Raw genomic sequence first — 54735 nt, 5'->3', positions numbered from 1 at the left:
GCCGTTTCTCAGGCGAGCCGAACTGCTTGATCACCCGCCTGCCGTTGACCTTCTTGATGACGTAGCCGCCCTCGGTCATCGAGAACGGCTCCGTCAGCGTCCCCTTGTGGTCGAACTTGGTGCCGCGGGGATGCTCGAACGGCTCGAACCAGGATGGGTAGACGAAGTTCGACATCTCGACGCCGTCGACGAAGAAGGAGTCCTCCTCCACGGCGTCGCAGACCTCATAGGCATATTGCGTGTTCCTGTTCTTGTCGGCCCAGAGATTGGCCATGGGGTCGAGCACCATCTCGAACAGCTCGTGCGAGGCCGCGACGCTGACGGGCTCCCCGTCCAGCGCCTTGACGAAGATCTTCGAGATCGGCTGGCCGCGATGCGTCAGCTCATGGCGCCCGAGCAGCCCCTCATGCGAGGCGTCGTCAAAATAGACGAGCTGCCAATCGGCAGGCTTCGGCTTCTTCGTGACATAGAGGTCGACCGGATAGCCCCACACCGGCAGGAAATGCTTGTCGTAACACTTCTGGAGCGCCGCGGTGAGCTGGCTCATTTTGCTGCCGCTGATCGACTCCTCCGCGTAGTTGATGCAGGCAATCCGGACTGGCCTCAGCGACCGGCCGAGCAGCGCACGTCTCGTCTTCTTCATGGACATCACCGCGTGAAAGGAAAACTGAAATGCAGCCAGCCTAGCACGGCGCGCCGCACACGTCAGGGATGTATTCCGCCGCCTCGCCTGTCAGCCTAGACGCGCCGGTTGACCACGAACACCGCGGCCGCGCACATCGCCATGCCGGCAATCGCCAGAGCATCGAGCTTCTCGTCGAACAGTGCGTAAGCCATCAGCGCGGTCACGGCGGGCACGAGATAGAACAGGCTCGCCACCGACGTCGCCGCGGCGTGGCGGATCAGCCAGTACAACAGCCCGATCGATCCGATCGAGAGCGCCACAGTGAGCCAGGCGAGCGCGAGCACGAACTCCCGCGTCCAGTGCACCACGCGATCCTCGAACAGGAAGGCGCCGATCGCGAAGAAGATGGTGACGGCCACATATTGCACGAAATTGCCGGCGCGCCAGTCGATGTGGTTGCAGTAGCGGCGCTGATAGAGCGTGCCGAGCGTGATGCTGACCAGCGAGACCACCGAGGCAAGCCAGCCGAGTCCGGCTTCGCCGGTCATGGGGCGATTGTGCAGGATCAGCACCACGCCGCCGAGGCCGAGCATCAGCCCCGCCCATTGCACCGGCGTCACCTTCTCGCCCAGCCAGCGGTTGGCGATGGTCGAGGTCAGGATCGGCTGCAAGCCCGGAATCAGCGCGGAGAGCCCGGCCGGAATCGAATGCGCGATCGCGATGGCGGTGCCGCCGAGATAGAAGCCATGGACGAGGATGCCGGCAACCGCGCTATGCGCGATGCCGATACGGTCCGGCCATTTCGGCCGCGCGATGCCTGCGATGATCGCCATCAGGCCGACCACGATCGCCATGCGGATGGCGAGATAGGTCAAGGGATCGGCATTGTTGATGATGTACTTGGTGCCGATGAATCCGGTGCTCCAGAGCAGGACGAACAGGATCGGCGCGGCGCGGGCGGTCAGGGCTTCTTGATTATGGTTCATTGCCGCCCTCATTGCCCGATGGGGGCCAATGCGGCAATGCGAATTTCGACCTGAGCGATGCTGCGCTGCGACGGACGGCAGCGGCTCGGATCAGCCGCTCACCATTCTTCCGGACAGGGGTCGATGATCTTCCAGAGGTCGACGCCGTTCTTGATCTTCTTCATGTCGGTGGTGAGCCCGCCATTGCGGCGGATCCAGTCCTTCACCGTATCAGGATAATAGGACATCAGGTCGGACGTCCCTTCCGCGCTGGTGACCTTGATGCCGAAGGTGAAGGCCTTGTCGTAATAGGCCTGATGGAAGCCGAGGCTGGCGCGCGGCGTCACGCAGATCTTGTTCATCGGCACGATGCCGAGCACGAGCGTACAGGCCGAGTTGCAAATGCCGTCGATGATCACGCGCTCGCCCTTCTCGCGGACACGCTTGTACTTGGCCTTGTACTCCTCGACATAGCCGCCATGGTCGCGGGTGATGTGCAGCTCGGCCCGCGCTGGCGTGGCGGCGGCGAGGCAGAGCAACAGCAGGCTCAAAAGCGTGATGCGCATGGCGGCGGACGACGACAGCCTTCAGGAATGGGACCGGCCTCGAAGGACCCCCAAAGGGCCGGCAACAGGATTCTTATCGAATTCTCTTTGGACATACTTGTGTGGGGAATTCGTTAAGCATCCCGAAAAGGCCAAAAATGGGCAGGATCCGGCCGCACTTCCGGCAATTCTGTCACACCCATCCGGGAATCTGCGGGATTGGCCCCGTTTTCCGCCCACCGGACGGGTGTCCTGGCGGCCCGAAATGGCTATAACCGGCAGAGCTATTCGCGCGGGTTCCGGAGAATCGAGATGAGCAAGTTGAAGCTTGTAGCCGCGGTTGCTGCCCTGTCGGCCGCAATCCTAGCCCCTGGCCTCGCGGAGGCGCGGGGTCATCACCGCTACCACCGCTCCTACGCCAACCCGCTGCCCTACCCGATCAGCTATCTGCACAATTACGGCCCCGGCATCACCCCTGGCACCTTCGCCTATTACGACGGCCCCTCGACCAACCACTGCTACCAGAGCGCGGCCACCTATGTCGGCCAGGACCGCCGCCGGCACCCCTGCTACTGAGGGGCGCTGGCGCGTCCGCTGCGGGCGTCCCTATCGGGCGACGCCCGACAGCAGCAATTGCTTCTCGATCTCGTAGACCGGCAGCTTGACGAGGTCCTTGCCCACCTCGCCCTGAAGCGCCTTGCGCACGACGTCCGAATAATCGGCGCGGATCATGCCGAGCGCACGCGGCGAGGCCACCATGGTCAGGGCCGAGGTCTCGCCCGAGCTGACCGCGGCGTCGAGCCGGCTGGCCAGGCCACGCAGGAAGGCGCGCTCGGCCTCATCGTGCCAATCGGTCTGCTCGACCGAGCTGCGCGCACCGCCGGCCGCGCCATGCAATCGGCCCGGCGCGTCGCTTCCCTGCGCGCTCGTCGGGGGGTTGGGCCGCTCGTGCACCTCCCTGGTGTGGAGGTTCGGAAACATCTCGTCGCCGAGGTTTTCCAGAATGAGCGCCTTGCGCCCGTCGCACACGACCAGCCAGTCACCCTTGTCGATTCTCATCTTGTCCATTGCACAGCTCCAAACAAACAGTGGGCGACCGATGCGGACGACCGGCCGAACGCTCTTCGCATTCCGCGAAGGACGGCCCACGGCGACAAGACTAGGGAGGAAGCATCGAAGATGAATTGCGCAGGATCAAGGTTGGTGGCGATGTGCCGCGATGCGAGCACGGCATGGCCAGAAGCGCGGAGCTGAAGTAATCTGGCACAGCCGGATCAGGCCGCGGCGGAGCGACTGAAGATTTGTTCATCAGCATTACATTTCGGTTCCGCCACAATTTGATCAGAACAACTTCGATATCCTGTATTGCGTAAGCAGAGGAAGACATCATGAATCTCAAGATTGGCCTCGTCGCCGCGTCCCTGTTCGGTGCTCTCACGGCATCGCCGGCGGCGTCCGCCATGCCCATCGCGCCTGCACCTGCGGTCCCGCAGGTCTCCGACGTCGAGCAGGTCCGTATGGTCTGCGACGCCTGGGGGCAATGTTTCTGGCGTCCGAACTATTATGGCTATTACGGGCCGCGGCCGTACCACGGCCCCCGATATTATGGACCGCCGCGCTACTACGGCGGCTACGGCCCGCGCTATGGTTATTACGGCTATCGCCGCTGGTAACATTCGAAGGGGCCCTCGGGGCCCCTTCGCTTTTGCAAGATCGTGGATGGCCCACGCGCCTGTCCGGCCGGTCTGGAGCAATTCCAAAACTGATCCAGATCAAAGAGGAAAATTCGCCGCGCCGTCATTCTGCGGCGATGGCCGAGTTGATTGTTTTTCGATGCCCCCAGACGGGCATGAACGTGCAGACGCATCTGGAGAAGCAGCAGGGACCGGAGGGACGCAGCTTCGAGTCCTTCGCCTGTCCCGCCTGCACGCGCCTGCATTTCATCGACCTCGCCTCCGGCCAACCGATGAGCCGAGAACGTTGACGGTGACAATGATCTGACGGACGTCATGGCATGATGTCCGCAATACTACGGCCCGGATTCCCGTTTACTGCAGCACGATGTTTCGCCATTGATGGCGATGTACCGACGTTCATTTGATTGTCACATTGCAGCAGCCGGCCCGACGCATGTTCGACGCCCTCGCCCCGTCCTCCGCGCTTCAACTGATCGGCTTTGCCGATGTCGATGCGTTTCGGCCGATCGAGTCGATGGAGGATGCCCGAAGCATTCCGCTCGACGTCCCGAACTTCGCGGCCGCCCGCGCCGTCGTCGCTCTGCCGGCGTGCCGCATCATCGTGATGAGATCCTTCGCGCGCATCCTCGACACCGCCTATCGCATGCCGGGCGGGATGGTGATCCTGCCGATGACCGACGACCTTCAGGTCAACTCCAAGGGAATGGATCTCGACGCGCGCTTCTTCGTTGCGCTCCGCGGCAACGATGAATGCCATTTCGTCGAACCCCAGACCAATTATCACGCGATGATCATCTTCTCTCCGGGTCTGAAAGACCGGGGCTGGTTCGATCATGCCGACGATTTGCGGGCCTATGTCGCGAACCGGCCCGCCCTACTCCACACACGGCAACTCCTGCTCGACATCCTGCGAACCGCGTCGGTGCAGCCGCTCCTGTTCGAGACCACCGAGGTCGCCGCCCATCTCCAGGAAGGCCTGCTGCTTGCGCTCGACGATTTGTTTCGGATCGATGCGCGCCCGGATCGGAGCAGCTCGGTCCAGGGCGGGCGGTCGACCAAGCTCGTGCAGCGGATCGACGATTATGTCGCGGCCTATCCGACCGCTCCGATCTACACGGCCGATCTCGCCGGTGAGTTCGGCGTCTCGATCCGGACGCTCGGCGGCGCCGTCAGCAAGGTGCGCGGCATGAGCCTGCACCAGTACATCCGCCTGAAGAGATTGTGGGCAACACGCGCCCGGCTGCTCAAAGGCGGCGGCGCCACCGTTGCCACCTGCGCGCGCGCCCAGGGTTTCCACCACATGGGTGAGTTTGCCGCGGCCTACCGTGCCACCTTCCACGAGGCGCCCTCGGACACGCTGGCGCGGGGGCGGCAGATCAGGCTTCCGGCAAGCTGACGCCACTAGCCGCGCTAAGGCCACCCGACCCCAGTATCGCCTTGGAACATAGCTGGAACGCCAGTCGGGGCTGCGCGCTCGGGAGGCGTCAAGTCGGACGCAATATTGGCCGCGCGTCCTGCAATTTTCGGCCTGCGCCAGATTGCCTGGATCGCACTTCGTCACGGACGCGCGCGACCAATCAAACGGCCGAATAAGCGGTCGTGCGGCGGCAGTCTTCGCGACGATATGTGAGGATAAGCTCAACATGGGTTGGTGCTCAGAGCACCGAAGCAATGTTCGGCGGATTCCATGGGGCAATGTTAGGCAGCTGCTTCCGAGTTCCCGGAGCCGCCGATGAAAGGGGTAGCGACCCGGCAGCGGGGCGAGCTATCGTGACGCCGACAACATCGGGTTGGGGCACCGAAATGAAGGCAAAAGCAATGGCGGGAGGTCCCGCGATCAGGATTTCACGTCTTATCAAGCCAGCGACAGAATCAGAGCTCAGCCTTTGGGGGTTTCAGAGTTTTGCGGCGTGGGGCGCCTGTGTCGGCGCTATTGCGGCTGGCATCCTTGCCTATCTGATCTTGAACGCCACGAAGCTGGACCTAGGCGCAAATCTCGCTCAGGACTTCCCGGTCGTCCAATCAGGTTTTTCGGACAGTGCAGCAGTCAAGCGTGCTGAGAAAATCTTCTATGTCTTGTTCTACGTGTTCGGCATCGCCTCAGGCTTCGCAGCGCTCAGGCTCAGGAAGTTCTTTGAAGGCCGTTCGCTGATCCTGTTCGCCGTCTCGGCGCTGGCAATTGTGTTGGCACTCGAGGCATTTCTCCAGGCTGCATTCCAGCAAAAACCTGAGATGATCGCGCTGGCCCTCTCGGTCGCAGCGATCTTCATTCCCTTCGTGACACGCATCCGGGCCCAAATCAGCATCAAGGGCGCCCCGGCGCTCCAGTCGATCAAATTATTTGAGTTTGGATGGATTGACGCTGTGCTGATCACGGCATTGCTCGCCCTTACCCTGCCTGCGAGCGTGCAACGGTTGGCTGGGATGGCCGCCGCCAATGCTCACGCCGTGTCGCATCTGGTTGGGCCGGCGCTCTATCAATTTACTGATGGCCTGGTGCCTGGCCGCGACTTCCTGTCCTTCTACGGGTACGGACCGTCCTACTTATTTGGTCAACTGCTCCGTGCTGACACAAACGTTCTGTATCTGCGTTACATTGGGTTCGTTGCTGCATGTCTCGCGATCTATCACCTATCGGCTTATTGGGTGCTGCGCGACTTCTTCCAGAGCAGAGCACTGCCGTTTCTCCTGGCGGTCACGTTTCTTGTAGTCTGTCAATTTGGCGACGGCGAAGCGCTCAGCGCACCGTCTGCTCTCGCCATTCGGTACATGTTCGTTTTCATTGCCTCTGGCATCCTTGCGCATTACCTGGCGCAACCTTCAGGCCGGTTATTGGTGGCGATGTCCGCCGTCTGTGCCGTCTCGATCTTCTGGAACACGGAGACGGGGATCTATACTTGGGCCGTGGGCTGCGCGGCATTGTCCGTGCGGCTGTTCGAGAAACGCTGGCCCTGGGAGATCGCGGCATTCACCGGACTATCCATCGCGATCCTGATCGCGTTGTTCGTCGCTGCCTTCGGTCCGGCCGTTCTTTCGATGGACTTCCTGCATGTCTTTCTCGCGCCAGTCGGGCTCCACAGCGTCTCGAATTGGGTGGGGGTGACGATGAACTGGCGTCCCGGATTTGGGACGATTTACCAGCTGATTTTGCCGGCGATGGCCATCGGCACAATTGTTAGCGTTGCCGCAACATGGGCCAACTGGCGTAGCGTCGAGCGCGCATATCTTCTTGTATTATCTCTCGTCGCGCTGGTGTTCATGGCGAAGTGGATGAATCGGTCGCTTGACGCGGTGTGGCAGCAAAACGCCTTTGCTTATCTTGCGGTTTGCGCTTGGTGGTGTCGATCTGCATTCCGCGTCGTCCTCGGCCAAACGACTTCGCAACTCGCCCCCGCGTTGTCGTTGGCGGCAACAGCAGCGATCTCGGTTGTGGTGCTGCTGAGCGCGCAGGATAGACAACAGAGCGTGCAGATCGGGCTGCGGTCGTACTTGCAATATCCGAGTATCGCCAGACTGAAGTTGGGACGAGGGGCGGGAGAGGCTCGGATCTCGCTCGATAGCAGCGATATCGATCTGGTCAACAAGGTCGTGCCACGCGATGGTCGCATGTTGTTGTTATCCGACCACGATTGGCTTGTTCTTGTGGCCCTTGGCAGAGCACCCAAGAGCTACTTCCTCCCTTTCCGAGATACGTTCAGCCCGGACCATGTCGCTCGCAGCTTTGCCGAGGCTGACCATTTCATTTTAGAGCGCGACGCGACCTATCAATACGATTGGCTGAAGGAAATGTCCGAGCGCATCCTTTTGGACCAGTTCGAACGTACGGAAGAATCAACCCGGTTCGTCCTGTATCGGAGGAAGTCCTGAGCACCGGGGGATGTGCCCCGATCCATGCCGACCAGCGGCCGTGGAGCCTTGGGTCTTATCCTGGCTGATGTCGGTGTCGGCTCTGGCGGAACCGGCGCCACCTTCGGAGAACGCCGAGGCGCCTTGGGCATTTCAACGAAAAATGTAAATTCCATCAATTGCTTGAGGTTGCCACGGATTCCCGCCAACGGCTTGGCGCGCTCGGAAGGTTTCGAACCTCCGACCCTCGGAATCGAAATCCCATCAGTCGCTCAATAAAATCAACGCCGTTCCGAAATTTCCCGATCCGTTCTCCTGTTGATAACGCTGGGCAATTTTTGACTTTCGGAATGGTCTGCATGCCAAGTTCAAACCGGGCGGAAGTTTGCTAGAGTCCGCTATGCACCAATTGCGACCAAGCTCTACAGCACAGCTGGGTGACGCGATGGGCCAACAGCGGTCGTTCGGCCCACACTTGCGGTTATTCGCCAAGTGGCCAGCATCGGCAATAGACGATGCCAGGGCAGTGGATTGGTCGCTACGTTCCGGTCGCGGGCGTTGGGAGGCAAGTCATGTCGGCCCATGAACATTGGCAAATGGATGCAAGCGGCCCGGAGCTTTACGAGCGCTATCTCGTCCCGGCCATCACTTCCGTGTGGGCCAATGATCTGCTCGACCGCATCTCGCTAAGCCGAGAAGAAAGCGTGCTCGACATCGCCTGCGGTACCGGCGTCGTGGCCCGGCTGGCGCAGCAGCGCGGACATGCTGGGCGGCTAGTCGGCATAGACCTCAACGTGGGGATGCTCGCGGTGGCGCGCGCTAAGTCTACTGCTGTCGAATGGATCGAGGGTAGCGCACTCGACCTGCCGTTCGATGCAAACAGCTTTGACGTCGTGCTCTGCCAACTCGGGCTACAATTCTTCCCGGATCGGCCGATGGCGCTAAGGGAAATAGTGCGGGTGCTTAAGCCGAGAGGCCGCGCTGGGCTGAGCGTCTATAGCGCAATCGAGAGAACGCCAGCGGCGCACGCTTTCGTGCAGGCGCTCGACAAATATCTCGGAGAAGAGGCATCACGTACCAAACGTTCGGAGCATCTGTCTTGCGATGAGCAGGAAGTCAGCGCTTGGGCGAGGCAAGCTGGCTTCGACGTTGTTGATGTGGCCGCCGTCACAAAACAAATCACGTTCCCCTCGGTGTTGGATTATGTGCGCTTCCAGCTTACGGCGACGCCGATGGCTGCGCTCTTGACGGACAAAGGTGCGCCTCAGCGTGAGCGCCTGATCGTGTCGATTGCCGATGACGCCACCTCCCGCCTCGACCCTTCGATGCTGGCGGGCGGCAAGCTGACATTCCCTCAGCAATCGTTCGTGGTGTTGGCTTCATTCCACTGACGTCCGCCTCGGGTCATTCGCGACTGGGGCGAGCCAGCAGCGAGCCCAGTTGTGTCTGGAGTACCGCCAAAAGCGGAACTAAATTCAGAGCATTAGCGACGTAGCGACGGATCATTGATGGCGCTGGAGAACTACGGTCCTGCACTACTTGTTGCGATCGCTTCGTTCGGTGGCGGCGGGCTGGCTGGCTGGCGTAGCGCTTGCTTCGGAATGCCTCGATTCGTCATCTCATTGATAACGTTATGGAAATTACGAGACGGCGACAAGTATTCGGAATGAGCCGGAAAATAGTATTCGGAATGAGGAGAAAGAACGAAATGAAACTTCGTCGCAATTATATGATTTAATTGATGATTTCTCTGGCGCGCTCGGAGAGATTCGAACTCCCGACCCTCGGAATCGAAATCCGATGCTCTATCCAGCTGAGCTACGAGCGCCCTGGCCCGGGCGGGCCGAGACCGAAAAATGCCGGACCGTCGCTGGCGAACCAGCTTACCGGGCGGCGTTCGGACGCGTTCGAATTAGCAGAGAGGCTGGCCAATAAAAAGCCCTTCCCGCCTCCAGCGAGGCGGATCAGAGCCGGCTCTCACCAGGTCGTGTTGAAGAGACCGAAATGCGGCTGCTGGGCCACCAGCATCATCGGCCGGCCGGACTGCTGCGGCGCCGGATGCGCCCGCACAATCTTGCGCTTGGGCTGAGCCTGGGCCGGAGAAGCCTGGGCCTGGGCCTTGGCGTCGGTCTTCTTCGCTGTGGCGGCATCCGCCTTCTGGCCCGGCGTGAACTGGGCGAACGTCTCGCGCACCCGCGCCTTGGCCGACATCTCGGCCAGCGCCGCCGAGGCGGCATCCTGCACCGGCGGCTGAGGCGCAACGACGGCGGCGGTCTTCGTCGCAGGCGGGGCAATCGTCGGCTGGCTGGTGTCGAGCACGACACGCTCAGGCAGGTGCCGATCGGACCGGATCCGGATCAGCGGCTGATCGTTGCCAGCGGTCGCGACGGCCTGCGTCACGGGTGAGGCCGGCAGAGCGAAGTTCACTGCCAACAGCAGTGCGAGCAAGGCTCCACCGACAAAGAGGAAATACCGAAAGATGGGCATTGGCCGGGCTCCGCCCCCCGCATCCCCGCGTGGGCTCTCCGCCTTAACAGGCGATACTTTAATTGGTTCCTGGCCCAGCCGTTCGGTTCAAATGGCAACGCCAAGTTTTTTGCCAAGGCCCGGTAAGGGTAACTTTTCTGCTACCCGAAATTGCCGCCCTTTACGCGCGACGGGCTGCAACCAGCGAACACTTGGCCTGATCGGCATTAACGTTGACATAGCCGACAGTGATGCGCGCAAAGGTCTTGCGGCTCTTCATGCTGACCGTGTCGGCCAGAACCCGGCTGCGGTCGGTGAGATGGCTGCCGTCGCGCCGTGCGAACGCGCAGACGATCGCCACATCCTTTACGGCATAGTCATTGTCATTTCGCAGCGTGAACGTCACCAGCGCCTTCGAGCCAAGCCCGCCGCGGCGCCAGGTCTGGGAGGAAATCCTGAGACGGTCGAGTTCTGCCGCAGCCAGAGCCTGGGCTTCGGATGCTGCCGCATCGCCCGAAGGCGCCGTCTCGACGGATGCCAGCTCCGGCTTCGCCGGTTCAGCGCTGTTGCCTTTGGAGAGCGGTAGCAGCATCCAGACGGCGCTACCGACAATGATGGCGGCCAGCAGCCACAGCAGGCTTCGGCCAAATGAGACACTCGCAACCGTCACGACCCGCGCCAGACGCTCGCCGATGCCGGCGAAGCGTCCCAACCCGACCCGCTCAAACCCTGCGCTCATGGCTGTATCACCGATGGTGGCCGCAACAGTTCAACGGCGGACTCGGCCACTGCTTACCTTAATCCGGGAGACGAACTAAGGTTCCCGCGCTTCAAGCGAGTCGGCAACCACGGTGGCGATCACCGGCCGGGGCCGTTAACATGCGCCGCAATACCGAAAGACCCTGTTGGGAGAACATGAAATGCCAATCGCCGTCACTTGGGATCACGTCCATCTGCGCAGCCCCGATCCGGAGGCCACGGCGGCCTGGCTGCGGGACATCCTCGGTGGCGAGATCGCGCGCGCGCCGGGACGGATCGACGTGAACCTCGGCGGCGCCCGGATCTTCATCGCGCCGCTCGAGGGCGACAACGCCGTCAGCCCGCCGCCGCCGCACCCGCACCAGGGCCTCGACCATTTCGGACTCACGGTGAAGGACATCGACGCCGTCGCCGCCGAGATCAAGGCCAAGGGCGTCACGTTCACGCGCGAGCCGACGACGATCCGGCCCGGCGTGCGCATCTGCTTCATCCGCGGCCCCGAAGGCATTTCCATCGAGCTGCTCGAGCGCGACAAGAAATACACCTGACGCGGCGCACGCCGCATCGGCCATCAGCGAGACGAGGCGGCATGCCGCCCGGCGCGGCTATGTCATGCTGCCGGGCATGAAGCAGCGGATGGTGACGCCCATATAGCCGTAGATCGGCCATACCATGGTGCGGCCGACCCGGTTCGGCTCCGAGATCACGGCCTCCTCCGGCACATCGACCCAGACGAGTTCCTGCTGCTGGCCCTCGAGCGCGTAGCCATAGCGCGGGACGCGGACACGATAGTGCCCGTCCTTGCTGTCCCAGTCGGTGTCCGAGAGCGCCGAGCCGTCGGCATCGGAGCAGCAAGGCCCCTTGCCGCTTCGCAGGCTGTCGAACCAGGCCTTCAAATCCGCATTGGTGTTGACGAACTGGCCGCGGTCGCGGGCGTGCCCGAAGGGGGCTGCTAGCGCAATCAAGGCCGTGGCACATGCCAGCCTCGTCACGCTTCGCCAGCGTGCCGCGCGACCGATCCGCCGTCGTTCGCTTTTGCAATTCGTGGGACGCGCACTGTACAGACGCGGCTGATCGCCGCTGGAATCGATCCAGTTGCTCACGTTTGTCTTGCTCCAGCACCCCGCGGCCAGTGCAACAATGGTTATGCATTTCGCGGGCCAACTTGATTCGCAACGACTGGCCACGCCTCATGATGAGACCGTCATCACCGCGTCACAGACAAGCCGGGACAATTACGGTCCGCACCACGGAACAGCTTGCCGGCCGGCAAACTGCCGCGTTGCGCGAGAGGATGCGCTTTGGCATAAAAGCTCTACCGGCTACGCCATTGGGCGATGGCGGCCGGCCTGCGGGACGTTATGAAGAACGGCCTCTATTCGATCCACGTGAACCTGCTCGATGGTCGAGTCGGCAAGGGCAGCGGCGTGATTCTTTTCCGCGACGGCAAGATCCTTGGCGGCGATGCCTACCTCTATTACACCGGCAGCTACGTGGTGAAGGATGACCACTCCTTCAAAGGCGAGGTGCTGGTGCAGCGGCACACCTCGCCGCGGGGCGACGACAATCCGCTGTTCGGCGGACCGGCGCCGGTCGGCATCGGTGTCAGCGGGACCTACACGGACACCCGCGCGGAGATGACGGGAACGGCGCTCGTCGGCAAGGCCAGCCTGATTTTCGGCGCGACGCTGCACAAGCTCGCCGACGTGGATTAGCTATTCCGCAGCCTGCTCGAGCGGCGCCGTGCGCGGCAGGATGATCTGGATGCGCGTGCCCCCGCCCGGCTCGGAATCGAGATCGAGCCGGCCGCCGAGCCGGTTGGTGACGATGCTGTAGACGATGTGCAGCCCGAGTCCGGTGCCGCCCTGGTCGCGCCGCGTCGTGAAGAACGGATCGAAGGCGCGGCGGCGGACGTCGAGCGACATGCCGCAGCCGTTGTCGGAGAAGATGATCTCGACATTGTCCTTGCCGGACTCGCGCACCTGGATGTCGATGATCCCCGGACGCCCGTCGGGAAAGGCGTGCGCCACGGAATTGAGGAACAGGTTGGTCAGCACCTGCCCGTACGGGCCGGGATAGCTGTTCATGGTCAGGCTTGGCTGGCAATCGACGTTGAGCGTCAGATTGTGTTTGCGCAGGCCCGGCCGCAAGCTCATCACCACCTGCTCGGTGAGGTCGCCGAGATCGAAGCTGCGCTGGTCCGAATAGTTGCGGTCGGCCGCGACCTGCTTGAACGACTGGATCAGCTCGGCAGCGCGATTGAGATTGGAGACGAGCTGCGAGGATGCGTCGCGGCTGGTGTTGAGGAAGTCGTTGAGCGTGGAGCGGCGAAGCTCGCCGCGCTCGACCTCGGACGTGAACATCGCGGTCTTGCGCTCCAGCGCGGAGGCGACCGTCAGGCTGATGCCGACGGGATTGTTGACCTCGTGCGCGACGCCCGCGACCAGTCGTCCGAGCGCGGCGAGCTTCTCCGCCTCGATCAGCGAGGCCTGGGTCTCGCGCAGATTGCGCAGCGCAGTCTCCGCCGATTCCTTGGCTTTGCGCATCTCCTGCTCGCCACGCTTGCGCTCGCCGATGTCGAGCGCCACCGTGACGATCCGCTCGATCTCGCCCTCGGCATCGAGCAGCGGCAGCTTGTTGACCAGCCATTGCCGCATGTTGCCGGAGCTATCCTTGTACTCCTCCTCGTAGAAGCCGAGGCCCTTGCGGAGCTTGAGCACGCGCTTGTCGTTCTCGTCGGTCTTGGCCGCGCCGTAGCGCGACATCAGGTCCGCGGTGGTGCGGCCGAGCGCATCGCCGGGCTCGATGCCGAAGATGCCGGCCATGTAGCGGTTCATCAGCACATAGCGCAGGTCGCGGTCCTTGACGTTGATGACCGCGGGCACGGTATCGATGACCTGCTGGAGCAGGCGCCGGCCTTCGGCGATGGCGTCTTCCGCCCGCTTCTGGTCGGTGATGTCGCGCAGCGTGCCCTCGTAGCGGATGATCTTGCCCTGCTCATCCCGCACGCCGGTCGCGCTGTCGGAGAGCCAGAGGATGTCGCCGCTGCGCTGGCGCACCTGGTACTCGAACTCACGCACCATGCCGTCGCGATGCATGAGCCGCTGATACTCGACGCGCGCCTCGGGGTGGACGTAGATCGTGTGGGCGATGTCGTTGATGCTGTCGATCAGGTGCTGCGGGCTGTCATAGCCCATCATCCGCGCCAGCGCCGGATTGGCGTTGAGGAGGTCGCCGGCCGGCGTCGTCACGTAGATGCCGTCGACCGAGCCCTCGAACAGCTTCCGGTAGCTCTCTTCGGCGAGGCGCTGCTCGGTGAGCGCGCGCACCGCTGCCTCGCGCGCGGTGTCGGCCTCCTCCAGCGCGCGGCGGAACACTTCGGCGGCGCGTGCGATGTCGCCAATCTCGTTGTCGACGTCGGCGGACGGGATCGAGGTGTCTTTCTGGCCGGCCGCAAGCGCGCGAATCGACCTTGCGATCTGGGCCAGCGGACGCACCGTCCGCCGCACCACGAAGCCGGCAGCGAGGATGCCGATCAGCACGCCGATGCTGCCGAGCACGATGCTCTGCCACCGCGCCTCCGTGAGCGTGCGGGCAAAATCGCGCGACAGCACGTGACCGCGCCTTGCGCTGACCTCGCGCAGCAATTCGGTGACGCGGCCGATCAGCCGGCCCTCGGTGCCGAGCACCTCGCGGTCGATGTCGGCGATCTGTCGCTCCCGGACGGCGACCGCCATGATCGCCTCGGCGTAATTATTCACGGCCGCCCTGAGCTTGGCGTCGGCGATGTCCATCGTCCGCATGTTCTGCGCGGCCTGCTCGGCCGCGGAGGGATTGCGCGCGAGCAGCCCGAGCGCGATCCGGCTCTGCGCCTCGGACAGGCGGGAGGCGAGCTCGCGGTCCGCGGTGCCGGAGACGGCCACGTCGAACTGCTCACGCAGCGGCGGCAGTCCGGCGAGCAGCTGGGCACGGCGGTCGATCAGGGTGGAGATCCGCTCGAGGCCGTTGCGATAGGTCGCAAGGCGCTCGGTGACCCCGTCGATCATGTCCTGCTGCTCGGGCGCGAGCTCGATGCGGGTCTTCTTCAGGATGTCGCTGAGCGTCGAGGCCGCCTCGCCCACCTGCTTGAACTGGATGCCGGCGCCGGGGTCGGTGACGAAGTCGCGCGCCGCAAGACGCAGCTCGTTCATGCGGCGGTCGATGTCCTCGGCGAGGTCGCCGACGCTCTGGAGCCGCTGCAACTCGGCAAAGGTCGTGTCGATGTGCCGGATCGCGATCACGCTCGCGGTCGAGGTGACGATGATCACCGCCAGCACCAGGATGAAGCTTCCGAACGTAAGCTGGCCGATGGACAGCGAGAAGATTCGCTTTTTCTCGGGGGGCGGCGTCAATTCGGCGGACATTGGTGCGTTGAGGGACCGGGCTGCTACTGGAAACCCAATATACGACGTATTGCACGCCCGGGGGAACATGCCTCCCGCCTCGGAATATCCTTAATATCGTGGTTCTCGGCCCGCCCTCCCGCCGGCTTTATGACGTTTTGACGCTCGTCCGCCGCCGGGCCGGGATGGTCATGGCGGCGACGCCGAGGACGACGCAGGCGAGCCCGATCCAGGCGGTTCGGCTCAAGGTCTCGCCGAGGAAGGCGACGCTGATGGCGACCCCGATCGGCACGCGCAGATAGGCCTGCGCGGTGGTCCCGACCGAGCCCAGGGTCTGGATCAGGCGGAAATAGATCGCGAACGCCGCCGCGGTCGAGAACACCGCGAGCGCGAGCAGCGCCAGCACGGAACTCAGCGACGGCGACAGCGTCCAGGGCTGCTCGACGATCAGCGAGGCCGGGATCAGGGCCGCCGCGCCCGCCAGCAGCGAGCCGGCGGCAGGGGCCATCGGGTCGAGACCCCTGAAGCTGCGGCCGAAGATCGCGGCGCAGGCGTAGCAGATGGTGGCGGCAACGATGGCAGCTTCCGCGACGAGGCCGCTGCCGATGTCGTGAAAGGCATCGACGCCGACGATCAGCAGGATGCCGGCCATCCCTGCCACGACGCCGAACAGCTTTCGCGGTGTCGTCACCTCGTGGCGGGTCACGACCGCCGTGAGCAGGAAGGTGAAGATCGGCCCGGCCGAGTTGAGGATGGTGGCGAGCGCGGCGTCGACATGGCGCTCGCCCCAGGCGATCAGCGTCCAGGGGATGACGCTGTTGAGCACGGCCTGGAACGCGAAGCGCTGCCAGGTCGCCGCATCCGTCGGCATCTTGATTCCGCGCGCCCACATGACGACCAGCAGCAGCAATCCCGCAATCGCGGTGCGCGCCGCGATCAGCGTGATCGGCGGAATGGTGGCGACGCCGAGCTTGATGAAGGTGTAGGAGCCGCCCCACAGCGTTGCGAGCGCGACCAGCAGCGCCAGCTCGACGGCGATGTTGGTGTCCTGCCGGTTGTCCATTCTGCGCCCCGTCCATTTGCGATGGACGGAACCTAGCGCGTCCGCAGCAGCCAATACTTCGCTGCGTGTCGAAGTGTCCTAGCCGACTGCGCCGACCTCGAACACCTCGCCGTCATAGCCGGCCTCGCGGGGAATGCGGAGCTGGCGGCCGGTTTCGGTCTTGGTCATGACAGGCATCACCGTGACGATGGACATGCCGCGGGCGTGCCCCAGCGCGGCATCCACGCTGCCCTGCTTGGCAAGCCGGATCAGATTGCGCGTGGTCGGGAACGGCAGCTTGAAGCGGCCGCTCTCGCCGCCCTCCACCGCCTCGCGCGGTGAGACCCAGATCGAATCGGTCGACTCGCGGCCGTCGTGCGCGCCGAGCTGGTCCGGCGGCGCCGCGGCCAGGAAGAACCAGGTGTCGAACCGCTTCGGCATGCCCTCCGGCGTGATCCAGTGCGCGTAGGGCACGAGCGTGTCGAGCGCGAGCTGGAGGCCGTTGTCGGCGAGGATGCTGAGGAAGCTGATCTTGTGCTCGTTGAGCGCGACGCGATGCTTGTCGGCGAGCTCGCCGGCGCGCCTGGCATCAACAGGCGTGCCCGAGTCCTTCGCGCGCGCCAGCAGGATGCCGCTCTCTTCAAAGGTCTCGCGGATCGCGGCGATACGAAAACCGCGCTGCGCTTCGCTGAGGCCCTCGCCGCCCGAATACAGGTCGGACCGCGCGACAATCTCGTTGTCGCCGGCATCGACGCTGCCGCCCGGAAACACCAGCGCGCCCGAGTTGAACTCGATCTGATGATGGCGGACCATCATGAAGACTTCCACCTCCTCCGTTCCGTCACGGAGCAGGAGGATCGTCGACGCGGGGCGTGATGCGGCGGTCTCGGCCATGCAACTAACCTGCGGCGCTGGATTGCGGCTGGAGATTGGCGCGCTTGTCGACCTTCGCCACGCGCGACAGGAGGTACTCGACCTCGGCCTTCGCCGTCGCCGTGATCGTCGCGCCTGGCTTGCGCTGGGCGCTGGAGGCGATGATGCCGCGCTTCTGGAGCACGTGTTTGCGCACGGCGAGGCCCGCGCCCGGCTGCTGCTCGTAACGGATCAGCGGCAGATGCGCGTCGAACAGGTCATGCGCGGCATCGCGCTTGCCGGCCTTGGAGAGGTTCACGACGTCGATCAACAACTCGGGGAACGCATAGCCGGTCATGGCACCGTCGGCGCCGCGCTCCATCTCGAAATCCAGGAACGTCCCACCGTTGCCGCAGAGGATCGAGAGCGGGCGGAGCGAGCCGTCCTTCTGGAAGCCGCGCAGGGTCGAGATCTTTTCGAGCCCCGGCCAGTCCTCGTGCTTGAGCATCACGCAATTCGGATTGTCCATGACGATCTTGCGGATCACGGCCGGCGTGAACACCACCTGCAAGGTCAGCGGATAGTCCTGGAGCACCCAGGGCACATCAGGGCCGATGGCCTCGGCCGCCTGCTTGAAATAGCCGACGATCTGGTCGTCGGTGCGGAGCGACGGCGGCGGCGCGATCATCACGCCGGCCGCGCCCGCGTCCATCGAGGCCTTCGCCAGCGAGCGCATGGTGGCAAAGCCCGGCGCGGAGACGCCGACGATCACCTGCATCTTCTTGGCGCGCTTGACGAAGCGGACCGCCACCTGCTCGGCCTCGGCGGCATCGAGCTTCGGCGCCTCCCCGAGGATCCCCAGCACCGTGACGCCGTCGCAGCCGACCTCCTCGTAGAAATCGGTCAGGCGGTCGATCGAGCGCTCATCGATCCGGCCGTCGTCGTGGAACGGCGTCGGCGCGATTGCGAAGGTGCCCTTGGCGTCGGCGGTCAGTTTCATCAGTCTCTCTCTTTCTCCGTCGTTCCGGGGCGCGCGCAGCGCGAACCCGGAATCTCGAGGTTCCGGGTTCACGCTTCGCGTGCCCCGGAACGACAAATCAGCCTAAAACCGCCGCGCGCCCATCTTGATCTGCTCCTCGGAGAAGAAGATCTCCTTGGCATGATCGGCGATGTCCTGGGCCTTCCAGCCCGAGTGCGGCGGTTTCCAGCCTTCCATTTCCATCATCCGCATTTCGCGCACGCCGCGGAGCCCGGACACGCCCAGCACCTTGCCGGTCTGGTCACCCGACAAGTCGCTGACCATGTATAGCACGGCCGGCGCGATGCCGTCCGGCCCCAGCGCCGCCGAGGGGTTCTCCTTATAGCGGGGCAGGTCTGCGGTCATGCGGGTCAACGCGCCCGGGGCCAGCGTCCAGATCCGGATGTTGTACTTGCGGCCCTCGATCGCCAGCACGTTGGACAGGCCCCAGATGCCGCCCTTGGCCGCGCCGTAGTTGGTCTGGCCGAAATTGCCGATCAGCCCTGATGTCGAGGAGGTGTTGACGATGACACCGCCGCCGTTTTCCCGCATCCAGCGAAACACCGGCATGGTGCAACAAAAGGTACCCTTCAGATGCACCTTGATGACCTTGTCCCAGTCGGCCTCGCTGGCCTTGGCGAAGGTCTGGTCGCGCAAGATGCCGGCATTGTTGACGAGGATTTCGGCGCGGCCGAAATGCCTGATGGCGTCGTCGAACACCGACTGGCCGCCCTCCATGGTGGAGATGTCGGCGCCGTTGGCGACCGCCTTGCCGCCCTCGGCCTTGATCGCGTCCACCACGAGCTGTGCCATCGACTTGTCGGCGCCGGAGCCGTCGCGGGGGCCGCCGAGATCGTTGACGACGACGGATGCCCCTTCCCGCGCGAACAGCTTCGCATAGGCCTCACCGAGCCCGCCGCCCGCACCGGTGATCAGCGCAACCTTGCCGTCGAGTAGTCCCATGGTGGCTTCTCCCTGTTTTATTATTGTCATTCCGGGACAGCGCGCAGCGCTGAACCCGGAATCCAGAGGTTGTCGCACGAGATTCCGGGTTCGCGCTTCGCGCGCCCCGGAATGACAGCGAAAACTAACCCAGCACCGTCCTGCCGTTCTTGATCACCGTGACGCCACGCGACTTCACCTTGGCTTCGAACGAGATCACGTTGCCGTCCTTCCAGAGGTCCATGGTCACGGTCTCGCCGGGATAGACCGGGGACGAGAACCGCGCCACGTGCTGGCGGAAGGCGCTGGCGTCATAGTCGGCGTAGGTCTGGAGCACACCGCGGCAGGTGATGCCGTAGGTGCACATGCCGTGCAGGATCGGACGCGGGAAGCCGGCTTTCTTCGCAAACTCGGGATCGGAGTGCAGCGGGTTGCGGTCGCCGCACAGGCGATAGACCAGTGCCTGGTCGGGACGCGTCGTGATGTCGATGGTCTTGTCGGGGCTGCGCGAGGGGATCTTGTGCGGATCGGGCTGGGTCAGGTTCGGGCCGCCAAAACCGCCATCGCCGCGGGCGAAGCGCGAGGCCACCAGCGTTGCGAGCTTCTCGCCCTTCTCGTTCTTCAGCACGGTCTGGTGGCTGATGACGACGCCCTTGTCCTTGCCCTTGTCGTAGACCTCGAGCACCGTGGAGTCGGCGGTGATGTGCGCGGCCACCGGCAGCGGCTGGTGAAAGGTGATGTCGCGCTCGCCATCGACCACCATCACGCGGTTGAGGTTCATCTCGCCCGGCCCCGATCCCCACGCCGCGACGGAGGCGAAGGTCGGCACCACCTTCAGCGGCCGCGGCGTCAGCGTGCCCTCGTTGACGAAGGCGAGCTCGTTCTCGTCCATCGGATCGGCACCGAGGCCGATGCCGTAGGCGTAGAGCATCACCTCGCGATCGCTGTAGGCGTATTTCTGGCCGATGTTTTTCAGGCCTTTGAGTTCTTCGTATCTGGCGGACATCTTGTTTGTTTCCTCCCCGGTGGTTCTCATCCTCATGGTGAGGAGGCGCTCTTGCGCCGTCTCGAACCATGAGGATGCCCGAAACGCTTCTTTGCCGTGGCCATCCTTCGAGACGCTTGCTTCGCAAGCTCCTCAGGATGAGGACCGTCCTAGACCGGCGTGAAGAACGGCAGCGGCGCGCCGTCGGTCGGCTTGAACACAACCTTCACCTTCTGGCCGATCTTCAGCTTCTCGAGATCGCAATCGACGAAGTTGGTCTGCACCGACGGGCCTTCCTTCAGCGTGACGTAGCCGATGGCGTAGGGGCCGGTCGGCGACTTCCGCATCAGGCTCCAGGTGTAGATCGTGCCCTCGCCCGAAGCCTCCTCCCACACCGTCTTGTCGGAGTAGCAGAACGGGCAGATCGAGCGCGGGAAGTAGTGCGCTTCGCCGCAGGCCGTGCAGCGCTTGATCATGAACTTGCCCTGCTTGGCGGCGTCCCAGAACGCAGCGGTCTCGGGGTTCGTTACGGGAGCCGGATATTTCTTGGCTTCGCTCATCACACGCGCTCCAGAATGGCCGTCGAGGCGGCGTGGCGAACGCCCAAAAGGCCGCCGGTGCCGTGGGCGATGGCAAGATCGCAGTTCTTGACCTGCACCTTCGGATGCGCCTCGCCGCGCAGCTGCCTGACGGCCTCGATGATCTTGGTCATGCCACCGCGGTTGACGGGATGGTTACTGCAGAGGCCGCCGCCGTCGGTGTTGAACGGCAGCTTGCCGACGCCCGAGATCAGATTGCCGTCGGCGACGAACTTGCCGCCCTCGCCCTTCTTGCAGAAGCCGAGGTCCTCGAGCTGCATCAGCACGGTGATAGTGAAGCTGTCGTAGATCGAGGCGTATTTGATGTCCTTCGGCGTGATGCCGGCTTCGTCGAACGCGCGCGGGCCGGACCAGATTCCCGCGGAGTAAGTGAGATCGAGATCCTTGCCGCCGCGCGGGCCCTTCATCGCCTCGCCATGGCCGATCAGCTTGACCAGCGGCTTCTTCAGGCTCCTGGCGATCTCCGGCGACGTCACGATCAGCGCGCCGCCGCCGTCGGAGACGACGCAGCAATCCATGCGGTGCAAGGGATCGGAGATCATCGGCGAGTTCAAGACGTCCTCGACGGTGACGACGTCCTTCAGCATCGCATGCGGATTGTACTGCGCGTGGTGCGAGGCCGCGACCTTGATCCAGGCGAGCTGCTCGGAGGTGGTGCCATAGTCGTGCATATGGCGCATGGCACACATGCCATAGGCATTGTGCGTGGTCGCGCCGTAAGCGGATTCAAAATCAACTTCGGCGCCCGCCGCGCGCGGCGGCATCGCGCCGGTGCGCGGCTTGCCGGCCAGCGTGATCAGCGCGATCGAGCACTTGCCCGCGGCAATTGCTTCAGCGGCATGGCCGAGATGGATAATGTAGGAACAGCCGCCGGTCTCCGTGGAATCGACGTGACGGAGCTTCTTGGTGTTCAGGCCGAGATAGTCGACCATCGGCCAGGCGCCGCCCGGCGCGTCGCCCGCGCAGAAATAGCCGTCGACATCGTCCTTGCTGAGCCCGGCATCCTCGATCGCGCCCTTGGCGACCTCGGCATGGAGCTGGGCGGTGGATTTGTCCGGCGCATGCCGGGTCGGGTGTTCGTAAATCCCGGCAATGTAGGCCTTGCCCTTGATGGTCAAACTCAGGTCTCCGCTCGCGTTTCTTCTTGGCTCTTTTTTCTGAACCGCGGTGGCCAGCTTGGCAAGCGCGGAAATATTCCGTCGGGCGAGAGACTAGCGGGTTGGCGCAAGTGGGGTCTAATCTCGCCTGCCTCCGCATCGTCATTGCGAGCGCAGCGAAGCAATCCAGGAGTCTATCCGCGGATGCATTTCTGGATTGCTTCGCTGCGCTCGCAACGACGGATGCGACAGGCGAGATCGTAATGGTGTTTTGCCCGACGGAGCAAACGATTTTCTTTTTTCGCGAAAACAACCCCATGCACAGTAGGATGGTGGCTGATTTCAAGGAGAAAACCGTAGGGTGGGTTAGCCGAAGGCGTAACCCACCTCTTTAGCTTCCAAGGAGGCAGAAGTGGTGGGTTACGCTATCGCTAACCCACCCTACGCACTGCGTTCGCGTCGAAACCACCCTACTCCGCCGCGATCTGCCTTGGCGCGGGCGGCGGGCTCGCCAAGTCCGCGGCGAGCTGGGCGTAGCGGGCCTTGGCGTCAGTGACGGCCTTTTCCTTCACCGGGCCGTAGCCGCGGATACGGTCGGGCAGCGAGAGCAACTCCACCGCGGTGTCGATCGTGAGCGGCGACAAAAGGCCGAGGACGGTGGCGACGTCCTTCTCGTAGCCGGCGATCAGATCGCGCTCGAGCTTGCGGTCGGCGCTGCGGCCGAAGATGTCGAGCGGCGTGCCGCGCAGGAACTTGAACTTCGCCAGCACGCGGAAGACCTTCAGCATCCACGGGCCGAAGGCACGCTTCTTCGGGCGGCCGAGCGCATCGACGCCAGACGCCAGGATCGGCGGCGCGAGATTGAAGCTGAACTTGAAATCGCCCTCGAACTGGTCGCGGAGCTGCTGCTCGAAGGCGCCGTCGGTAAAGAGGCGCGCGACCTCGTATTCGTCCTTGTAGGCCAGGAGCTTGGCATAGTTCACCGCGACCGCGCGCGGCAGTGCGTCGTCATAGCCACCTTGCCTCGCGGCATCGCGAACCTGGTCGACCAGCTTGCGATAGCGTTTTGCCAGGCGGCCGTTCTGATAGGCGGTCAGGTGCTTGGCACGATGCTCGATGACCTCGTCCAACGTCATTGCATCCAGCGCCTTCGGCGCAACGACCTCGTCCGTGCCCTTCAGCATGCCCGCAAGACGCTGGGGATCGGCGACCGCGAGACGGCCGAGGCGGAAGGCTTCCTTGTTCATCTTGATCGAGACGCCGTTGACCTCGATCGCCTGCTCGATCGACTCCGCCGAGAGCGGCAGCAGCCCCTTCTGATAGGCATAGCCCATCATCATCATGTTGGTGGCGATGCTGTCGCCGAGGAGCTGCTCGGCCGGCTTGGTGAAGTCGAAGAACGCCGAGTCCTTGTGGAGGGCCGTTTCCAGCAGCCCGTTCAGCTTGCGGGTCTGGAAGTTGAAATCGCGGTTGAGGACAAAGTCGGCGGTGGGAATGACGTGGCTGTTGATGACGCCGCGGGTGCGGCTGGTGTCGCAGAGCGAGATCGTGTCCTTGGCGACCGCAACCACCTCGTCGGCAGCGAGCACGAGATCGGCCGTGCCGGTGACGATGCGCGAGCAGGTTACCTCGGCCGGATGATCGGACAGGCGGACGTGGCTCAGCACCGCCCCGCCCTTCTGCGCGAGGCCCGACATGTCGAGGATCATCGAGGCCTTGCCCTCGATGTGGGCGGCCATGCCGAGCAGCGCGCCGATGGTCAACACGCCGGTGCCGCCGACACCGCCGACGGCGATGTTGTAGGGCTTGTCCAGCGTCGGACGCGAGGCGGGCTCCGGCAGCGCGCCGATCTCTTCAAGCTCGGCCGGCGCACGGTGGCGCGTCGCGCCGCCGTCGACGGTGACGAAGGACGGGCAGAACCCCTTCACGCAGGAATAGTCCTTGTTGCAGGACGACTGGTTGATGGCGCGCTTGCGGCCGAACTCGGTCTCCAGCGGCTCGACCGAGATGCAGTTCGACTGCACCGAGCAGTCGCCGCAGCCTTCGCAGACGGCGGGGTTGATCATGACGCGGCGCGCCGGATCCTCCATCAGGCCGCGCTTGCGGCGGCGGCGCTTTTCGGCGGCGCAGGTCTGCACGAAGACGATCGCCGAGGTGCCCTTGTACTCGCGGCACATCTTCATGACGCTGTCGAGTTCGTCGCGGTGATACTTCTTCACGCCGGGCGCGATGGTGTCGGCGGGATAAGTGTCGGGCGCTTCCGAGACCAGATAGATCTCGCGGATGCCCTCGGCGTGGAGCTGGAAGGTGATCTGCTGCGGCGAGAGATCGCCGTCATGGCGCTGACCGCCGGTCATGGCGACGGCGTCGTTGTAGAGGATCTTGTAGGTGATGTTGGTCTTGGAGGCGACCGCCTGGCGAATGGCGAGCAGACCGGAGTGGAAATAGGTGCCATCGCCGAGATTGGCGAAGATGTGGTTCTCGTTGGTGAAGGGCGCGATGCCGACCCACGGCACGCCCTCGCCGCCCATATGGGTGAAGGTCTCGGTCGAGCGGTCCATCCACAGTGCCATGAAGTGGCAGCCGATGCCGGCGAGCGCGCGGCTGCCTTCGGGGACCTTGGTGGACGTGTTGTGGGGACAGCCGGAGCAGAAATACGGCACGCGAGAAACAGGCGCTGTCGCTTGCATCTGGGTGGCCTGACGGCCGTTGAACCAGTCGGCCTTGACGCGGAGCATCTCCGCGATCTCTGGGTTGAGATTAAGTCGGAGAAGTCGCTCAGTGATCGAGGTCGCAAGCGAGGCGACGCTGAGCTCGGCGGCGAAGGTCAGGAAGCGCTTGTCGTGCTCGTCCATCTTGCCGACGATGCGCGGGCGGACGTCATCGCGCCAGTTGAACAGCTCCTGCTTGACCTGGTTCTCGACGATCTCGCGCCGCTCTTCGATGATGAAGATCTCCTCGAGCCCGACCGCGAACTGGCGCACGCCTTCCGGCTCCAGCGGCCAGGGCATGCCGATCTTGTAGAGGCGAAGGCCGATCTTGGCGGCCACTTCCACGGTGATCCCGAGCTCGCGCAGCGCTTGCCGCACGTCCTCATAGCTCTTGCCCGACGCCATGATGCCGAAGCGCGCATTCGGCGAATCCATGGTGACGCGGTTGACCTTGTTGGCGCGCGCAAAGGCGATCGCGGCAAAGCCCTTGTAGTCCTGGAGGCGGCGGTCCTGCTCGAAGCGGTCGTCGGGCCAGCGCAGATTGAGGCCGCCGGGCGGCAGCTCGAAATCGGGCGGGATGATGAAGGGCTTCATCTCGTCGGTGAGATCGATCTCGGCGGTGGTCTCCACCGTCTCCGTGATCACCTTCATGCCGACCCAGCAGCCCGAGTAGCGCGACATCGCGATGCCGAGCAGGCCCATCTCGATCATCTCGTGGATGCTTGACGGGTAGAGATACGGCATCAGCGCCGACATGAAGGCGTGGTCGGACTGATGCGGGACAGTCGAGGATTTTGCGCCGTGGTCGTCGCCGGCGAGGCACAGCACACCGCCGTTCTTGGCCGAGCCCGCGGCATTGCCGTGGCGGAACACGTCGCCGCAGCGATCGACGCCGGGACCCTTGCCGTACCAGATGCCGACCACACCGTCATACTTGGCGCCGGGCGAGAGGTTGAGCTGCTGCGAGCCCCAGACGGCGGTCGCGGCCAGGTCCTCGTTCACGCCCGGCTGGAACTTGATGTTGTACTGCTCGAGATGCTTTCGCGCCGCAAAGAGCTGCTGGTCATAGCCGCCGAGCGGCGAGCCGCGATAGCCGGAGATGAAGCCCGCGGTGTTGAGGCCATTGGCGCGGTCGCGCCGGATCTGGGCCATGGGCAGGCGAACCAGGGCCTGGATGCCCGTGGTGAAGACGTGTCCGGTGTCCTGGGTGTATTTTTGATCGAGACTGATCGGACCCTGGTTGATGCCCATGCTGTCCTCTTTCCACGCCCTGTTCAGGTCTTTGTCACTTAACGTCGCTTAAGCCGTTGCCTGCCCGTTGTTTTTAGCTAGGGCGCGCCGACCGTCTCCGACACTCTATGTCGGATATTTAACGCTCCGCACCACAAATCTGGACCAAAGGGAGCGCCGGGTAAAAATCGCAATTTCGTGGCTGCAAAGGCGTCCGGCATTTTCAATTTGTGTCACGATACCCCCGCCGTCGCGAAATGAATTGACGCCCCGTTCACGCAGGCGACGTCGAATGGTCGCAGGAGAGGCTTTCGATGCGGACGATTCTGGCTGGCCTGGCTGTTGTGGGTTTGGCGTTGTGCAGTGCGGTTGCGAGCACGGTCCGTGCCGCCGAGCCGTCGCCGGAGCTGGTCGCCTACGGCAAGACGCTGGTCGAGGCTGGTGACTGCGCGGGCTGCCACACCGCCGATCCGGCAAAGCCGTTCGCAGGCGGAAAGCGCATCGATACGCCCTTCGGCGCGATCTATGCGCCGAACCTGACGCCCGACCGGGACACCGGGATCGGCGGCTGGGCGGATGCCGATTTCACCCGCGCCCTCCGCTATGGCGTCGCGCCTGACGGCTCGAACTACTATCCGGCCTTCCCCTATCCCTATTTCACGAAGATGACGAAGGACGACACGCTGGCGATCCGCGCCTATCTCGGCACGCTGGCGCCCGTCGTAAGCCGCAACAAGTCGCCGGAGCTGCGCTGGCCGTTCGGTCATCGCGGCCTGATGCGGATCTGGAACACCATGTTTTTCAAGCCCGGCCTGTTCGAGCCGGACCAGAGCCAGAGCGCGGCCTGGAATCGCGGCGGCTATCTGGTCACCGGGCTCAGCCATTGCGGCGCCTGCCATACGCCGAAGAACTATTTTGGCGCGGACAAGCAGGCGCAGGCATTGTCCGGCAACGAGGTCGGCGGCTGGTACGCCCCAAGGCTCGATGGCGCGCCCCGCACCGGGCTGAAGTCGTGGAGCGTCGAGGACATCGCCGAATATCTGCAGAGCGGCCGCAATGCCAAAAGCCATGCCGACGGGTTGATGGCGGAGGTGGTCGTCAGCTCGACCTCGAAGATGAGCGACGCCGATGTGCGCGCGATCGCGGTCTACCTCAAGAGCCTGCCGCCGGCGCGGCGTGAGACGATCGTGACGCCGCCCGATGAGGCCACGATGAAGGCCGGCCAGGCGGTCTACGCAAAATTCTGCATCGCCTGCCACGAAGCCGACGGCACAGGTAGCCCGCGCATCTACCCGCCGCTGCCCGCCAACGCGCTGCTGCAATCGGTCAATCCGTCCTCGACCTTGCGCATCACCCTCGACGGCGCCCACACCGTGACGACGCCGCGCGCGCCCAACACCGGCGAGATGCCGGCCTATGCCAAGCAATTGTCCGACGAGGAGATCGCGGCGGTGGCCAACTACATCCGCAACTCCTGGGGCAATTCGGGCCCGCTGGTGACGCCGGCGCAGGTGGCGAAGGCGCGGAAGCAGCCGTAGCCAGTTCTCTCCCCGTCATTGCGAGCGCAGCGAAGCAATCCAGAGTCCCTCCGCGGAAAGATTTCTGGATTGCTTCGCTGCGCTCGCAATGACGAGGTGGATGGCGCTACCGCTCATCCCCCGTGAACACGAATTTCGGCATCTCCCATTTGTAGCGCACCGCGAGCAGGCGGAAGCTGATGCCGAGGATGAAGGTCAAGATCGTCCAGAGTTCGGCGTTGATGCTGAGGCCGAAGGCGGTCGCATAGAACAGGCCGGTCACGACCGAGACGCTGGCGTAGAGCTCGGAGCGGAACAGCAGCGGTACGTCGTTGCAGAGCACGTCGCGCAACACGCCGCCGGCGCAGCCCGTCACCATGCCCGAGACGATGACGATCGGCAGCGAGACATCCATCTGCCAGGCGATGTCGCAACCGGTCATGGTGAAGACGACGAGGCCGATGGCATCGAGCACGATGAAGGCGAACTGAAGCCGGTGCACGAGGCGCGCGACCAGGATGGTCAGCAGCGCTGCAGCGCCGGGAAGCACGAGATAGATCGGGTTCGCGACCCAGGCCAGCGGATAGTGACCGAGGAACAGGTCGCGCAGCGTGCCACCGCCGAGCGCGGTGATGCTGCCGAGCATGCAGACACCGACATAGTCCATGCTGCGCCGCCCCGCAGCTAGCGCCGCGGTCATGCCCTGCGCCGTCAAGGCAACAAACGCCAGAAGATGCAGCACGCTATCGCTTGGCGGCAGGCTCCACATCGCTCTGTTCCCTTATTCCCGCCGTGGAACTTACGTCCGCGGTTCCAGGATGAACAAGAGGTTCATCCGGGATGAACAAGGGTTCATCCGGAATTAACAGGTTCCCGATTCCCGACGCGGGGGCAACATGCGACGAAAGCATCAGAGGGGCGGAACAGAATCTCGCATCTATGGGTTGTCCAGCCGCCATAATCGAGGAGACCCAATCGATGGCTGACGAGCGTTTTCCCAACGATCCGTATCGCCCGAATCTCGCCGATGATGAGTATCTCCGTGCGGCGCGACGGGATGCCGACCTTCAGGCCGACCCCGAGCTGGGCGAAGGCCCCGCCTCCAGCGGCAAGGTCGCACTGTTTGCCGTGGCTGTCGCCCTGGTGCTGGGCGCCGTGTTCTACGGCCTGAACAACACGACCACGGGCAACCAGGCGAGCAATGAGCCGGCGACGAAGACCGCCCAGCAGGCTCCGCCGACCAATCCAACGGCGCCTCCCGGCATGCGCGACGTGACGCCGCGCAACAATGCCGCGCCGGGCGTGACCACGGGTGCTGCGCCGAGCAAGCCGGCCGCGCCGGATCCGGCCGCTCCGTCTGACGGCGGCAAGTCGCAGTAACTTCGCGAATGTCGTCGCGTAACACACAACTGTCATCGCCCGCGAAGGCGGGCGATCCAGTACTCCGAGACGGTCGTGGTTGAGTAGATAAGCCGCGGCGTACTGGATGCCCCGCTTTCGCGGGGCGTGACACCGAGAGGATGAGAAAGCGGCGGGACCTAACATCCCGCCGCTCTTTCATCTGTATAGTTATGCTTCTAGCCGAACATCTTGTTGAGCTCGCCGCCGGGATAGCCGCTGCCGAGCTCGGTGAACGTCCCCTTCTCCGCCATCTCCTTTGCCGCGCGCATGAAGCCGCCCCAGGCGGCGCGGGCGAGCGAGCCGCCGACGCTGATCCGGCGCACGCCGAGATCTTCGGCCTCCTGCAACGATAGGCCGGAGCCGCCGATCAAGAGGTTGAACGGCTTTGGTGCGACAGCCTTCACCACCGCGGCGATGTCCTCGCGGCTCTTCAGGCCCGGCGCGTAGAGGCAGTCGGCACCGGCATCCGCGTAGGCGGTGAGCCGGTCGATGACGAGCTTGAGATCGGTCACGCCCCACAGATATGCCTCGCAGCGGCCGACCAGCAGCGTGCCGCTGTCGCCGATCGCCTTGCGCGAGGCCCTGATGCGCTCGACCGCGAGCGCGCGATCGTAGAGCGGCTTGTCCTTGTCACCGGTGGAATCCTCGATCGACAGCCCGGCGACGCCGGTGCGCACACCGCGCTCGACATTGTCGGCGACCTTGTCGGGCTCGACCGCAAAGCCGCCCTCGAAATCCGCATTCACGGGAATGTCGACCGCCGAGCTCAATGCTGCCAGATGCTGACAGACGTCCTCGACGGTGACGTGATTGTCGGCCTTGCCGATGGTCCATGCAAAGCCCGCGCTCGATGACGCTATCGCCTTGAAACCGAGATGCTGCAACGCCTTGGCGCTGCCGACATCGACCGGATTGGGCAGAATGAAGCAGCCGCTCTCGTGCATCTTCCTGAAGGTTGCGCGCTTGTCCGCGGTCGTCACGTGCATGTTTCTCTCCCTTGTTGGCCGCGCAGACATAGGCACGCATTCGGGGCAGCGCCAGTGCGCGCCCCGAGCGCGCTAGTGCGCGTCGTGCACTGCGCGGCTGTCTTTCGGCGCCTCGTCGCGATCATTCATGCCGTAGTCCCTGACGACGCTGGCGATGCGCAGGCGATAGTCGGCAAAGATCTGTGCCCTGCCCCTGGCCTGGGTGCGGCGATGCTCCATCGTGTTGCGCCAGGCCTGCACGGCCGCCTCATCCCGCCAGAACGACACCGACAGGATCTTGCCCTTCTCGGTCAGGCTCTCGAAGCGCTCGACCGAGATGAAGCCGTCGATGGTTTGCAGGATCGGCTTCAGATCGGCTGCAAGGTCGAAATATGTCTGGCGATGCTCGGGCTTGGGCCAGACCTCGAAGATCACGGCGATCATGGGCGTCTCCTGCTGACAGTGTCGTGGCCTACAATACCACCTTGCGCAGGAAGGTGCGCTCTTCCGCGAGGATGAACTTGTGTTCCTCGGCGAAATGGAAATTCGCCATGCCTTCCGCATCCTGGCGCAGCCGGGCGCGATAGGCCTCATAGGCGGCCAGGCTCTCGAAGGTGATCAGCGCGAAGGCGATGTTGTTGGTGCCCTCGTGCGGCATGAAATAGCCGATCAGATCGCCGCCGCATTTCGGGATGATGGTGAGCCAGCGCTTTGAATATTCCTCGAACTGCGCGCGCTTGAAGGGATCGAGCTGGTAGCGGATGAAGACGGTGACGGACATGTGAGGCTCCTGTGTTTCCACATCGTCATTGCGAGCGCAGCGAAGCAATCCAGGTTGTCGGCTCCTCATCCTGAGGAGCGCGGAACGCGCGTCTCGAAGGATGAAGGCCCCGCCGGTGGCCTCGCCCTTCGAGACGCGCGCAAGGGCGCGCTCCTCAGGGTGAGGATCGGGCTTCCGATTTTGCTTCGTCATTCGTTCGCAACGACGATGTGGCAACACGCTACGCGCTTGCCCGACTGCAATGCTTCGGCTACCATCGAAGCATGAAATCAGGACCCGACATCGCCATGGTTGCCGCGCTGGTTGGCGACCCCGCCCGCGCCAACATGCTCACGGCGCTGATGAACGGACGCGCGCTGACCGCGAGCGAGCTGGCGCAGGAGGCCGGCATCACGCCGCAGACCGCAAGCTCGCATCTGGCCAAGCTCGAGGCCGGCGGGCTGGTCGAGCCGGAGAAGCAGGGCCGCCACCGCTACTATCGCCTCACCGACGACGACGTAGCCGGCGTGCTCGAAGGCCTTGCGGGGCTCGCCGCGCGCACCGGCCACATGCGCGTGCGCACCGGGCCGAAGGATCCGGCGCTGCGGCGCGCGCGCATCTGCTACGATCATCTCGCCGGCGATCTCGGCGTGCAGATGCTCGACACCATGCGCGAGAGAAACCTGGTCAAGCAGAAGAAGCAGGACATCGAGCTGACCGCCGAGGGTGAGCGCTTCCTCGCCAAACATTTGCAGATCTCGCCGGACATGCTCGCCCATCCGCGGCGGCCGGTGTGCAAGGCCTGCCTCGACTGGAGCGAGCGGCGCCACCATCTCGCCGGCACGCTGGGCGCCACCATGATGCAGCGCTTCACCGAACTGAAATGGGCCGCGCGCGACGCCACGCCCGGCAGCCGCGTGGTGAATTTCACCCGCACCGGCGAGAAGCAGTTTGCGGCGCTGTTCGGAAATGGGAAGGACTGATCACGCCAAGTGCGTGAGATCGCACGTTTGCGTGTGAACCACGGCTTCCGTCATGGCCGGGCTTGACCCGGCCATCCATCGCTTTAAGCGCAGTGTCGTTCCGGGCGATGCGAAGCATCGAACCTGGAACCTCGAGATTCCGGGTTCGCGTCTTCGACGCGCCCCGAAATGACGGCTCCAATTACGAGATCTTCATGAACCGCTTCCTCCCGGCCGCGCTTGCCGCCGCCCTTCTCGCCGCTCCTCTCGCCTCTCACGCCGCCAACACCACTCCGCGCGAGCCCTATGGGATCGCGCTCGAGGGCTTTGCCTATCCCTATCCCGTGCACCTGCTGCCTGTTGTCAACGACGGCGAGCAGCTCGCCATGGCCTATATGGACGTCGCGCCTCAGCAGCCGAACGGCCGCACCGTGGTGCTGCTGCACGGGCGCAATTTCCCGTCGAGCTACTGGGCGCCCGTCATCAGGATGCTGAGCGAAGCCGGTTTCCGCGTCGTGGTGCCCGACCAGATCGGCTTCGGCAAATCCTCCAAGCCGGCGGGCGAACTGCATTTCGACACGCTGGCGCGCAACACCATCGCGCTGCTCGACCATCTCAAGATCGACAAGGCCGAGATCGTCGCCCATTCGCTCGGCGGCATGCTGGGCGTGCGCATCGCCCGCGCCTATCCCGACAGAATAGCCCATCTCGTGCTGACCGCGCCGATCGGGCTGGAAGACTATCGCCTCTACGTGCCGCCGACGCCGACCGAGAAGATCATCGAGAGCGAAGACAAGCTCACGGCCGAGGGCTATCGCAAGCAGCTCCAGACCAACTACGCGATCAAGCTGCCGCCGGATCAGATCACGCCCTTCATCGACGCCCGCTTCAACATCAAGGGTAGCCCCGACTATCCGCGCTGGCTGCGCGCCTTCGTCAGCTCCGGCCAGATGATCTATCGCGAGCCGGTCGCGCACGAGGTCGCGCTCGTTTCCGAGCCGACGCTGTTCATCATGGGCGCCGACGACCACAACGCACCGGGCCGGCCGAACGCACCGGAGGCGCTGCGCGCGAAGATGGGACAGAACGCCGAGCTCGCGAAGGCGCTCGCCGCGAAGATGCCGAATGCGCGGGCCGAGGTGATCCCCGACACCGGCCATCTCGTCTTCCTGGAAGCGCCGGAGAAGTACCGGGAGCTGGTGCTCGGCTTTCTCGGCCGCTAGCGACGCCGGCGTGTCGCCTGGAGCAGGATGCGGGCAGTGTTCATGCCGCATTCAGGTCATGACTGACAGATTTGGATCGCGACGTGTCGGCACGTGTCTCCCAAATTTAACGTGTCGAATCGTGTCTTTTGATTCATTGTGCGCCGCGAGCGCCAGCCCCTTAAGACCTGCCCCCAAGAATCTCCCCCCAAGGACGAGAAGGAAGATCAGATGAAATATCTCTTCGCCGCCGTGATGCTCGCCAGCGCGGTCGTTGGTTTCAGCGAGGCGGCCAGCGCCGCGGAGGGCTGTGGTCCCGGCTGGTATCGTGGCCGCTATGGCAACTGCCGTCCGATGGGCGGGCGTCCGCCGGTCGTGGTCGTGGCGCCCCGCCCCGCGCCGGTCGTCGTCGTGCGTCCGCGCGGGTGCCCCTATGGCCTGCGCTGGTACGCCGGCCGCTGCCGTCCGTTCTGATCCCGCATTTTCGCATTGCGAAATGGCCGCGCGGCGAAAGCCTGCGCGGCCTTTTTCCGTTGAGCGACCTCCAGCACATTGACTTGCAGGAGCCAGAATCAAAACGGGGACCGCGAACCGCGATCCCCGTCCGGATTTCGATTGCCGAGCGCTTACCAGTAGCGGCGATGCCAGCGCCGGCGGCGCCAGCCCCAGTGCCTGTGACGCCAGCCCCAGTGTCTGTGGCCCCAGCCCCGGTGGCGACCGTGCCAGTGCACCTGCTCGGGCTTGAGCCGTGCGGCTTCATCGCTGGTGGTGACGGCGGGATGAGCGTCCGGGTTGCCCTGCGGCAGGCGGGAATCACCGAGCGGCTGCGGCGCCAGTGGCGCGGCCTGTGCGGCGGCGGTGAACGCAGCGGCACCCGCTGCGGCACCGAATGCGAGTTTCAGAAAATTGCGGCGTTCCATGTCATCTTCCTCTCGGGCAAGCGTTGATGATGCCGAGCAAGTGTCGGGCCCGCGATATGAACTGTGGCTGAATCGAGCGTTCAGATTCGTTGCATAGGTGACAGGAGAGCCTGTGACCGTAGCCTGGATGGAGCGCAGCGCAATCCGGGATTCCTGCCTCGGGCGAAGACCCCGGATTACGCTGACGCTCCATCCGGGCTACGCGCCGGCGCCTACTTCGCAAACTCCTGCGCCAGCACCAGCGTCTCGCGCGTGCGCGTCACCTCGGGCCAGTCGCGGTTGAAATCGGCGACGAGCTTTTTCAGCGCGTCACCTTTCAGCATCGCCGCGAGCTTGGCCTCGTCGTCAAACTGATACATCGCCTGGTGCAGCGAGGGATCGTCGGGGCTCCAGAAGCGCCAGGCTTTGCTCACGCCGAACGCCTTGACCGCATCGGGCACATGCTCGGTCTCATACCATTTGTCGAAGGCGGCACGCTTGCTCGCGTCGGTGACGGTGGCACGGACAAGGAAGAAGGCTGACGGCATCGGGTTTCCTCCCTGTTATTTGGCATGAGACTAGCCATTCATGTCGCCGGCGACAAAAAGAGTTGGCACCGGTGTCGGAACGCACACCCCTCGCCCGTCCTATGCCTGGACAGCACACGGAGACACTGCATGGCCGCCCTCACCCTCACCACCTTCGACTGGGTTCCCGAGATGCCCAGGGGTTTCGTCCGCGACCTTCGCGTGCGCTGGGCGCTCGAAGAGGCCGCGTTGCCCTATCGTGTCGCGAGCGTGCCGTTCGGCCCGCGGGACGCCGCGCATTTCGCGCACCAGCCCTTCGGCCAGGTGCCGTGGCTGACCGACGGCGACCTCTCGATCTTCGAGAGCGGCTGCATCTGGGTGAGCGCAGCGCGAAGCTGATGCCGACCGACCCGCACGGCCGCACCAGGGCGATGGAGTGGGTGCTCGCTGCGCTCAATTCGGTGGAGATGCCGGCCCTGCCCTGGACGATGTTCAAGTTCACCGGCAGTGACGATGGCTCACCTGCCGTGAAGTTCGTCGACGACTTCCTCAAGCTCCGCCTCAAGCACATGGAGACGGTGCTGGCCGGCCGCGAATGGTTGGCGGGGCCCTTTTCCGTCGCCGACATCCTGATGTCGGACGTGCTGCGCGTCGTCGATCGCTTCGATGGGTTGGCGGCACATCCGGCCTGCCGCGCCTACGTCGCGCGCGCCACGGCCCGCCCGGCCTTCGCCAAGGCGCACGCCGACCAGATGGCGCATTTCGCTGCGGCGGATAAGGCGCGCTAACGCAGACGGATTAGCGAAGCGCAATCCGCCAATGTCCGCCTCAACAAAATTGGTGGGTTGCGCCCGGCGAACTGCACTTCGCGCAGTCGCAAGGCTCACCCACCCTACGCGCTCAACCTGTTCCACCCTGGCTTCTAGTTTTGCGAACGCGTAAAGGGGACAAAACGCACGAGAGCGACGCCGCGCGTCGTCGTCTTGCCGGGGGCGATTTTTTCGACGACTGTGAGCTGCTGAGTGGTGTAACCGGGTCCCAACGGCATGACGAGACGGCCACCCACTTTGAGCTGCTCAATCAGCGGCGACGGTGGCTGCCCGAGCGCGGCAGTCACGACGATGGCGTCAAAAGGACCGCATTCGGGCCAGCCGTCGTAGCCGTCGCCAAGCCTGACGCTCACGTTGTCATACGCGAGGTCTCTTAGTCTTTTCGCGGCGGTCTCGGCCAATTGCGGGATGATCTCGATGCTGCAGACCTTTCGTGCGAGCTGCGCAAGGATGGCGGCCTGGTAGCCCGAACCGGTACCGACTTCGAGCACAACGTGATCGGGCGCGACCTCGGCCAACTGGGTCATCAAGGCCACAATGTACGGCTGCGATATGGTCTGGCCGAGGCCGATTGGTATCGGTCTATCGGCGTATGCGATAGAGCAAGATTGCTCAGGGATGAACAGGTGGCGTTTCGTTTGCGCCATGGCCTCAAGGACCTTCTCCGACAGGCCTTGCTGTCCCAAAACACCGGCAGCGGACCGGGCGTAGGCCCGGATGGTCTCGACCATGGCGGCGCGTTCGCGGTCGCATTGTGCGTCCTGTGCGGTCGCTTCCCACGCGACGACACCCATGGCGAACACGAGCAGTGGCAAGACCTTCATGATCGTGCGCCTCCAAGAGGGACACAATTCACGTCGACCGTTTGAGCGCTAACCCTGCGCGTAAGATCCGACCTCGCCCCGCAAGCGAGGCGAGGTTTGCTTAAGCTCAGGTGCCCTCGAACTTGAACGACACGTTGAGTTTAGCGCGATAGGCCTCTACTTTTCCTTTGGCGTCCAGCTGAATATCGAGCTTGACGACCTCTGCGACACGAAGGTCACGAAGAGATTTTGCAGCCTGCTCGACCGCGTTGGCGGCGGCCTTTTCCCAGGAATCGCTGCTGGTGCCGATCAGCTCTATGACCTTGTAGACGCTCTCAGGCATGTCGTCCTCCCGTTCGGTATGAAGCAGGAAGCAGGTGCTCCCTGCCACAGTCGAGCCTAGCACGATATCGGCGCTGAAAGGACGCCACGATCGCAGAGCGCACCAAGGTCCATCGAGACTAAGCCCGCGTCGCAACAACGTCGCGGTAGCCCGTTAGCCCGTATTCCTGACCGCTTCAGCTAGCATGGCGTAAAGCTGGTGCTTGCTGAATTCCTTGGGCTGCTTGTTTGGCGTCTTCCGCGACACCTTCTTGGCTGCCGGTTGGGCACAGGCAACCAACAACGCCGGCTCTCGCTTCCGGACCGACCTTATCTTGGGTTTTGCTGTTGGCGGCTTGTGGCCACGCGTCAGGCCCAAGCGAGTTAGCCTGCCGCAGACAGCGTTACGGCTGCACCCGAGACGGCGCGCGATCTGCGCGGCACTCTGTCCTTGGATCCAGAGTTTTTTGAGCAGCGCTACGTCTTTCGCATCCCAACTCATGGGAGATATTGTACGCCAACTGCCATCCACTTTTCTAGTCTTCGTCCGGCTCGCGTACGACCGCCGGTTCGTCGTCGTCCCCCTCCTCTTCTCCCTCCTCGTCCTCGTCCTCTTCATCGTCATCTGGATCCCGGGGCGGCATCTTGCTGCCCTTGATCACAAAGCGACTCCAATCCATCAAGCCGGTGGGAAATTCTTCGGGGATGTTTTGCTTCATGGTGTTGCTCCTCGGGTCTGGAGCTTGAGGGCGCCGGTGATTAATGTGCCGGGCATCTTGCGGTTTGGGTTCGACGGTCTTGTCGATGCAGGCCCGTCGCTTCGGCTGCATCCAGCCACTACAGCTTGTAGCCGATCTTTCGCAGCAGGTCTTTCCGCCACGCAATGTCCTCGTCGGTTTCGACACCCAGCGGTGAGGCGCCATCCACCACCCCGAGCACGCCGCAGCCCTGCTCCGTTTGCGCGACGATCACTTGTGTGGGGTTGGCCGTCGCGCAGTAGATGCGGCAGACCTCCGGCACCGCGCGCACCGCAGCCAGCACGTTGACTGGAAAGAATCCGTCGCCCAGGAAGATCAGGAATGTATGGCCGGCGCCGATGGCCATTGCGTTGTCGCGTGCAAGCGCGATCGCGGCTTCGTCGTTCCCCGACCAGCGCACCAGCCGCTTGCCGGAGGCCTCGCAGAAGGCCAGCCCGAAGCGGATGCCCGGAACTGCGCCCACCAGCGCCTCATGGAGGTCTTCCACAGTCTTGATGAAATGCGACTGGCCGAAGATGAAGTTGGTTGCGTCCGGCTTGACGATCGGCACCACGGTGAGTTCCATGGCTGCGCTCCTTCAAGGTCCCAACGCCGTTCATGGTAGGCCACCAGAAGGCAATTGCAAGCGGCCAGAGACGGCCGATTTCGCGCCGGAAGCCGCTGGCAGCGAAGCAAGGGACGGGCGAAGCTGGGGCAGTGAACGATGTCGGACGTGCTGCGCCTCGTCGATCACTTCGACGGGTTGACGGAGCACCCGGCCTGCCGCGCCTATGTCGCGCGCGACGGCCCGCCCGGCCTTTGCGAAGGCGCACGTCGACCAGATGGCGCATTTCGCTGCGGCGGATAAGGCGCGCGCCGGAGCGTGACGAGCCTCACATAATTAATCCGGTGCTCGCCATAGGCTCACCTCCATCGGAACGAAGCAATTTGGGACAAACTATTCCGGCGGAAGGTGACACATGGCCCGCATCGAATTTCTGAAAGAGCAGCTTGCCCGCGCAGAGAGGCTGGCAAAGGCCGTCCTCGACCAGCACACCGTGGAGCGGCTTCAGGCGTTCGCAGCCGAATGCCGCGAGGAGTTGCAGATCCTGACGCGCAAGGCTGCGGCGTGATGCGAGTGAGCGCCCACCAAGGGGCGCATCACACCAGCTTCATCGGCGCATCGGCAACCACGCGCAAGTCGATCCGGCCGATCAGCTGAGATCGAAGCGCCTCCGCATCACCGATTGCGCTCTCCGTCTGCCGCAACGTGCTGACATTCGAGCCGAGCGACACGATCCCGCCAAGCACCAGAGCGATCGATCCGAGCGCCGCGGTCTGCCCCGCACCCCACAAGCCGAGGATCGCGAACAGCAGCGCGCCCCCACCGCCGATGGCGATCTTGGACGCCAGAATGTACTTCCGGCACCGCTCGGCGATCTCGGCGAGCCGCTCGATCCGATCTTCGATCTGTGAAATCTCGTCGGTCTGATCGTCTTCGGTCATCGGATTTTGATCGAGGATGCCAAATCAGAAGCGTAGCCAGTAGCCCGCATGAGCGAAGCGACATGCGGAGCTCTTGCGTGGAAACCCGGATGTCGCTTCGCTCATCCGGGCTACTCATCCCTCACAACGGCAAATTGTCGTGCTTCTTCGCCGGCGCCTCGACCTTCTTGTCCTTGAGCATCGCCAGCGCCCTTGCGATGCGCTTGCGGGTCGAGTGCGGCATGATCACGTCGTCGATGTAGCCGCGCTCGGCGGCGATGAAGGGCGACAGGAAGCGGTCTTCGTATTCCTTCGTTCGCGCGGCGATCTTGTCGGGGTCGCCGATGTCACTGCGGAAGATGATCTCGACCGCGCCCTTGGCGCCCATCACCGCGATCTGGGCAGTCGGCCAGGCGTAGTTCATGTCGGCGCCGATCTCCTTGGAGGCCATGACGTCGAAGGCGCCGCCATAGGCCTTGCGGGTGATGATGGTGACCAGCGGCACGGTGCACTGCGAATAGGCGAACAGCAGCTTGGCGCCGTGCTTGATCAGGCCGCCATATTCCTGCGCGGTGCCCGGCAGGAAGCCCGGCACGTCCACGAAGGTGACGATCGGGATGTTGAAGGCATCGCAGAAGCGGACAAAGCGCGCCGCTTTCCGCGAGGCGTCGCTGTCGAGCACGCCCGCCAGGACCATCGGCTGGTTGGCGACGAAGCCGACGGTACGGCCGGCGATGCGGCCGAAGCCGGTGACGATGTTCTTCGCAAAGGACTCCGCGATCTCGAAGAAGTCGCCCTCGTCCACGACCTTCAGGATCAACTCCTTCATGTCGTAGGGCTTGTTCGGATTGTCGGGGATCAGCGTGTCCAGGGACATGTCGACGCGGCCGATGTCGTCGAAGCTCGGCCACTCCGGCACGCCGTCGGTGTTGTTGGACGGCAGGAAGTCGATCAGGCGCCGCATCTGGAGCAGCGTCTCGACGTCGTTCTCGAAGGCGCCATCGGCGATCGAGGAGCGCGTCGCGTGCACTGAAGCGCCGCCGAGCTCTTCGGCGGTGACGACCTCGTTGGTGACGGTCTTCACGACGTCGGGGCCGGTGACGAACATGTAGCTGGTGTTCTTCACCATGAAGATGAAGTCGGTCATCGCGGGCGAATAGACGTCACCACCGGCGCAGGGGCCCATAATGACGGAGATCTGCGGGATCACGCCGGAGGCGAGCACGTTGCGGCGGAACACATAGGAATAGCCGGCGAGCGCGGCGACGCCCTCCTGGATGCGGGCGCCGCCCGCGTCATAAAGGCCGATGATGGGCGCCCGCGCCTTCATCGCCATGTCCTGGAGTTTGGTAATTTTCAGCGCGTGCGTTTCCGAGAGCGAACCGCCGAACACCGTGAAATCCTTGGCAAAGACAAAAGTCTTGCGGCCGTTGACGGTGCCCCAGCCGGTGACGACGCCGTCGCCCGGGATCTTGTTCTTCTCCATGCCAAATTCGGTGGAGCGGTGCTCGACGAACATGTCGAACTCCTCGAACGATCCCTTGTCGAGCAGGAGCTCGATGCGCTCGCGCGCGGTCAGCTTGCCGCGGGCGTGCTGCGCCTCGATGCGCTTCTCCCCGCCGCCGAGCTTTGCGCCGGCACGACGATCTTCAAGGGCGTCCAGGATATGTTTCATTTGCTCCCGCCAGTTCTTAGCCTAAATGCGATTGCCGGGGGTTCTAACACGGCATTTTGCGGGCCGGGAAGCCGCTTTCGGGCTCGCAGGGCTGCCTTGCCGCAGCGGGAAAGCGCAAGGAATTACAGAGTTTTGCCTGGGAGGCGACGATGGACCAAGGAACGGCCGAGACCGGCACTGTGACGGGCGGTGTCAACATCCTGCTGCGGCTGGAGGGCCTGACCCTGTTCGCAGGGATGGTGATGCTCTACTGGGCCTGGGATGGGTCCTGGCTGGTGTTTGCCGTGCTCTTCTTCGTGCCCGACCTGAGCTTCCTGGCATACCTCTCCGACGCCAGGTTTGGCGCGCTGGTCTACAACGCCGCCCACAGCTACATGGCGCCGGTGGCGCTGCTGACGCTGGGCTTCGGCCTCGCCTCGCCGCTCACCCTGTCCATCGCCTTGATCTGGCTGGCCCATATCGGCATCGACCGGGCGCTGGGCTATGGCCTGAAATACTCGGCCGGGTTCGGCTTTACCCATCTCGGGCGGATTGGTCGGCAGAAGGACGCCTGATCCCGCGCGCGACCTGGCGGCGGGATGATCGATTTTGTCCGTGCTGGTCGGTTGACCCGGCGCGCCGATTCAGGCTTGCTTCGGGCTTACGATCAGGCGCCGAATGTTGCGTGAGCCCAGTCGGTACGGCGGCGGTCCTCACGTCTGACTGCAAGCATCACCTCATGTCCGCGACAGCCGTTCCCCTGCCGCCGAACTCGTCGTCCGAAACCGTCGACTTCCTGCGGCGCATGGCCAGCATGGTGTCGGGGCGGAACGGCCAGATGCTGCTGCGTGCCGCAAGCCTGATCGAGTCGCTGACGCAGCGGGCGATGTCGGCCGAGCGGCTCTATCACCAGCAGCATGAGGAGAACACACGCCATGTCGAGCTGCGCGAGGCCGCCGAGCTTGCCTCCGACGCCATGGTCGCCCAGATCGAGGCGCTGCGGGCGCAGCTTACCGAGGTGACGGCGGCTGCGGCGGCCGAGCGTGCGGCGTTCGATGCCGAGCGCGGCAAGCTGCTCGGCCTGATGCAGGATGCAGAGAGCCACATCGGCAAACTCAGCACCGAGCTGGAGACGCTACGCGCCTCCGTCGACAGCTTCAACGAGACCGTGGTCTCCGTGCCGATCGAGGTGCTGCGGCTGGCGCGGACGCAGTTCGACTATCTCTCCAGCGGCTTTGCCAGAAGCGGCGACGTGATCTCGCAGGCCATGAGCGAGATCGGCGGCTTTGCCATCGACCAGGCACTGACGACCAAGAAGACGGCCGACAAGGCCTGAAGCCGTCGCGCACCAAATTGACAGCGCGCGAGCCCGTTGTTCTACTGCAAAAAAATATCAGGGAGAATCCGATGCCGAGGGCATTCCGCGTCGCCGCCGCACTCATCGCGCTTTGCGCCTCAACCGCGCTCGCCAGCGCGCAATCCCTTCCCAAGGAAGTCGCCACCCGCGCCGAGATCTACCCGATCCCCTCGCTCACCCTCTCCGACCAGCAATTCCTCAGCGGCGATGCGGCCGCCGGCAAGCCGGTGACGGTCGCCGGCGAATTCCGCGTCGCGCAGGGCAGTGGAAAACTCCCCGTCGTGGTGCTGATGCACGGCTCCAGCGGCGTGGGCGCCACCACGGAAGCCTGGGTCCACGCCTTCAACGCCATGGGCATCTCGACCTTCGTGATCGACGGCTTCACCGGCCGCGGACTGACGGTGGTCGGACCGAACCAGGCCCTGCTCGGCCGGCTCAATCTGATCGTCGACATCTACCGCTCGCTCGAGATTTTGGCGAAGCATCCCCGCGTCGATCCTGACCGCATCGTGCTGATGGGCTTTTCGCGCGGCGGACAGGCAACGCTTTATGCGAGCCTCGACCGCTTCAACAAGCTCTGGAACAAGTCCGGCATCCAGTTCGCCGCCTACATCCCGTTCTATCCGGATTGCTCGACGAGCTACGTCGGCGATACCGAGGTCACGGCGCGCCCGATCCGCATCTTCCACGGCACGCCTGATGACTACAACCCCGTGAAGAGCTGCAAGGCCTTCGTCGAGCGGCTCAAGACCGCCGGGCGCGACGTGGTGCTGACCGAATACCCCGATAGCGCGCACGGCTTCGACAGTGGCCTGCTCGGCGTCGCCACCGTGGCTGTCTCAGCCAACGCGCAGACGGTGCGCAATTGCCAGATCAAGGAAGGCGACGGCGGCGTACTGATGAACGCCAGCACGCAAGCGCCCTTCACTTACAAGGACGCCTGCGTCGAGCTCAATCCCCATGTCGGCGGCAATCCCGCAACCGCCGCCGAGTCGCGCAAGGCCGTGGAGGAATTCTTGCAGGCGCTGTTCAAGCTGGGATGAAAGGCAGCCGGGCCCCTGTCGAGACGCCCGCTTTGCGGGCTCCTCACCATGAGGATCACGTGTGAGCCGACGGCAGCGCCCCATACTCCGTCATTGCGAGCGCAGCGAAGCAATCCAGAATCTTTTCCGCGGAGAGGCTCTGGATTGCTTCGCTGCGCTCGCAATGACGCGTGGCGAGAGGCGCGCTCGCAATGACGAGAGGAGCGCGGGACGCGCGTCTCGAACCATGAAGGCCCCGATCTCGCCCGCAAGTATCCTTCGAGACGCCCGCTGCGCGGGCTCCTCAGGATGAGGACGGAGGCTGGTGAGGCAGCAGATCAGCGCAGTTGCGCTCAGACCGCGCCGATCTCGGCAAGGCAGGCTTGCGTCAGCGGCATGCGCTCGCCGACGAGGCGCGGCTCGGTGCAGTCCATGTTGAGCGCGAACACGGTGTGCGCCTCGCCCTTCTCGGCCCAGCCGACCATCCAGCCCAGCGACGGCTCGCCGCGCTCGGCGCCCAGGAGGCCGGACTTGGCGCGGATGACGCTATCGCCGACCTTGGTCACCGGCAGGATGTCAGCGACGAGATCCTGGCTGCGCTTGGAAATCGGCAGCGCGCGCCGCCGCAGCCGGTCGACGAAATCGATCTGCTCGACCGGATCGATGCGCAAAGCGCCTGTGAGCCAGAACTGGTCGATGCCGCCGCCGATGTCGCGATTGCCATAGTCGAACAGATCGACGTACTTCTGCATGCGCTCCTGCCCGATCCGGCGCGCGATCTCCTGATAGACCGGCACCGCACTGACCGCGATCGCACTGCGCAGCGTGTGATCCTTGTTCCACGCCTCGATTCCGCGCTTCACGCCGTCCCAGGGGAACACGTCCTTGTCGGGATCTGTGACCACGCCGGTCTCCAGCGCGATCAGCGAGTTCGGGATCTTGAAGGTCGAGGCCGGCAGCTTGCCCTCACCCGACCGCTCCTTGTCGCTGGCGACGATCAGATAGTCCTCGACCTTGTAGCCGACGAAGGTGCCTGACGTGCCGAGATCGGTGAAGCGTTTTGCGAGGCTGTCGCGGATCTCGTTGCGCGGCGGCGCGACATGGGCGAGCGCACGCGACGGCAGGATCGCGGTTGCGGCGAGAAGGCCGAGGGTGGAACGGCGAGTGATCACGTGAATGTCCGTTGAGCGATGGAATTGGCAGCGACCATGAAGCCGCTATCATGGTGAAACGATGACAGCTACCTGGCCCGGCCCGACAGCCGCAGCACGAACACCAGCACTTCGGCGACGGCCTTGTAGAGATCGGGCGGGATCTCCTCGCCAAGCTCGACCTTGGACAGCGCTCCGGCCAGGATTTCATTCTCCTCGATCGGGATGTCGTTGGCCCTGGCGATCTCGACGATTTTTTCGCCGATCGTGCCCTTGCCCTTGGCGACGACGACCGGCGCGCCAGAGCCCTTCTCGTAATGCAGCGCGATCGCAAGCTTGGACTGGTCGCTCATGTGGCGCGATCCAGGAAGTGGCCGGCGCGGGCCGGTGCCGGCTGCGGTGGCGTGCCGTCGCGCACCACGATGTCGCCGGGCTTGAGCTCGGCCCTGGTCATCGCCTGGCTGAGCTCACCGATCCCGGCGCGGAGTTGCTGCGCGGTCGCCGGCCGCTCCGCCCACATCCGCACAAAGGTCTTGTCGCCGTTCAGCGTGATCAAGGCATGCACGGGACCGGCCGGCTCGACGTTGAGCGTGAAGCGTGCACGCCAGGCGCGTTTGGCGGGATCTGCGGATTCGTTGCCGCCGTCGCGCGAGATCTCGAACTGCGCCATGGCGGTCCCCTGCGGTGTCGCAAAGGGAATCTCGAAATTCCACTGCGGCACGGCCGGATCGACGCGGTGCCCGGAGGCATCGGTGCGATCGGGGAGCGAGGCGACCTGGAGCAAGGTCTGCCGCGCGATCGCGGCATTGGTGTCGTCGAGCAGACGGTGCACGGTCGCAGCCAGCGGCGTATCCGGCGCGAGCGACGGCGAGGCGATGGACTGCGGCGACGGCAGCGCGCCGCGGAATGGCGGTGGCGTCGCGCGCGCGGCGGCCTCGAAGATGTGGCCATCGGGCACGGCCTTGTTCGAGCCCGGTAAATTGCCGATCATGCGCGGCAGGTTTTGCGTGACCTCCTGCAAGAGGCTCGCGGCAAGGCCAGCGGACATGGTTCGCGGGCCCGCCGCCTGCGGCGTTGCGCCCGCCATGTCGGCCAGCACGGCGGCTGCGTGCGTAGCGCCGCGCGGCGTTTGCGTCGGCTGGGCGATCTCCGGATTGGGCGACGGCAATGCCGCTTGCGCGGCCTCGCCCGCCGCCTGAAGTGCGGACGCGGCGGGCTGCGGCGTGGTCGTCACGCTTGTCGGCGGCGCAGTGCCTTGCGCCGGTGCCTGCGGCGCGCCGGTCTCGAGCGCGCCTGAGGTCGCGGCCAGCGTCTGGCGCAACACCAGCAGCGCCGCTTTCAGGTCCGGCACGGCGCCTGGCGACGGCGTCGCGCCCGCGGCAAGCAAAGCCTCGAGAAACAGCCCTGACTTCTGGAAGGCGGATTCGATGTCGCCGCCGTCGAGCTGAGTATTGAGCGGCGTCTGCTGCGCCAGCACGTCCAGCACCGCCTGCTTCAATCCCGCCGGCAGATCGCTTCCGGTCACGACGGAGGCAAGATTAGCGAACAGCGGCGCCTGGCTGCCCTGCTTGCTCGCGGCCTCGGCCGAAGCCATCGTGACGGCGACCTGCTCCGATGGCGTCAAGGTGCTGCGCGCCGCGCTCGCGGACGGCGCGAGCGACGGGCTGTCGACCAGCGAAGCCGCGGCCGGCGTCAGCGTGACCTGATCGGCGGCCGCCTCGCCTGCGCCGCCCATGACGGCGAGGCGGATGGTGCCGTCGTTCTGCGACACCGCGAGCTGGAGATTTTGTCCCGGCGACAGCGCGACTTCCGACATCACGTCGAGGGAAAGATTTGCGATCGCGATCCGCACCAGATTGTCGGCGAGTACGCTGACCACTCTGGCGTCGACGACGCTGCCGGCCTGAAGCACGAGGTCAGGCGTCGCCGCATCAGCCACGGGGCTGGCAGCATTGACGGGAGTAATGGAACTGATCGGCGTCGCCATCTCAGGGGCCCAGGAGCACGGGCCACCCTAACGCCGGCGTCGTAAACCTCTCGTTAAGGACCTTCGGCCGCGGATGGCTCGACCGCCGCCAGAACTGCGACGGCAGCGTTGAAGTCCCGCGCGCGGGCGGCCCGGCGTGCCGCGGCCTCCTCGTCCACGCCCCATTGGTCGGCGTTCCAGTCCTCATCGACATGGGCGGCGGCCCAGACCTGGTCGGCCTCGCGCACGCCATGGGCCAGGGCCAGCGCCAGCAGCGCAGAGCCGGTCAGGGTCGTCACCACATGGAGCGCCGCGACCGACCAGGCATCCCCGGGCAGGGCCGCGCGGGCGGCCTGAATGGCCTCGTCCGGCTGCTTCACATGCATGACGCCCTCGGACAGGATGAAATGCGCCCCCAGCGTCTCCGCGGCCCAGAACAGCACGGGGTCCCAATGCGTGGCCTCGCGGGCCACGAGCGCCTCGGGATGGCCGGCGCGATAGAACAGCAGGTCGGACTCGAAATATTTTGCAAGATCGTCCCTGACGAGCTCGACGCGATCGACTACGCCCTCGACCACGCTGTTGGCGATTCGCGTCAGCGGCATGGTCACGGGATCGATCGTCTCGCCCTGGGCCGCCCATTCGGCGGCGACCGCGTCGGCCAGCGCGCGTGAGGGGATCACCACCTTGCGGCCGGACGGCGTGCGGGTCGGCTTGCCGTCGAGCGTGATGGCGAAGCCGCCTTCGGCCCCGGCGACGCCGGCCTCCTTGTAGAAGCGCTTGCGCTGCGGCGTGCGCGCGGACTGGCGGGCCGCCTCGCGTGGATCGCGCGGGGATTGCCCCGCAACTTCGTCGAACAATTCGCGCATCTCAGTTTTCGGCCCTACTCGCTCAGTGCTAGGCTTGTACGACAAGACCGGCGCCCGATAAAGCGAGCGGCAGGCATGAGGGAACTTGCGGGTATTGTGGCCCTGGTCGCCGGGCTTTGGCTGGCCGCGGCGGAGGCCGGCTTTCGTAGCCCGGAATCGCTGGTCCGCAACGTCTATGCCCACTACGGCCAGGGCGTGCCGGAGCTGTCAAAAGGCCTGCCGCGGGATGGCGCCACCGCCCGGCAATTCTTCGATTTCCCGCTGCGCAAGGCCTGGAGCGCGCCGAGGGCCGAGCCCTATGATTTCCTGGTGCAGAGCCCGAGCTGGAAGCTCGGCCCGGTCGCGATCGCGGTCGTGCGGAGGCAATACGACAAGACCTATGTCGCGGCGAATTTCGACAATCACGGCCGCCGGGTAACGCTGAACTTCATCCTCGTCAACGGCCCCGAAGGCTGGCTGATCACGGATGTCGAGACCCCGCACGACAGCTTGCGCATGTTTCTGGAGCAGTTTCGGAATTGAGGGGGTGTGGACGCGCTCACAACCATCGCTGTCATGCCCCGCGAAGGCGGGGCATCCGGTACGCCGCGGCGGATGTGGTGAGAGCGAGCTCTCTAACGCCGGTCTCTGGAATACTGGATCGCCCGCCTTCGCGGGCGATGACGCGAGAACGTGGCTAGTCCCGCGCCTTACTCGTTCGCGCGCCCCTACTCTTCCGGCGCGTTCTCGATCGGATCGAACCGGCTTGCATCGAGCCCGAGCAGATTCCACGACTGCTGCATGTGCGGCGGCAGCGGGGCGGTTGCGTCGATCACGCCGCCGCGCGGATGCGGAATGACGATGCGGCGCGCGAGCAGATGCAGCCGGTTTTGCAGCCCGCCCGGCAGCTGCCAGTTCTCGATGTTGAAATATTTGGGATCGCCGACGATGGGATGGCCGATATGCTCCATATGCGCGCGGAGCTGATGGGTGCGGCCCGTCACCGGCTTCAACGACACCCAGGTCAGCTTGTTGCCGGCGGTCTCGACCACGGCATAGTAGGTCACCGCGTGGCTGGCGCCCTCATCGCCGTGCTGGGCGATGCGCATGATGGTGTCGTCCTCGCTCTCTTCCTTCGCAAGGAAGGTCGAGATGCGGCCCTGCTTCGGCTTCGGCAGACCCGGCACCAGCGCCCAATAGGTTTTTCGCGCGGACCGCGAACGGAAGGCGCCGGTCAGATGCGAGGCGGCAAATCGCGTCTTGGCGATCAGCAGGCAGCCCGACGTCTCCCTGTCGATGCGGTGCACGAGGCGCGGCTTCTGGCCCTTGGCATCGCGCATCACCTCCAGCATCTGGTCGATGTGCCGCGTCATGCCCGAGCCGCCCTGCACGGCAAGTCCGGCCGGCTTGTTCAGCACGAGGACGTCGTCGTCCTCGTAGATCGTCATCTCCTTCAGCGCGGCAAGCGTCTTTTGGGCGCCTTCCGATAGCTCACCGGCGGCCTTCGGCGTGTCGAGCTTCAGCGGCGGAATGCGGACGCTCTGGCCCTCCTCCAGCCGATCCTTGCTGTCGACACGCTTGCCATCGACGCGGAGCTCGCCTTTGCGGACGACGCGCTGGATGTGGGAGAACGACAGGCCGGGAAAGCGCGCCTCGAGGAAGCGATCGACGCGCATGTTGTTCTCGTCGGCCGTCACCTTGACGGTCTGCACCTTGGTCGGCAGCAGTGCCTCGACGGGCTTGGCGGGTACAGCCCTTTCCAGCGCTGCCTTTTCCAGCGCCGCCTTGGGCGGGCGCCGCTCGGCACGCTCGGCCGCAAAACGCGGCGGCTTCGCACCCGGCTTGGCGCCAGGCCGCGGCCCCGCCTTCTTGGCGCTGCGCGCCTTGAACGGACGTGCGTCATCGCGCTCGTCACGCGAACGGGGCTTCGGGTTCATTCTCTTGATGCGACGGCTCATGGTTGCCTGCGTACCCTAAAAGCCGGCCCCCGTCACGGCGAAATGGCCGTTTCTAGCGCGAGCCGCCCCGCTCCTTCCGCAGCTTGGCCCAGTAATCCAGCCGCTTGCGGATCTCGCGCTCAAAACCGCGCTCGGGCGGGTCGTAGAAGGTCTGACGGCCCAGGGCTTCCGGAAAGTAGTCCTGGCCGGAGAAGGCGTCGGGGGCATCGTGGTCGTATTCGTAAGCTGCGCCGTAGCCTTCCGACTTCATCAGCTTGGTCGGAGAATTGAGGATGTGCTTTGGCGGCAGCAGCGAGCCGGCCTGCTTTGCGGTCTGCATGGCGGCACCGAAGGCGGTGTAGACCGCGTTCGATTTCGGCGCAGTGGCGAGATAGACCACGGCCTGCGCGATGGCGAGCTCGCCCTCGGGATGGCCGAGGAAGTCGGAGGCGTCCTTGGCGGCATTGGCGATGACGAGCGCCTGCGGATCGGCAAGGCCTATGTCCTCGACCGCCATGCGCACGACGCGGCGGGCCAGGAACAGCGGGTCCTCGCCGGCGTCCAGCATGCGCGCGAGATAATACAGCGCGGCGTCGGGATCGGAGCCGCGCACCGACTTATGCAGCGCCGAGATCAGGTTGTAATGACCGTCGGCCGACTTGTCGTAGATCGGTGCGCGGCGTTGCAGGATATCCTGCAACTGCGCGGCATTGAAAATCTCATCCGTCCGCGCCGAACGCCAAACCTCTTCGGCGAGCGTCAGCGATGCCCTTCCATCGCCGTCGGCCATTCGCACCAGCACCGCGCGTGCTTCCGCATCGAGCGGCAGCTTGCGGCCCTCGACCTCCTCGGCATGCGCAAACAGCTTTTCGATCGCCGCCGCGTCGAGCGAGCGAAACACCAGTACGCGCGCACGCGACAGAAGCGCCGCGTTGAGCTCGAAGGACGGGTTTTCGGTGGTGGCGCCGACCATCACCACCGTGCCGTCTTCCATGACAGGAAGAAACGAATCCTGCTGGGCGCGGTTGAAGCGGTGCACCTCGTCGACGAACAGGAGCGTGCCCTTGCCCATCTCGCGGCGGGCACGCGCGGCGTCGAAGGCCTTCTTCAGGTCCGCGACGCCGGAGAACACCGCTGAGATCTGCTCGAAATGCAGGTCGGTCGCATCCGCCAGCAGCCGCGCCACCGTGGTCTTGCCGGTGCCGGGCGGGCCCCAGAACACCAGCGAGCCGAGCGTGCGCGTCTCCAGCATGCGCGTCAGCGCGCCGTCGGGGCCGAGGATGTGATCCTGGCCGACGACCTCCGACAACGCGCGCGGGCGCAGCCGGTCCGGCAGCGGATGCGGAGCCTCGTGATCGAGCCCCGCCGCGGCAAAGAGAGTTGGCGTCTCCTGTGGTCGCTTCGGACTCATCCGCCCAGCGTGACGTTGATCTGCTGCCCGCCGCGCACCAGCGTGATGCGCCAGACCCGCGGCCGCTCACCCGCCGCCTTTTCGAGGTCGCCGGTCTTGCTGATCTTCTGGTTGTTGACGGCCAGGATGATGTCGCCCTTCTGGAAGCCGACATTCGCCGCGGCGCTGTCGCCGCCAAGATCGGCGATCACGACGCCTTCGGTGTCGGCGTCCAGATGCAGCTCGTCGGCAACCGCCGGCGTGATGGTCGAGACCTTGGCGCCCTGGAACGGCGAACGCGCAGTGATGACGAGCTCGTTGCGGCCGGAGTCGGGCGCGGTCTCCAGCGCGATCGCGAGCTTGAGCGGCTTGCCGCCGCGCTGCACGTCGATCTGCGCGGTGCCGCCGAGCGGACGCGTCGCGAAGCGGTAGTCGAACGCGTTGGGATCATCCACGGTCTGGCCGTCGATGCCGGTGATGAGATCGGAGGATTTCAGGCCGGCCTTCGCTGCGGGGCCGTTCGAGACCACGTTCGCGACCAAGGCACCGGTCGGCGAACGCAAGCCGAGGCTTTCGGCGATCTCGGGCGTCACCGTCTGCAATTTGGCGCCGAGCCAGGGACGCTTCACCGCCTTGCCGCCGCTCTTGGCGGAGGCGACGACGACGCGCACCATGTTGGCCGGGATCGCAAAGCCGATGCCCTGCGAGCCGCCTGAGCGCGAATAGATCGCGGTGTTGATGCCGGCAAGCTTGCCGCTCATGTCGACCAGCGCACCGCCGGAATTGCCGGGATTGATCGCCGCATCGGTCTGGATGAAGAACTGGTAGTCGGTGATGCCGACCTGCGTGCGCGCGAGCGCCGAGATGATGCCGTGAGTCACGGTCTGGCCGACGCCGAAGGGATTGCCGATCGCGAGCACGACGTCACCGACCAGCAACTCGTCCGAGTTGGTGAAGTCGAGCGTCGGGAATTTCTCCTTGGTGTCCTTCAGGCGCAGGACGGCGAGATCGGTGCGGGAATCCTTCAACAGGATCTCGGCCTCGAACTCACGCTTGTCCGACAGCGACACCTTGACCTGGTCCGCGCCCTCGATGACGTGGACGTTGGTGACGACGAGGCCCGACGAATCGACGATGACGCCGGAGCCGAGCGAGCGCTGCATCTGCTCGGGCTGCTGGCCGGGCACGCCGAAGAAGCGGCGGAAGATCGGGTCGTCGAGCAGCGGATTGCGGTTCTGCACCACCTTGGCGGCATAGACGTTGACGACGGCCGGCTGCACCCGCTGCACGATCGGCGCATAGGACAGCCGCAGCTCGGCCGGCGAGGACGGGACCCGACGGTCCTGCGCCGCAGCCGGATTGAAGTGGGCCGAAAAGACTATGCACAATGCCGTGACGACGGCGGTCCAGGTCGATCGAAACATTCCTACCTCTTGGAAAAGACGCCGGAATATAGGCGCGTTCGCCCCCCAATAGAAGGGCGCGGGATGGCAATATTCACCCCCTTCCGCCGGCTGCCGCATACACGGCCCGCGTAAGAAATGGCAATTTGCCCGGCGCTGTGGATTGGCATGATGCGCGTCATCTTGCATTGTGATGCAAGGCGGATTCGGTTGCGGCGAATTTGCATCAGTGGGAACCACGCAAACGGGGCGCGCCGTCGCGGGGCAGTCATCGATCGTTCCTAGGCTCTCCGCCTGCGACTTGGGGAAGTTCGTCAAACGATGGAGGCGTGACATGAGCAGGAGAAGAATTGCAGCCACGGCGATTGGTCTTGCCGGTGTACTTGCGGGCGCGCAGGCCCAGGCCCAATCGGCAAGCAGCAGCGAGCAGGAGATCGCGCTGCTGAAGCAGCAGCTGAAGATGCTGGAGCAGAAGCTCGACAAGCTCCAGAGCCAGACTGCCGCGAACACGGCGGCCACGGCGAAAGCCAAGGCCGAGGCGAAGGCCGAAGCCAAAGCGGAAGCGCGCTCGGAAGCGAAAGCGGTCGTGGCCAATGCCAACGCTGCAATCCCGCTCAAGGGACCAGCACCCGCCTCAGGTGTCGTCGTGACGATGCCGAACAACCGGCCGACCATCTGCACGGCCGACGGGGCGAACTGCGTCGGCATCACCGGCCGCGTGCATTGGGATGTCGGCGGCTATGATTATCGTCCCAACACCGCGGCCACCGTGCCGCAGAAGCTCGACAGCGGCGAGAACGTCCGCCGCGCGCGCATCGGCCTTGCCGGCAAATTCTTCAACGACTGGAATTTCGCGCTGATCTACGACTTCGGCGGCACCTCCGACGGCTTTGGCGGCACCGGCGCCGCCGGCGCGACCCCTGTCGGCTTCCTGCCCGGCGGAGGCACGTCCGGCATCGAGAACGCGTATATCAGCTACACGGGGCTGAAGCCGTTCGGCGGCAAGATGGCGATCGAAGCCGGCATTATGGACCTTGCCTGGACCATGGATGAATCCATGAGCTCCAACGATCTTCCTTTCATGGAAAGGGCTTCGGTCGGTGTCATCGCGCAAAACATCGCCGCCGGCGACTTCCGTTCTGCAGTCGGCGCGCGCTGGTACAACGACGTGTTCTGGGCCGGCGCGTACGTGACTGGCCCCACCACGGGTGCGATTCACTCAGCGTCCAGCGTCTCACCTCCCGGCACCAGCGAGCAATACGGCGCGACGGCCCGCGTTGCAGGCCAGATCGTGAGCGGCAACGACTACTCGGTGCATCTCGGAGGCGACGCACAGTGGCTGATTCAGCCGCCGCGCAATCTGGTCGCCAACACGCAAACACTCACGCTCAGCGATCGGCCCGAGCTGCGCATCGATCCCACGACGCTGATCTCGACCGGGGCGATTGCCAATGTCTCGGGCGCCCAGGTTTATGGTGTCGAAGCCGCCGCGACCTATGGATCGCTGTTCCTCCAGGGCGAATACTACTGGTTCAACGTCGATCGCAACGCGAACACCAGCGTGCCGTTAATCGGAGCGCCAAACCTGAAATTCCAGGGCGGCTACGCGGAAGCGGCCTACGTCTTGACCGGGGAATCGCGCAAGTACAATCCAGCGAACGCCGCCTATGGCGGCGTCAAGCCAGATCATCCGTTCTCGCTCGATGGCGGTGGCTGGGGCGCCTGGGAGATCGCCGGCCGCTATTCCACTATGGATTTGAATAATCAGCTCGCAACCGCCGCGGGCATCGCCGGCGGACGGCAGACCGTCTACACGCTGGCGCTCAACTGGTACGTCAACGGCAACGTCCGCTTCATGCTCGACTATCTGCATGGCACGGTATCGCGGCAGGCCTCGCCGATCTCGACCGCCGATGTCGGCTCGAAGTTCGACGCCGTCGCGATGCGCACGCAGTTCGCGTTCTGAGCTCTCTCGTCGTCCCGGGGCGCGCGCAAGCGCGAACCCGGGACCCATAGCCACAGGGAGTAGTTTGGCGAAGGCTCGGAGTTGCCGGCTCGCGCTATAACTCCTCCCTGGGGTTATGGGTCCCGGCCCCCCGTGCGCAATTGCGCACTAGGCCGGGACGACACCGAAAATGCAGCGCCAACTTCTCTACAATTCACGCTGCTCGCTTCGGCTTCTTGACCGGTTCCGCCTCGGGCGCCGGCGCGCAGGACAGCCGCTGCTGGTGGCTCTCGCCCCACGCCTTCAGGATATCGATCACCGGCCTGAGGCTCTCGCCGAGTTCGGAGAGGCAATACTCCACCCGAGGCGGCACTTCCGCATAGACCTTGCGGATGACGAGCTTGTCCTCCTCCAGCGCGCGAAGCTGTTTTGTCAGCATGCGCTGGGTGATGCCGGGCATCCGGCGGCGTAGCTCGCCGAAGCGCTGGGTGCCGTCCTGGAGGTGGTAGAGGATCACGCCCTTCCACTTGCCGTCGATCAGGTCCAGCGTCGCCTCGACCGAGCAGCCGGGACGCCGGGTAAAATCTCGCCGCTTCATGCGTGTTTTCCCAATAGTATCCAAACAGGGACTATATCCCCGAATTTACAGTACTTGCCAAACCGGGGCCAGCGGGACAGTTAGCAGGCCGGGCGCACATCACAAGCTGCGCGCCATCTGATGGAGACAAGCCATGAAGGCCGTCGGCTACAAGAAGTCGCTTCCGATCGAGGATCAGGACGCGTTGATCGATTTCGAGACCGCAAAACCCGAGCCCAAGGGACGCGACATCCGCGTCGCCGTGAAGGCGATCTCGGCCAATCCGGTCGACTACAAGGTGCGCAAGCGCGCCGCGCCGCCCGAGGGCGAGACGAAGATCTTGGGCTATGACGCGGCCGGCGTGGTCGATGCCGTCGGCCCCGAGGTCACGCTGTTCAAGCCGGGCGACGAGGTGTTTTACGCGGGCTCGATCCTGCGCCAGGGCACCAACGCCGAATTCCACCTGGTCGACGAGCGCATCGTCGGCAACAAGCCGAAGTCGCTCTCGTTTGCGCAAGCCGCCGCCCTCCCCCTCACCTCCATCACCGCGTGGGAGTTGCTGTTCGATCGGCTCGGCGCGGTGCCGGGCAAGAGCGTCGATCCGCGCACGCTGCTGATCACGGGCGGCGCCGGCGGCGTCGGCTCGATCCTGATCCAGCTCGCCCGCCGCCTCACCGGGCTGACGGTGCTCGCGACCGCGACACGGCCGGAGTCGCAGAAATGGTGCCTCGATCTCGGCGCGCATGCGGTGATCGACCACGGCAAGCCGATGAAGGAGCAGATCGAGAAGCTCAAGCTGCCGCCGGTGGCGCTGGTGGCGAGCCTCACCTTCACCGATCAGCACTACAAGGCGATCGCCGAGTTCATGGCGCCGCAGGGCCGGTTCGGCCTGATCGACGATCCGCCGGAGTTCGCTGTGAGCGCGTTCAAGGGCAAGGCGATCTCGGTGCACTGGGAATCGATGTTCACGCGCTCCTCGTTCCAGACGCCTGACATGATCGCGCAGCATCACTTGCTTAACGACGTCGCCGACCTCATCGACAAGGGCGTGCTGCGCACCACGCTCGACCAGACCTTCGGCACGATCAACGCGGCCAATCTCAAGCGCGCGCACGCGCTGCTCGAGAGCGGCAAGTCGCGCGGCAAGATCGTGCTGGAGGGGTGGTAATTTACGCTCGGTGCGTAGGGTGGGTTAGCGAAGCGTAACCCACCACTTCCTTTGCCGCGGTGATGAAAGAGGTGGGTTACGCCTTCGGCTAACTTTGGTGTCTCAGGAGGTTGTCCATCTGGTCTGAACCGAGGAAGCTGAGGTTGC

The 54735-nt window shown here is 64.5% G+C and carries 57 protein-coding genes, 1 tRNA gene and 2 pseudogenes (1 of these 60 only partly in view); 22 read left to right on the top strand and 38 right to left on the bottom strand.

Going from position 1 to position 54735, the window contains the following annotated elements:
* The 3 genes from XI08_RS21125 to XI08_RS21115 all read right to left on the bottom strand — a co-directional run.
* On the bottom strand, positions 1-643 hold the 5' portion of the coding sequence (locus XI08_RS21125) for a hypothetical protein (RefSeq protein ID WP_271575811.1). Its footprint begins 101 nt before the window's first position; 643 of the gene's 744 nt are visible here — the first part of the coding sequence; its start codon is at positions 641-643; its stop codon lies beyond the left edge, outside the window.
* Between the two features lie 95 nt (positions 644-738).
* On the bottom strand, positions 739-1611 hold the full coding sequence (locus XI08_RS21120; protein WP_271575810.1) for a DMT family transporter: 873 nt from the start codon (positions 1609-1611) through the stop codon (positions 739-741).
* A gap of 98 nt (positions 1612-1709) precedes the next feature.
* Positions 1710-2156 carry a hypothetical protein gene (locus XI08_RS21115; protein ID WP_271575809.1) on the bottom strand — a complete coding sequence of 149 codons (447 nt, stop codon included), beginning with the start codon at positions 2154-2156 and terminating at the stop codon, positions 1710-1712.
* A gap of 291 nt (positions 2157-2447) precedes the next feature.
* On the opposite strand from XI08_RS21115, the gene XI08_RS21110 reads away from it, so the two are divergent.
* Complete coding sequence (locus XI08_RS21110) at positions 2448-2711, top strand: hypothetical protein (protein WP_271575808.1); 264 nt, start codon at positions 2448-2450, stop codon at positions 2709-2711.
* A 30-nt stretch (positions 2712-2741) separates the two neighbouring features.
* Here XI08_RS21110 and XI08_RS21105 read toward each other — a convergent pair whose 3' ends face one another.
* Complete coding sequence (locus tag XI08_RS21105; protein ID WP_027549260.1) at positions 2742-3203, bottom strand: host attachment protein; 462 nt, start codon at positions 3201-3203, stop codon at positions 2742-2744.
* 320 nt (positions 3204-3523) lie between these two features.
* Between XI08_RS21105 and XI08_RS21100 the strand changes: the two genes are divergently transcribed.
* The 5 genes from XI08_RS21100 (at position 3524) to XI08_RS21080 (ending at position 9069) form a co-directional block, all read left to right on the top strand.
* A complete protein-coding gene (locus tag XI08_RS21100; protein WP_271575807.1) occupies positions 3524-3808 on the top strand; it encodes a hypothetical protein in 285 nt (94 codons plus the stop codon).
* 176 nt (positions 3809-3984) lie between these two features.
* Positions 3985-4119: a hypothetical protein gene (locus XI08_RS21095; RefSeq protein WP_256374929.1), complete on the top strand. Its 135-nt coding sequence runs from the start codon at positions 3985-3987 to the stop codon at positions 4117-4119.
* A 146-nt stretch (positions 4120-4265) separates the two neighbouring features.
* Positions 4266-5228, top strand: coding sequence for an AraC family transcriptional regulator (locus XI08_RS21090; RefSeq protein WP_271575806.1), 963 nt, complete (start codon positions 4266-4268; stop codon positions 5226-5228).
* Between the two features lie 374 nt (positions 5229-5602).
* Positions 5603-7699 carry a hypothetical protein gene (locus XI08_RS21085; RefSeq protein WP_271575805.1) on the top strand — a complete coding sequence of 699 codons (2097 nt, stop codon included), beginning with the start codon at positions 5603-5605 and terminating at the stop codon, positions 7697-7699.
* Positions 7700-8250: 551 nt separating this feature from the next.
* Positions 8251-9069, top strand: a complete 819-nt coding sequence (locus tag XI08_RS21080; RefSeq protein ID WP_271575804.1) for a class I SAM-dependent methyltransferase — start codon at positions 8251-8253, stop codon at positions 9067-9069.
* A 360-nt stretch (positions 9070-9429) separates the two neighbouring features.
* On the opposite strand, the gene XI08_RS21075 is transcribed toward XI08_RS21080, so the two are convergent.
* The 3 genes from XI08_RS21075 to XI08_RS21065 form a co-directional block, all read right to left on the bottom strand.
* A tRNA-Arg gene (locus XI08_RS21075) sits at positions 9430-9506 on the bottom strand.
* Positions 9507-9655: 149 nt separating this feature from the next.
* Complete coding sequence (locus XI08_RS21070; protein ID WP_271575803.1) at positions 9656-10165, bottom strand: hypothetical protein; 510 nt, start codon at positions 10163-10165, stop codon at positions 9656-9658.
* Between the two features lie 160 nt (positions 10166-10325).
* Complete coding sequence (locus XI08_RS21065) at positions 10326-10883, bottom strand: hypothetical protein (protein ID WP_271575802.1); 558 nt, start codon at positions 10881-10883, stop codon at positions 10326-10328.
* Between the two features lie 181 nt (positions 10884-11064).
* Here XI08_RS21065 and XI08_RS21060 point away from each other — a divergent pair, with 181 nt between their 5' ends.
* A complete protein-coding gene (locus XI08_RS21060) occupies positions 11065-11451 on the top strand; it encodes a VOC family protein (RefSeq protein WP_271575801.1) in 387 nt (128 codons plus the stop codon).
* 57 nt (positions 11452-11508) lie between these two features.
* On the opposite strand, the gene XI08_RS21055 is transcribed toward XI08_RS21060, so the two are convergent.
* Complete coding sequence (locus XI08_RS21055) at positions 11509-12006, bottom strand: hypothetical protein (RefSeq protein WP_271575800.1); 498 nt, start codon at positions 12004-12006, stop codon at positions 11509-11511.
* Between the two features lie 258 nt (positions 12007-12264).
* On the opposite strand from XI08_RS21055, the gene XI08_RS21050 reads away from it, so the two are divergent.
* Positions 12265-12618, top strand: a complete 354-nt coding sequence (locus XI08_RS21050; RefSeq protein ID WP_027549252.1) for a GrlR family regulatory protein — start codon at positions 12265-12267, stop codon at positions 12616-12618.
* On the opposite strand, the gene XI08_RS21045 is transcribed toward XI08_RS21050, so the two are convergent.
* From XI08_RS21045 to XI08_RS21005, 9 genes are all read right to left on the bottom strand, one after another.
* Complete coding sequence (locus XI08_RS21045) at positions 12619-15306, bottom strand: PAS domain S-box protein (protein ID WP_271575799.1); 2688 nt, start codon at positions 15304-15306, stop codon at positions 12619-12621.
* A gap of 127 nt (positions 15307-15433) precedes the next feature.
* Entirely contained in the window at positions 15434-16348 is a 915-nt protein-coding gene (locus XI08_RS21040; RefSeq protein ID WP_027549250.1) for a DMT family transporter, read from the bottom strand.
* A 78-nt stretch (positions 16349-16426) separates the two neighbouring features.
* On the bottom strand, positions 16427-17221 hold the full coding sequence (locus XI08_RS21035; RefSeq protein WP_271575798.1) for an NUDIX hydrolase: 795 nt from the start codon (positions 17219-17221) through the stop codon (positions 16427-16429).
* Between the two features lie 4 nt (positions 17222-17225).
* A complete protein-coding gene (locus XI08_RS21030; protein ID WP_271575797.1) occupies positions 17226-18179 on the bottom strand; it encodes a dihydrodipicolinate synthase family protein in 954 nt (317 codons plus the stop codon).
* A gap of 102 nt (positions 18180-18281) precedes the next feature.
* The gene (locus XI08_RS21025) at positions 18282-19160 is read right to left on the bottom strand and encodes an SDR family oxidoreductase (protein ID WP_271575796.1); all 879 of its coding nucleotides are present in this window, start codon (positions 19158-19160) and stop codon (positions 18282-18284) included.
* 124 nt (positions 19161-19284) lie between these two features.
* The gene (locus XI08_RS21020) at positions 19285-20145 is read right to left on the bottom strand and encodes a MaoC family dehydratase (protein WP_271575795.1); all 861 of its coding nucleotides are present in this window, start codon (positions 20143-20145) and stop codon (positions 19285-19287) included.
* A gap of 149 nt (positions 20146-20294) precedes the next feature.
* Positions 20295-20684, bottom strand: a complete 390-nt coding sequence (locus XI08_RS21015; protein WP_092192950.1) for a Zn-ribbon domain-containing OB-fold protein — start codon at positions 20682-20684, stop codon at positions 20295-20297.
* Complete coding sequence (locus tag XI08_RS21010) at positions 20684-21841, bottom strand: thiolase domain-containing protein (protein WP_271575794.1); 1158 nt, start codon at positions 21839-21841, stop codon at positions 20684-20686. The genes XI08_RS21015 and XI08_RS21010 overlap by 1 nt, the downstream gene beginning before the upstream one ends.
* Before the next feature lie 449 nt (positions 21842-22290).
* The gene (locus tag XI08_RS21005; RefSeq protein WP_271575793.1) at positions 22291-25782 is read right to left on the bottom strand and encodes an indolepyruvate ferredoxin oxidoreductase family protein; all 3492 of its coding nucleotides are present in this window, start codon (positions 25780-25782) and stop codon (positions 22291-22293) included.
* Positions 25783-26075: 293 nt separating this feature from the next.
* Between XI08_RS21005 and XI08_RS21000 the strand changes: the two genes are divergently transcribed.
* A complete protein-coding gene (locus tag XI08_RS21000) occupies positions 26076-27299 on the top strand; it encodes a c-type cytochrome (RefSeq protein ID WP_271575792.1) in 1224 nt (407 codons plus the stop codon).
* 106 nt (positions 27300-27405) lie between these two features.
* On the opposite strand, the gene XI08_RS20995 is transcribed toward XI08_RS21000, so the two are convergent.
* Positions 27406-28047 (bottom strand): trimeric intracellular cation channel family protein, encoded by a 642-nt coding sequence (locus tag XI08_RS20995; protein WP_025576546.1) that lies wholly within the window; start codon positions 28045-28047, stop codon positions 27406-27408.
* 209 nt (positions 28048-28256) lie between these two features.
* On the opposite strand from XI08_RS20995, the gene XI08_RS20990 reads away from it, so the two are divergent.
* Positions 28257-28658, top strand: coding sequence for a hypothetical protein (locus XI08_RS20990; protein WP_271575791.1), 402 nt, complete (start codon positions 28257-28259; stop codon positions 28656-28658).
* Between the two features lie 197 nt (positions 28659-28855).
* Here the strand turns inward: XI08_RS20990 and XI08_RS20985 are convergent, their stop codons facing one another.
* From XI08_RS20985 to XI08_RS20975, 3 genes are all read right to left on the bottom strand, one after another.
* Positions 28856-29665, bottom strand: coding sequence for an isocitrate lyase/PEP mutase family protein (locus tag XI08_RS20985; RefSeq protein WP_271575790.1), 810 nt, complete (start codon positions 29663-29665; stop codon positions 28856-28858).
* Between the two features lie 72 nt (positions 29666-29737).
* Entirely contained in the window at positions 29738-30088 is a 351-nt protein-coding gene (locus XI08_RS20980; protein ID WP_092192740.1) for an antibiotic biosynthesis monooxygenase family protein, read from the bottom strand.
* A gap of 28 nt (positions 30089-30116) precedes the next feature.
* Positions 30117-30425, bottom strand: coding sequence for an NIPSNAP family protein (locus XI08_RS20975; RefSeq protein WP_018647290.1), 309 nt, complete (start codon positions 30423-30425; stop codon positions 30117-30119).
* Positions 30426-30688: 263 nt separating this feature from the next.
* Between XI08_RS20975 and XI08_RS20970 the strand changes: the two genes are divergently transcribed.
* From XI08_RS20970 to XI08_RS20960, 3 genes are all read left to right on the top strand, one after another.
* Positions 30689-31387 (top strand): ArsR family transcriptional regulator, encoded by a 699-nt coding sequence (locus XI08_RS20970; RefSeq protein ID WP_271575789.1) that lies wholly within the window; start codon positions 30689-30691, stop codon positions 31385-31387.
* A gap of 194 nt (positions 31388-31581) precedes the next feature.
* Complete coding sequence (locus XI08_RS20965; RefSeq protein WP_271575788.1) at positions 31582-32589, top strand: alpha/beta fold hydrolase; 1008 nt, start codon at positions 31582-31584, stop codon at positions 32587-32589.
* A gap of 210 nt (positions 32590-32799) precedes the next feature.
* Entirely contained in the window at positions 32800-33042 is a 243-nt protein-coding gene (locus tag XI08_RS20960; protein WP_027549234.1) for a GCG_CRPN prefix-to-repeats domain-containing protein, read from the top strand.
* 152 nt (positions 33043-33194) lie between these two features.
* On the opposite strand, the gene XI08_RS20955 is transcribed toward XI08_RS20960, so the two are convergent.
* Together XI08_RS20955 and XI08_RS20950 are read right to left on the bottom strand one after the other, a co-directional pair.
* Entirely contained in the window at positions 33195-33488 is a 294-nt protein-coding gene (locus tag XI08_RS20955) for a twin-arginine translocation signal domain-containing protein (RefSeq protein WP_027549233.1), read from the bottom strand.
* Positions 33489-33700: 212 nt separating this feature from the next.
* Positions 33701-34015, bottom strand: coding sequence for a hypothetical protein (locus XI08_RS20950; RefSeq protein ID WP_271575787.1), 315 nt, complete (start codon positions 34013-34015; stop codon positions 33701-33703).
* Between the two features lie 129 nt (positions 34016-34144).
* Between XI08_RS20950 and XI08_RS20945 the strand changes: the two are divergent.
* Positions 34145-34782, top strand: a pseudogene (locus XI08_RS20945) (glutathione S-transferase family protein).
* Positions 34783-34916: 134 nt separating this feature from the next.
* Here the strand turns inward: XI08_RS20945 and XI08_RS20940 are convergent.
* From XI08_RS20940 to XI08_RS20920, 5 genes are all read right to left on the bottom strand, one after another.
* Positions 34917-35648: a protein-L-isoaspartate(D-aspartate) O-methyltransferase gene (locus tag XI08_RS20940; RefSeq protein ID WP_271575786.1), complete on the bottom strand. Its 732-nt coding sequence runs from the start codon at positions 35646-35648 to the stop codon at positions 34917-34919.
* 106 nt (positions 35649-35754) lie between these two features.
* Positions 35755-35970 (bottom strand): dodecin family protein, encoded by a 216-nt coding sequence (locus XI08_RS20935; RefSeq protein ID WP_027549229.1) that lies wholly within the window; start codon positions 35968-35970, stop codon positions 35755-35757.
* Positions 35971-36123: 153 nt separating this feature from the next.
* A complete protein-coding gene (locus XI08_RS20930) occupies positions 36124-36450 on the bottom strand; it encodes a GcrA family cell cycle regulator (RefSeq protein WP_271575785.1) in 327 nt (108 codons plus the stop codon).
* Positions 36451-36484: 34 nt separating this feature from the next.
* Entirely contained in the window at positions 36485-36667 is a 183-nt protein-coding gene (locus XI08_RS20925; RefSeq protein ID WP_028171408.1) for a hypothetical protein, read from the bottom strand.
* A 118-nt stretch (positions 36668-36785) separates the two neighbouring features.
* Positions 36786-37271 (bottom strand): adenosine-specific kinase, encoded by a 486-nt coding sequence (locus XI08_RS20920; protein ID WP_135178110.1) that lies wholly within the window; start codon positions 37269-37271, stop codon positions 36786-36788.
* A 138-nt stretch (positions 37272-37409) separates the two neighbouring features.
* On the opposite strand from XI08_RS20920, the pseudogene XI08_RS20915 reads away from it, so the two are divergent.
* Positions 37410-37572: pseudogene (locus tag XI08_RS20915) on the top strand (glutathione S-transferase family protein); the annotation flags it as partial.
* 93 nt (positions 37573-37665) lie between these two features.
* Positions 37666-37818 (top strand): hypothetical protein, encoded by a 153-nt coding sequence (locus tag XI08_RS20910; protein ID WP_271575784.1) that lies wholly within the window; start codon positions 37666-37668, stop codon positions 37816-37818.
* A 28-nt stretch (positions 37819-37846) separates the two neighbouring features.
* Here XI08_RS20910 and XI08_RS20905 read toward each other — a convergent pair whose 3' ends face one another.
* Both XI08_RS20905 and XI08_RS20900 read right to left on the bottom strand, forming a co-directional pair.
* Positions 37847-38191: a hypothetical protein gene (locus tag XI08_RS20905; protein WP_271575783.1), complete on the bottom strand. Its 345-nt coding sequence runs from the start codon at positions 38189-38191 to the stop codon at positions 37847-37849.
* Between the two features lie 121 nt (positions 38192-38312).
* Positions 38313-39845, bottom strand: coding sequence for an acyl-CoA carboxylase subunit beta (locus tag XI08_RS20900; protein WP_027549225.1), 1533 nt, complete (start codon positions 39843-39845; stop codon positions 38313-38315).
* A 149-nt stretch (positions 39846-39994) separates the two neighbouring features.
* Here XI08_RS20900 and XI08_RS20895 point away from each other — a divergent pair, with 149 nt between their 5' ends.
* The 3 genes from XI08_RS20895 (at position 39995) to XI08_RS20885 (ending at position 42224) form a co-directional block, all read left to right on the top strand.
* Entirely contained in the window at positions 39995-40399 is a 405-nt protein-coding gene (locus XI08_RS20895; protein WP_027549224.1) for a DUF4260 domain-containing protein, read from the top strand.
* Positions 40400-40563: 164 nt separating this feature from the next.
* Positions 40564-41160, top strand: coding sequence for a hypothetical protein (locus tag XI08_RS20890; protein ID WP_271575782.1), 597 nt, complete (start codon positions 40564-40566; stop codon positions 41158-41160).
* 71 nt (positions 41161-41231) lie between these two features.
* Positions 41232-42224: a dienelactone hydrolase family protein gene (locus XI08_RS20885; protein ID WP_271575781.1), complete on the top strand. Its 993-nt coding sequence runs from the start codon at positions 41232-41234 to the stop codon at positions 42222-42224.
* A 332-nt stretch (positions 42225-42556) separates the two neighbouring features.
* Here the strand turns inward: XI08_RS20885 and blaOXA are convergent, their stop codons facing one another.
* The 4 genes from blaOXA to XI08_RS20865 form a co-directional block, all read right to left on the bottom strand.
* Positions 42557-43375, bottom strand: coding sequence for a class D beta-lactamase (gene blaOXA, locus XI08_RS20880; protein WP_092192712.1), 819 nt, complete (start codon positions 43373-43375; stop codon positions 42557-42559).
* Between the two features lie 68 nt (positions 43376-43443).
* Positions 43444-43707 carry an EscU/YscU/HrcU family type III secretion system export apparatus switch protein gene (locus XI08_RS20875; protein WP_271575780.1) on the bottom strand — a complete coding sequence of 88 codons (264 nt, stop codon included), beginning with the start codon at positions 43705-43707 and terminating at the stop codon, positions 43444-43446.
* A complete protein-coding gene (locus XI08_RS20870; protein WP_271575779.1) occupies positions 43704-45341 on the bottom strand; it encodes a flagellar hook-length control protein FliK in 1638 nt (545 codons plus the stop codon). The genes XI08_RS20875 and XI08_RS20870 overlap by 4 nt, the downstream gene beginning before the upstream one ends.
* Positions 45342-45394: 53 nt before the next feature.
* On the bottom strand, positions 45395-46189 hold the full coding sequence (locus XI08_RS20865) for an ATP12 family chaperone protein (RefSeq protein ID WP_271575778.1): 795 nt from the start codon (positions 46187-46189) through the stop codon (positions 45395-45397).
* Between the two features lie 75 nt (positions 46190-46264).
* Between XI08_RS20865 and XI08_RS20860 the strand changes: the two genes are divergently transcribed.
* Complete coding sequence (locus XI08_RS20860) at positions 46265-46711, top strand: hypothetical protein (RefSeq protein WP_271575777.1); 447 nt, start codon at positions 46265-46267, stop codon at positions 46709-46711.
* Between the two features lie 185 nt (positions 46712-46896).
* On the opposite strand, the gene XI08_RS20855 is transcribed toward XI08_RS20860, so the two are convergent.
* From XI08_RS20855 to XI08_RS20845, 3 genes are read right to left on the bottom strand one after another with little or no spacing between them, the layout of a single operon-like run.
* Positions 46897-48126, bottom strand: coding sequence for an RluA family pseudouridine synthase (locus XI08_RS20855; protein ID WP_271575776.1), 1230 nt, complete (start codon positions 48124-48126; stop codon positions 46897-46899).
* A 52-nt stretch (positions 48127-48178) separates the two neighbouring features.
* Complete coding sequence (locus XI08_RS20850; RefSeq protein WP_271575775.1) at positions 48179-49516, bottom strand: replication-associated recombination protein A; 1338 nt, start codon at positions 49514-49516, stop codon at positions 48179-48181.
* A complete protein-coding gene (locus XI08_RS20845) occupies positions 49513-50919 on the bottom strand; it encodes a DegQ family serine endoprotease (protein ID WP_271575774.1) in 1407 nt (468 codons plus the stop codon). The genes XI08_RS20850 and XI08_RS20845 overlap by 4 nt, the downstream gene beginning before the upstream one ends.
* A 313-nt stretch (positions 50920-51232) precedes the next feature.
* Between XI08_RS20845 and XI08_RS20840 the strand changes: the two genes are divergently transcribed.
* Entirely contained in the window at positions 51233-52864 is a 1632-nt protein-coding gene (locus XI08_RS20840; RefSeq protein ID WP_271575773.1) for an OprO/OprP family phosphate-selective porin, read from the top strand.
* Between the two features lie 193 nt (positions 52865-53057).
* Here XI08_RS20840 and XI08_RS20835 read toward each other — a convergent pair whose 3' ends face one another.
* Complete coding sequence (locus tag XI08_RS20835; protein ID WP_271575772.1) at positions 53058-53441, bottom strand: winged helix-turn-helix transcriptional regulator; 384 nt, start codon at positions 53439-53441, stop codon at positions 53058-53060.
* Between the two features lie 133 nt (positions 53442-53574).
* On the opposite strand from XI08_RS20835, the gene XI08_RS20830 reads away from it, so the two are divergent.
* Positions 53575-54588: a zinc-binding alcohol dehydrogenase family protein gene (locus XI08_RS20830; RefSeq protein WP_271575771.1), complete on the top strand. Its 1014-nt coding sequence runs from the start codon at positions 53575-53577 to the stop codon at positions 54586-54588.
* Positions 54589-54735: the final 147 nt, after the last annotated feature.

Origin of the sequence: Bradyrhizobium sp. CCBAU 11361 (assembly GCF_028128935.1) — a bacterium.
Classification (GTDB): domain Bacteria; phylum Pseudomonadota; class Alphaproteobacteria; order Rhizobiales; family Xanthobacteraceae; genus Bradyrhizobium; species Bradyrhizobium niftali.
This window is presented reverse-complemented; position numbering and strand designations above follow the sequence as displayed.

Bases quoted from the DNA above. Each gene is read 5' to 3' on its own strand.
- XI08_RS20975 (WP_018647290.1), bottom strand. From the start codon at position 30,425: ATGTCCGTCACCGTCTTCATCCGCTACCAGCTCGATCCCTTCAAGCGC.
- XI08_RS21040 (WP_027549250.1), bottom strand. From the start codon at position 16,348: ATGGACAACCGGCAGGACACCAACATCGCCGTCGAGCTGGCGCTGCTG.
- XI08_RS21070 (WP_271575803.1), bottom strand. From the start codon at position 10,165: ATGCCCATCTTTCGGTATTTCCTCTTTGTCGGTGGAGCCTTGCTCGCA.
- XI08_RS20840 (WP_271575773.1), top strand. From the start codon at position 51,233: ATGAGCAGGAGAAGAATTGCAGCCACGGCGATTGGTCTTGCCGGTGTA.
- XI08_RS21090 (WP_271575806.1), top strand. From the start codon at position 4,266: ATGTTCGACGCCCTCGCCCCGTCCTCCGCGCTTCAACTGATCGGCTTT.
- XI08_RS21065 (WP_271575802.1), bottom strand. From the start codon at position 10,883: ATGAGCGCAGGGTTTGAGCGGGTCGGGTTGGGACGCTTCGCCGGCATC.
- XI08_RS20960 (WP_027549234.1), top strand. From the start codon at position 32,800: ATGAAATATCTCTTCGCCGCCGTGATGCTCGCCAGCGCGGTCGTTGGT.
- XI08_RS20905 (WP_271575783.1), bottom strand. From the start codon at position 38,191: ATGACCGAAGACGATCAGACCGACGAGATTTCACAGATCGAAGATCGG.
- XI08_RS20900 (WP_027549225.1), bottom strand. From the start codon at position 39,845: ATGAAACATATCCTGGACGCCCTTGAAGATCGTCGTGCCGGCGCAAAG.
- XI08_RS20875 (WP_271575780.1), bottom strand. From the start codon at position 43,707: ATGAGCGACCAGTCCAAGCTTGCGATCGCGCTGCATTACGAGAAGGGC.
- XI08_RS21080 (WP_271575804.1), top strand. From the start codon at position 8,251: ATGTCGGCCCATGAACATTGGCAAATGGATGCAAGCGGCCCGGAGCTT.
- XI08_RS21105 (WP_027549260.1), bottom strand. From the start codon at position 3,203: ATGGACAAGATGAGAATCGACAAGGGTGACTGGCTGGTCGTGTGCGAC.
- XI08_RS20855 (WP_271575776.1), bottom strand. From the start codon at position 48,126: ATGAGCCGTCGCATCAAGAGAATGAACCCGAAGCCCCGTTCGCGTGAC.
- XI08_RS21015 (WP_092192950.1), bottom strand. From the start codon at position 20,684: ATGAGCGAAGCCAAGAAATATCCGGCTCCCGTAACGAACCCCGAGACC.
- XI08_RS21025 (WP_271575796.1), bottom strand. From the start codon at position 19,160: ATGGGACTACTCGACGGCAAGGTTGCGCTGATCACCGGTGCGGGCGGC.
- XI08_RS20920 (WP_135178110.1), bottom strand. From the start codon at position 37,271: ATGGAACTCACCGTGGTGCCGATCGTCAAGCCGGACGCAACCAACTTC.
- XI08_RS21115 (WP_271575809.1), bottom strand. From the start codon at position 2,156: ATGCGCATCACGCTTTTGAGCCTGCTGTTGCTCTGCCTCGCCGCCGCC.
- XI08_RS20850 (WP_271575775.1), bottom strand. From the start codon at position 49,516: ATGAGTCCGAAGCGACCACAGGAGACGCCAACTCTCTTTGCCGCGGCG.
- XI08_RS20995 (WP_025576546.1), bottom strand. From the start codon at position 28,047: ATGTGGAGCCTGCCGCCAAGCGATAGCGTGCTGCATCTTCTGGCGTTT.
- XI08_RS20830 (WP_271575771.1), top strand. From the start codon at position 53,575: ATGAAGGCCGTCGGCTACAAGAAGTCGCTTCCGATCGAGGATCAGGAC.
- XI08_RS20970 (WP_271575789.1), top strand. From the start codon at position 30,689: ATGAAATCAGGACCCGACATCGCCATGGTTGCCGCGCTGGTTGGCGAC.
- XI08_RS21100 (WP_271575807.1), top strand. From the start codon at position 3,524: ATGAATCTCAAGATTGGCCTCGTCGCCGCGTCCCTGTTCGGTGCTCTC.
- XI08_RS20835 (WP_271575772.1), bottom strand. From the start codon at position 53,441: ATGAAGCGGCGAGATTTTACCCGGCGTCCCGGCTGCTCGGTCGAGGCG.
- XI08_RS21045 (WP_271575799.1), bottom strand. From the start codon at position 15,306: ATGTCCGCCGAATTGACGCCGCCCCCCGAGAAAAAGCGAATCTTCTCG.
- XI08_RS20845 (WP_271575774.1), bottom strand. From the start codon at position 50,919: ATGTTTCGATCGACCTGGACCGCCGTCGTCACGGCATTGTGCATAGTC.
- XI08_RS20950 (WP_271575787.1), bottom strand. From the start codon at position 34,015: ATGCCGTCAGCCTTCTTCCTTGTCCGTGCCACCGTCACCGACGCGAGC.
- XI08_RS20860 (WP_271575777.1), top strand. From the start codon at position 46,265: ATGAGGGAACTTGCGGGTATTGTGGCCCTGGTCGCCGGGCTTTGGCTG.
- XI08_RS20935 (WP_027549229.1), bottom strand. From the start codon at position 35,970: ATGCCTGAGAGCGTCTACAAGGTCATAGAGCTGATCGGCACCAGCAGC.
- XI08_RS21000 (WP_271575792.1), top strand. From the start codon at position 26,076: ATGCGGACGATTCTGGCTGGCCTGGCTGTTGTGGGTTTGGCGTTGTGC.
- XI08_RS21005 (WP_271575793.1), bottom strand. From the start codon at position 25,782: ATGGGCATCAACCAGGGTCCGATCAGTCTCGATCAAAAATACACCCAG.
- XI08_RS20965 (WP_271575788.1), top strand. From the start codon at position 31,582: ATGAACCGCTTCCTCCCGGCCGCGCTTGCCGCCGCCCTTCTCGCCGCT.
- XI08_RS20885 (WP_271575781.1), top strand. From the start codon at position 41,232: ATGCCGAGGGCATTCCGCGTCGCCGCCGCACTCATCGCGCTTTGCGCC.
- XI08_RS21020 (WP_271575795.1), bottom strand. From the start codon at position 20,145: ATGTCCGCCAGATACGAAGAACTCAAAGGCCTGAAAAACATCGGCCAG.
- XI08_RS21035 (WP_271575798.1), bottom strand. From the start codon at position 17,221: ATGGCCGAGACCGCCGCATCACGCCCCGCGTCGACGATCCTCCTGCTC.
- XI08_RS20955 (WP_027549233.1), bottom strand. From the start codon at position 33,488: ATGGAACGCCGCAATTTTCTGAAACTCGCATTCGGTGCCGCAGCGGGT.
- XI08_RS20980 (WP_092192740.1), bottom strand. From the start codon at position 30,088: ATGATCGCCGTGATCTTCGAGGTCTGGCCCAAGCCCGAGCATCGCCAG.
- XI08_RS21050 (WP_027549252.1), top strand. From the start codon at position 12,265: ATGAAGAACGGCCTCTATTCGATCCACGTGAACCTGCTCGATGGTCGA.
- XI08_RS21095 (WP_256374929.1), top strand. From the start codon at position 3,985: ATGAACGTGCAGACGCATCTGGAGAAGCAGCAGGGACCGGAGGGACGC.
- XI08_RS20865 (WP_271575778.1), bottom strand. From the start codon at position 46,189: ATGCGCGAATTGTTCGACGAAGTTGCGGGGCAATCCCCGCGCGATCCA.
- XI08_RS20870 (WP_271575779.1), bottom strand. From the start codon at position 45,341: ATGGCGACGCCGATCAGTTCCATTACTCCCGTCAATGCTGCCAGCCCC.
- XI08_RS20990 (WP_271575791.1), top strand. From the start codon at position 28,257: ATGGCTGACGAGCGTTTTCCCAACGATCCGTATCGCCCGAATCTCGCC.
- XI08_RS21110 (WP_271575808.1), top strand. From the start codon at position 2,448: ATGAGCAAGTTGAAGCTTGTAGCCGCGGTTGCTGCCCTGTCGGCCGCA.
- XI08_RS21030 (WP_271575797.1), bottom strand. From the start codon at position 18,179: ATGAAACTGACCGCCGACGCCAAGGGCACCTTCGCAATCGCGCCGACG.
- XI08_RS20910 (WP_271575784.1), top strand. From the start codon at position 37,666: ATGGCCCGCATCGAATTTCTGAAAGAGCAGCTTGCCCGCGCAGAGAGG.
- XI08_RS20930 (WP_271575785.1), bottom strand. From the start codon at position 36,450: ATGAGTTGGGATGCGAAAGACGTAGCGCTGCTCAAAAAACTCTGGATC.
- XI08_RS20940 (WP_271575786.1), bottom strand. From the start codon at position 35,648: ATGAAGGTCTTGCCACTGCTCGTGTTCGCCATGGGTGTCGTCGCGTGG.
- XI08_RS20890 (WP_271575782.1), top strand. From the start codon at position 40,564: ATGTCCGCGACAGCCGTTCCCCTGCCGCCGAACTCGTCGTCCGAAACC.
- XI08_RS21060 (WP_271575801.1), top strand. From the start codon at position 11,065: ATGCCAATCGCCGTCACTTGGGATCACGTCCATCTGCGCAGCCCCGAT.
- XI08_RS20985 (WP_271575790.1), bottom strand. From the start codon at position 29,665: ATGCACGTGACGACCGCGGACAAGCGCGCAACCTTCAGGAAGATGCAC.
- XI08_RS20925 (WP_028171408.1), bottom strand. From the start codon at position 36,667: ATGAAGCAAAACATCCCCGAAGAATTTCCCACCGGCTTGATGGATTGG.
- XI08_RS20895 (WP_027549224.1), top strand. From the start codon at position 39,995: ATGGACCAAGGAACGGCCGAGACCGGCACTGTGACGGGCGGTGTCAAC.
- XI08_RS21120 (WP_271575810.1), bottom strand. From the start codon at position 1,611: ATGAACCATAATCAAGAAGCCCTGACCGCCCGCGCCGCGCCGATCCTG.